Origin of the sequence: Vibrio sp. 14G-20, from assembly GCF_026241515.1 — a bacterium.
Classification (GTDB): domain Bacteria; phylum Pseudomonadota; class Gammaproteobacteria; order Enterobacterales; family Vibrionaceae; genus Vibrio.
The window spans coordinates 1-56,758 of record NZ_JAPHPW010000026.1; the positions used below are offsets into that span (position 1 = coordinate 1).

At 44.2% G+C, this 56,758-nt stretch carries 46 protein-coding genes and 1 riboswitch; of the genes, 26 read left to right on the plus strand and 20 right to left on the minus strand.

The genetic code is table 11. The annotated features are described in order from the left end of the window. The first annotated feature begins 35 nt into the window (after nt 1-35). Together OQJ75_RS18965 and OQJ75_RS18970 are read left to right on the plus strand one after the other, a co-directional pair. Complete coding sequence (locus OQJ75_RS18965) at nt 36-365, plus strand: DUF6404 family protein (protein WP_265974486.1); 330 nt, start codon at nt 36-38, stop codon at nt 363-365. Between the two features lie 205 nt (nt 366-570). Further along, entirely contained in the window at nt 571-1,572 is a 1,002-nt protein-coding gene (locus tag OQJ75_RS18970; RefSeq protein WP_265974487.1) for a metal-dependent hydrolase, read from the plus strand. Nucleotides 1,573-1,665: 93 nt separating this feature from the next. On the opposite strand, the gene OQJ75_RS18975 is transcribed toward OQJ75_RS18970, so the two are convergent. Beyond that, nucleotides 1,666-3,138, minus strand: a complete 1,473-nt coding sequence (locus OQJ75_RS18975; protein WP_265974488.1) for a carboxypeptidase M32 — start codon at nt 3,136-3,138, stop codon at nt 1,666-1,668. A 305-nt stretch (nt 3,139-3,443) separates the two neighbouring features. On the opposite strand from OQJ75_RS18975, the gene OQJ75_RS18980 reads away from it, so the two are divergent. After that, nucleotides 3,444-4,079, plus strand: a complete 636-nt coding sequence (locus OQJ75_RS18980; protein WP_265974489.1) for a LysE family translocator — start codon at nt 3,444-3,446, stop codon at nt 4,077-4,079. Nucleotides 4,080-4,157: 78 nt separating this feature from the next. Here the strand turns inward: OQJ75_RS18980 and OQJ75_RS18985 are convergent, their stop codons facing one another. Continuing rightward, on the minus strand, nt 4,158-5,528 hold the full coding sequence (locus tag OQJ75_RS18985) for an alanine/glycine:cation symporter family protein (RefSeq protein ID WP_265974490.1): 1,371 nt from the start codon (nt 5,526-5,528) through the stop codon (nt 4,158-4,160). Nucleotides 5,529-5,658: 130 nt separating this feature from the next. Continuing rightward, nucleotides 5,659-5,778: riboswitch (glycine riboswitch) on the minus strand. 609 nt (nt 5,779-6,387) lie between these two features. Between OQJ75_RS18985 and OQJ75_RS18990 the strand changes: the two genes are divergently transcribed. Continuing rightward, nucleotides 6,388-7,122, plus strand: coding sequence for a chromosome partitioning protein ParA (locus OQJ75_RS18990; protein ID WP_265974491.1), 735 nt, complete (start codon nt 6,388-6,390; stop codon nt 7,120-7,122). Nucleotides 7,123-7,464: 342 nt separating this feature from the next. Further along, nucleotides 7,465-7,641 carry a hypothetical protein gene (locus tag OQJ75_RS18995; RefSeq protein ID WP_265974492.1) on the plus strand — a complete coding sequence of 59 codons (177 nt, stop codon included), beginning with the start codon at nt 7,465-7,467 and terminating at the stop codon, nt 7,639-7,641. Between the two features lie 117 nt (nt 7,642-7,758). On the opposite strand, the gene OQJ75_RS19000 is transcribed toward OQJ75_RS18995, so the two are convergent. The 6 genes from OQJ75_RS19000 to OQJ75_RS19025 form a co-directional block, all read right to left on the minus strand. Continuing rightward, nucleotides 7,759-9,300, minus strand: coding sequence for an alanine/glycine:cation symporter family protein (locus OQJ75_RS19000; RefSeq protein WP_265974493.1), 1,542 nt, complete (start codon nt 9,298-9,300; stop codon nt 7,759-7,761). 577 nt (nt 9,301-9,877) lie between these two features. Continuing rightward, the gene (locus OQJ75_RS19005; protein WP_265974494.1) at nt 9,878-11,032 is read right to left on the minus strand and encodes an ABC transporter permease; all 1,155 of its coding nucleotides are present in this window, start codon (nt 11,030-11,032) and stop codon (nt 9,878-9,880) included. Then, entirely contained in the window at nt 11,029-12,306 is a 1,278-nt protein-coding gene (locus tag OQJ75_RS19010; RefSeq protein ID WP_265974495.1) for an ABC transporter permease, read from the minus strand. The genes OQJ75_RS19005 and OQJ75_RS19010 overlap by 4 nt, the downstream gene beginning before the upstream one ends. A gap of 7 nt (nt 12,307-12,313) precedes the next feature. Then, nucleotides 12,314-13,288, minus strand: coding sequence for an HlyD family secretion protein (locus OQJ75_RS19015; protein ID WP_265974496.1), 975 nt, complete (start codon nt 13,286-13,288; stop codon nt 12,314-12,316). Nucleotides 13,289-13,291: 3 nt separating this feature from the next. Next, on the minus strand, nt 13,292-14,731 hold the full coding sequence (locus OQJ75_RS19020; RefSeq protein ID WP_265974497.1) for a TolC family protein: 1,440 nt from the start codon (nt 14,729-14,731) through the stop codon (nt 13,292-13,294). 215 nt (nt 14,732-14,946) lie between these two features. Continuing rightward, complete coding sequence (locus OQJ75_RS19025; RefSeq protein ID WP_009846577.1) at nt 14,947-15,174, minus strand: hypothetical protein; 228 nt, start codon at nt 15,172-15,174, stop codon at nt 14,947-14,949. A 618-nt stretch (nt 15,175-15,792) separates the two neighbouring features. Here OQJ75_RS19025 and OQJ75_RS19030 point away from each other — a divergent pair. The 5 genes from OQJ75_RS19030 (at nt 15,793) to gnd (ending at nt 22,345) form a co-directional block, all read left to right on the plus strand. Beyond that, entirely contained in the window at nt 15,793-17,445 is a 1,653-nt protein-coding gene (locus OQJ75_RS19030; protein ID WP_265974498.1) for a sensor histidine kinase, read from the plus strand. A gap of 69 nt (nt 17,446-17,514) precedes the next feature. After that, nucleotides 17,515-18,210: a response regulator gene (locus tag OQJ75_RS19035; RefSeq protein ID WP_132761951.1), complete on the plus strand. Its 696-nt coding sequence runs from the start codon at nt 17,515-17,517 to the stop codon at nt 18,208-18,210. 442 nt (nt 18,211-18,652) lie between these two features. Further along, nucleotides 18,653-20,155 carry a glucose-6-phosphate dehydrogenase gene (gene zwf, locus OQJ75_RS19040; RefSeq protein ID WP_029226035.1) on the plus strand — a complete coding sequence of 501 codons (1,503 nt, stop codon included), beginning with the start codon at nt 18,653-18,655 and terminating at the stop codon, nt 20,153-20,155. Beyond that, nucleotides 20,152-20,868 carry a 6-phosphogluconolactonase gene (gene pgl, locus OQJ75_RS19045; protein ID WP_248391008.1) on the plus strand — a complete coding sequence of 239 codons (717 nt, stop codon included), beginning with the start codon at nt 20,152-20,154 and terminating at the stop codon, nt 20,866-20,868. The genes zwf and pgl overlap by 4 nt, the downstream gene beginning before the upstream one ends. Nucleotides 20,869-20,896: 28 nt before the next feature. Continuing rightward, nucleotides 20,897-22,345 carry a decarboxylating NADP(+)-dependent phosphogluconate dehydrogenase gene (gene gnd, locus OQJ75_RS19050; protein WP_017059712.1) on the plus strand — a complete coding sequence of 483 codons (1,449 nt, stop codon included), beginning with the start codon at nt 20,897-20,899 and terminating at the stop codon, nt 22,343-22,345. A gap of 122 nt (nt 22,346-22,467) precedes the next feature. On the opposite strand, the gene OQJ75_RS19055 is transcribed toward gnd, so the two are convergent. After that, complete coding sequence (locus tag OQJ75_RS19055) at nt 22,468-23,628, minus strand: HD-GYP domain-containing protein (RefSeq protein ID WP_248371649.1); 1,161 nt, start codon at nt 23,626-23,628, stop codon at nt 22,468-22,470. A gap of 428 nt (nt 23,629-24,056) precedes the next feature. On the opposite strand from OQJ75_RS19055, the gene OQJ75_RS19060 reads away from it, so the two are divergent. Then, nucleotides 24,057-24,470 carry a VF530 family DNA-binding protein gene (locus OQJ75_RS19060; RefSeq protein ID WP_017055242.1) on the plus strand — a complete coding sequence of 138 codons (414 nt, stop codon included), beginning with the start codon at nt 24,057-24,059 and terminating at the stop codon, nt 24,468-24,470. A 159-nt stretch (nt 24,471-24,629) separates the two neighbouring features. Here the strand turns inward: OQJ75_RS19060 and OQJ75_RS19065 are convergent, their stop codons facing one another. The 5 genes from OQJ75_RS19065 to OQJ75_RS19085 form a co-directional block, all read right to left on the minus strand. Beyond that, nucleotides 24,630-24,821: a hypothetical protein gene (locus OQJ75_RS19065; RefSeq protein ID WP_017629464.1), complete on the minus strand. Its 192-nt coding sequence runs from the start codon at nt 24,819-24,821 to the stop codon at nt 24,630-24,632. Between the two features lie 255 nt (nt 24,822-25,076). Beyond that, nucleotides 25,077-25,835 (minus strand): sulfite exporter TauE/SafE family protein, encoded by a 759-nt coding sequence (locus OQJ75_RS19070; protein ID WP_265974499.1) that lies wholly within the window; start codon nt 25,833-25,835, stop codon nt 25,077-25,079. A 192-nt stretch (nt 25,836-26,027) separates the two neighbouring features. Then, nucleotides 26,028-27,548 carry a tripartite tricarboxylate transporter permease gene (locus tag OQJ75_RS19075; protein WP_265974500.1) on the minus strand — a complete coding sequence of 507 codons (1,521 nt, stop codon included), beginning with the start codon at nt 27,546-27,548 and terminating at the stop codon, nt 26,028-26,030. Between the two features lie 10 nt (nt 27,549-27,558). Further along, nucleotides 27,559-28,059, minus strand: coding sequence for a tripartite tricarboxylate transporter TctB family protein (locus OQJ75_RS19080; RefSeq protein ID WP_176681947.1), 501 nt, complete (start codon nt 28,057-28,059; stop codon nt 27,559-27,561). 247 nt (nt 28,060-28,306) lie between these two features. Continuing rightward, on the minus strand, nt 28,307-29,278 hold the full coding sequence (locus tag OQJ75_RS19085; RefSeq protein ID WP_239829721.1) for a tripartite tricarboxylate transporter substrate binding protein: 972 nt from the start codon (nt 29,276-29,278) through the stop codon (nt 28,307-28,309). Nucleotides 29,279-29,728: 450 nt separating this feature from the next. Here OQJ75_RS19085 and OQJ75_RS19090 point away from each other — a divergent pair, with 450 nt between their 5' ends. Continuing rightward, the gene (locus OQJ75_RS19090) at nt 29,729-32,899 is read left to right on the plus strand and encodes an HD domain-containing phosphohydrolase (protein ID WP_265974501.1); all 3,171 of its coding nucleotides are present in this window, start codon (nt 29,729-29,731) and stop codon (nt 32,897-32,899) included. Between the two features lie 31 nt (nt 32,900-32,930). Here the strand turns inward: OQJ75_RS19090 and OQJ75_RS19095 are convergent, their stop codons facing one another. After that, entirely contained in the window at nt 32,931-33,695 is a 765-nt protein-coding gene (locus OQJ75_RS19095; RefSeq protein WP_265974502.1) for an AraC family transcriptional regulator, read from the minus strand. Between the two features lie 98 nt (nt 33,696-33,793). On the opposite strand from OQJ75_RS19095, the gene OQJ75_RS19100 reads away from it, so the two are divergent. The 11 genes from OQJ75_RS19100 to OQJ75_RS19150 all read left to right on the plus strand — a co-directional run bounded on the left by OQJ75_RS19100 (nt 33,794) and on the right by OQJ75_RS19150 (nt 48,007). Further along, the gene (locus OQJ75_RS19100; RefSeq protein ID WP_265974503.1) at nt 33,794-34,915 is read left to right on the plus strand and encodes a multidrug effflux MFS transporter; all 1,122 of its coding nucleotides are present in this window, start codon (nt 33,794-33,796) and stop codon (nt 34,913-34,915) included. A 381-nt stretch (nt 34,916-35,296) separates the two neighbouring features. After that, nucleotides 35,297-36,016: a GntR family transcriptional regulator gene (locus OQJ75_RS19105; RefSeq protein WP_265974504.1), complete on the plus strand. Its 720-nt coding sequence runs from the start codon at nt 35,297-35,299 to the stop codon at nt 36,014-36,016. 100 nt (nt 36,017-36,116) lie between these two features. Next, nucleotides 36,117-37,013 (plus strand): methylisocitrate lyase, encoded by an 897-nt coding sequence (prpB, locus tag OQJ75_RS19110; protein WP_265974505.1) that lies wholly within the window; start codon nt 36,117-36,119, stop codon nt 37,011-37,013. 147 nt (nt 37,014-37,160) lie between these two features. After that, nucleotides 37,161-38,381 (plus strand): 2-methylcitrate synthase, encoded by a 1,221-nt coding sequence (gene prpC, locus OQJ75_RS19115; protein WP_265974506.1) that lies wholly within the window; start codon nt 37,161-37,163, stop codon nt 38,379-38,381. 101 nt (nt 38,382-38,482) lie between these two features. Then, on the plus strand, nt 38,483-41,119 hold the full coding sequence (acnD, locus tag OQJ75_RS19120) for a Fe/S-dependent 2-methylisocitrate dehydratase AcnD (RefSeq protein ID WP_265974507.1): 2,637 nt from the start codon (nt 38,483-38,485) through the stop codon (nt 41,117-41,119). Between the two features lie 9 nt (nt 41,120-41,128). Further along, nucleotides 41,129-42,301 carry a 2-methylaconitate cis-trans isomerase PrpF gene (gene prpF, locus OQJ75_RS19125; RefSeq protein WP_265974508.1) on the plus strand — a complete coding sequence of 391 codons (1,173 nt, stop codon included), beginning with the start codon at nt 41,129-41,131 and terminating at the stop codon, nt 42,299-42,301. 116 nt (nt 42,302-42,417) lie between these two features. After that, nucleotides 42,418-44,322 carry a propionyl-CoA synthetase gene (locus tag OQJ75_RS19130; RefSeq protein WP_265974509.1) on the plus strand — a complete coding sequence of 635 codons (1,905 nt, stop codon included), beginning with the start codon at nt 42,418-42,420 and terminating at the stop codon, nt 44,320-44,322. Between the two features lie 162 nt (nt 44,323-44,484). Beyond that, complete coding sequence (locus tag OQJ75_RS19135; protein ID WP_265974510.1) at nt 44,485-44,931, plus strand: hypothetical protein; 447 nt, start codon at nt 44,485-44,487, stop codon at nt 44,929-44,931. 246 nt (nt 44,932-45,177) lie between these two features. Next, nucleotides 45,178-45,579 (plus strand): glycine zipper domain-containing protein, encoded by a 402-nt coding sequence (locus tag OQJ75_RS19140; RefSeq protein WP_265974511.1) that lies wholly within the window; start codon nt 45,178-45,180, stop codon nt 45,577-45,579. Between the two features lie 186 nt (nt 45,580-45,765). Next, nucleotides 45,766-46,245 (plus strand): GNAT family N-acetyltransferase, encoded by a 480-nt coding sequence (locus tag OQJ75_RS19145; protein ID WP_017631230.1) that lies wholly within the window; start codon nt 45,766-45,768, stop codon nt 46,243-46,245. Between the two features lie 349 nt (nt 46,246-46,594). Next, nucleotides 46,595-48,007 carry a bifunctional NUDIX hydrolase/phosphatase PAP2 family protein gene (locus tag OQJ75_RS19150; RefSeq protein ID WP_265974512.1) on the plus strand — a complete coding sequence of 471 codons (1,413 nt, stop codon included), beginning with the start codon at nt 46,595-46,597 and terminating at the stop codon, nt 48,005-48,007. 76 nt (nt 48,008-48,083) lie between these two features. Here the strand turns inward: OQJ75_RS19150 and OQJ75_RS19155 are convergent, their stop codons facing one another. Then, a complete protein-coding gene (locus OQJ75_RS19155) occupies nt 48,084-48,893 on the minus strand; it encodes a Cof-type HAD-IIB family hydrolase (protein WP_265974513.1) in 810 nt (269 codons plus the stop codon). Nucleotides 48,894-49,078: 185 nt separating this feature from the next. Here OQJ75_RS19155 and queE point away from each other — a divergent pair, with 185 nt between their 5' ends. Together queE and queC are read left to right on the plus strand one after the other, a co-directional pair. Then, nucleotides 49,079-49,747: a 7-carboxy-7-deazaguanine synthase QueE gene (gene queE / locus OQJ75_RS19160; RefSeq protein WP_323054484.1), complete on the plus strand. Its 669-nt coding sequence runs from the start codon at nt 49,079-49,081 to the stop codon at nt 49,745-49,747. A gap of 58 nt (nt 49,748-49,805) precedes the next feature. Continuing rightward, nucleotides 49,806-50,501, plus strand: a complete 696-nt coding sequence (queC, locus tag OQJ75_RS19165) for a 7-cyano-7-deazaguanine synthase QueC (RefSeq protein ID WP_248397007.1) — start codon at nt 49,806-49,808, stop codon at nt 50,499-50,501. On the opposite strand, the gene OQJ75_RS19170 is transcribed toward queC, so the two are convergent. The 4 genes from OQJ75_RS19170 to OQJ75_RS19185 all read right to left on the minus strand — a co-directional run bounded on the left by OQJ75_RS19170 (nt 50,461) and on the right by OQJ75_RS19185 (nt 55,026). Further along, nucleotides 50,461-52,494 carry a diguanylate cyclase gene (locus OQJ75_RS19170; protein ID WP_265974514.1) on the minus strand — a complete coding sequence of 678 codons (2,034 nt, stop codon included), beginning with the start codon at nt 52,492-52,494 and terminating at the stop codon, nt 50,461-50,463. The two genes, queC and OQJ75_RS19170, sit on opposite strands and share 41 nt — an antisense overlap. Nucleotides 52,495-52,656: 162 nt before the next feature. Then, complete coding sequence (locus OQJ75_RS19175; protein WP_017062305.1) at nt 52,657-53,007, minus strand: DUF2750 domain-containing protein; 351 nt, start codon at nt 53,005-53,007, stop codon at nt 52,657-52,659. A gap of 136 nt (nt 53,008-53,143) precedes the next feature. After that, nucleotides 53,144-53,761, minus strand: a complete 618-nt coding sequence (locus OQJ75_RS19180; protein WP_248371616.1) for an OmpA family protein — start codon at nt 53,759-53,761, stop codon at nt 53,144-53,146. Next, nucleotides 53,761-55,026, minus strand: coding sequence for a TolC family outer membrane protein (locus OQJ75_RS19185; protein WP_248391011.1), 1,266 nt, complete (start codon nt 55,024-55,026; stop codon nt 53,761-53,763). Before OQJ75_RS19185 ends, OQJ75_RS19180 begins: the two co-directional genes overlap by 1 nt. Nucleotides 55,027-55,470: 444 nt before the next feature. On the opposite strand from OQJ75_RS19185, the gene OQJ75_RS19190 reads away from it, so the two are divergent. Beyond that, nucleotides 55,471-56,758 (plus strand): Ig-like domain-containing protein (locus tag OQJ75_RS19190; protein ID WP_266067262.1); only part of this gene is annotated, 1,288 nt, incomplete at its 3' end.

Genomic DNA, 56,758 nt, shown 5'->3' on the forward strand with positions numbered 1-56,758 from the left:
AGCTGATCAGATCGTAGGTTCTTGATTTAGTTCCATTGAATTACGCAACAAAGCCACTCCAAGCCGCCAAAATTCTAAAATGGAACTACAACCCGCCATTGCATCAATGGTTAAGAAAGGCAGGACTTAAGTTAAGGCCGCCTTATTATGTGTCTTTTGGACGAAATGTAGTGGTGCGCTTTGTCGAATTCTTTGTCTTTTTCCTTCCTTTGATATCGCTGTTAAGTATATCGAGAGAAGGAGTGACCTTTTCAAACTTGCTGTACGAATCATTCATCGCTGGTGCATTTTATTCTGTTTTTATGAGTGCGTATTACCTTTGGACATATCGGAAGTGCGATCTGACAAATTGGGAAGAGTTGTAAGCTAACAAAGCGATATAGAAGTAAGAACTATCGTTGAATTCAAACAAAAAGAGCAGTCACGAGGCTGCTCTTTTTTGTTTGCCAGTCTACATTTATACGATTATGTATATGAGTATGTTGATGAAATCTTGTTGTTTAACGGGATTCACTGCTATAGCTAAATGTATCTTGTTTGATTCAACGGAATACTATCAATGAGTGGTTTATGGATCCTTTAACGCAGGGCGTATTAGGCGCTTCTTTGTCACAGTCGGCAAGCAAAAAACAGAACTTGGTTGTCGCTGGGGTATTAGGTCTACTCTCTGGATTGGCTCCAGATTTAGATGCACTGATTAAGTCACAGACTGATCCTTTGTTGGCTTTGGAGTTTCATCGACAATTTACCCATTCACTCTTCTTTATCCCCATTGGCAGTTTGATCTGTACTTTGGTTTTGCATCATCTCATTGCAAAAAGGCGCGGGCTTTCTTTCAAACAAAGCTGGCTGTTTTGTACTCTAGGTTACGGCACTCATGCACTGTTAGACGCTTGTACCACTTATGGCACGCAGTTGCTTTGGCCTTTGACCAACGCGCGTTTTGCTTGGAATACCATATCAATAATCGATCCTGTTTATACGCTTCCCATCTTAATTTTACTTGTGTTTGCAACGTTGAAACGAGCACCTTGGCTAGCACGCGTCGCATTTGCTTGGGCTTTGGTTTACCCAACGTTAGGGATGATTCAGCGAGACAGGGCAGAGGCGATTGGGTGGCAATTAGCGGAAGAAAGGCAACACACGCCGATTCGATTAGAGGCAAAACCGAGTTTTGCTAATATCTTGGTTTGGAAAGTGGTGTACGAAACAGAATCTCGATACTACGTAGATGCTGTTCGAGTCGGCACCTCCGTTAAAACCTATCCTGGAGACTCTATTGTTAAACTGAATGTGAGTCAGGATTTCCCGTGGCTTGACCTTAATTCACAACAAGCAAAAGACATTGAGCGTTTTCGCTGGTTCTCAAATGGTTACGTGGCACAAGACCCAATAGATGAGCTGCGTGTTATCGATGTTCGATATTCTATTGTACCAAACCAACTCAAAGCGCTTTGGAGCATCAAGTTGTCTCAATCTGCCGATGCAGAAGCACATATAAAATACGAAACCCACAGGGACAACACACCCGAATCGAGACAGATCTTCTTAGATATGTTGAAAGGTAATTAATGGTTAGAGGTCTAGAGAGTAAAAAGGCTGAGTCAGTAATCTGCTCAGCCTTTAATTCATCGTTGCTCTATACAGCCATCGTTGATTGACTGATTAAAGGTAACGGTTTCTCAAGTGATCCTTGAAGTACTGTGCATTCAAGGTTTCACCTGTTGCGCCTTTCACCAAATCATCAGTAGTTAGTAGGCTGCCTTTGCTCCAAATGTTCGACTCTAACCAAGTGAAGATAGGTGATAAATCACCGCTTTCAATCACTGAGTTCACATCAACCGTTTTCTTCATTGAAGCCATGAACTGAGCCGCGTACATCGCACCTAGTGTGTAAGACGGGAAGTAGCCGAATGCGCCGTCTGTCCAGTGGATGTCTTGCATACAGCCATTAGTGAAGTTGCCTTGAGTGCTTAAACCAAGGTAAGACTGCATCTTAGTGTTCCAAAGTTCAGGGACATCAGTATGTTTGATTTTGCCGTTGATCAGGTCACGTTCAATCTCGTAACGTAAGATAACGTGCGCTGGGTAGGTCAGCTCATCGGCATCAACACGGATGAAGTCTTTCTTCACGCGAGTGTAGATCTTCTGGAAGTTATCTTTCTCAAATTCTGAGCCTGAGAACTGTTGTCCTGCTAGGTTGGCTAAGTGTCCGATGAACGGGTCGCTGCGGCCAACTTGCATCTCGAAGAACAGAGACTGAGATTCATGGATACCCATAGAGCGAGCTTCACCTGCTGGTTGGCCTGTTAGGTGTTTAGGTAAGCCTTGTTCATAACGTGCGTGTCCTGTTTCATGGACGATGCCCATTAAGCTTTGAACGAATTCAGCTTCGTCGTAGCGAGTCGTGATACGCACGTCTGAAGGTACACCACCACAGAATGGGTGAACACTTTCATCTAATCGGCCGTGTGCGAAATCGAATTGAAGTAGCTTCATCACTTCTAAGCCAAGTGCTTTCTGTTTCTCTGTCGAGTAGACACCAGATGGCGCGTTAAATTGCTCGCTCGATTGCTTTTCGATCACTTCGTCAATCAGGCTTGGCAGCCATGTTTTAACGTCTGCAAATAAGATATCCAGTGAAGCAGAGCTGGTGCCTGGTTCATAGATATCCAGCATCGCATCATAAGGGGTTAAGTTAGCGGCATCTGCGCGGATTTGTGCTTCTTCACGTGATAGCTCAACCACTTCACGCCAGTTCTTTTCAAAACCAACCCAGTCGTTTTCTCCACGTTGGCTACGCCATGCATGTTCGCATTTTGAACCCGCTAGAGATTTCGCTTCAACCAGTTTTTCTGGAAGTAGGTTAGCTTGTTGCCATTGGCGTTTTATTTCACGAAGTGACGATTGTTGCTCGTTGTTCAGCGCTTCGTTTTCAGCGTCTGCAATCCAATCGCCAAGCTGTGGCTGAGTCATTAATCCGTGAATATGAACAGAAAGCTCGGCCATCGCTTCGCTACGAGCTTGGTTACCGCCAGCTGGCATCATTGAAGCTTGGTCCCAACCACAAATCGAGGCTAGGTGTTGAAAGCGTGAACATTTTTGAGAGTGTTCGACTAGTTTTTTGAATGCGCTCATTTGACTACTCTTAATTTGGTTTCTTTAAATGACCCATAAGGCTGCATCAGTTTAAGGGGCATCTCGATGTTTGGTACTTTGAACTTGGTCACTTCACTTTGTTTCTGAGGCTGTTCTTCTCAGTAGAAGATATAGCCTAAACAAGGTAGGGCAGTGATATGCCAGTAATTTACTATTTGTTAACAAATTAAACTGTACCATTGTGCACAAAATCAGTGAGTTGTATAGTTGATGGCAATTGTTGCTTGCGAATTGTTCAGATACACGGTATTGATGATAGATCGCTGAACAAGAATGACAATGATATGGATATTTTGAACTTTGAGGCATTTCTGATTGCCATCACTATTTTAACGCTAACGCCGGGTTTAGATACGGCTTTGGTAATTCGCAATACGAGCCGTTCTGGCTTATCTGACGGTGTGATGACCAGCTTTGGTATCTGTAGCGGTCTATATGTGCATGCCTTTTTCTCTGCTGTAGGTATCTCTGCAATCCTCGCCCAATCCGCTGAACTCTTTCAAGCCGTTAAGATGGTTGGTGCGGTTTACCTCATCTGGCTTGGCTTAAGCAGTTTGCGAGCTTTGATGAAAAACGGTGGCGGTTTGAAGGTAGGTGAACAAGCTCATCAAGTGTATAGTGCGAAACGTTCTTTGCGTGAAGGCTTTCTGTCTAACGTTCTTAACCCAAAAACGGCAGTTTTCTATCTGGCCTTTTTACCTCAATTTGTAAACCCTGAAGGTTCGCCTTTATTGCAATCTATGTTGATGGCTTCGGTCCACTTTATGATTGCGATGGTATGGCAGTGTGGTTTAGCTGGCGCTCTTAATTCTGCTAAAAACTTGCTTAAGAACGCGAGTTTTATGAAGTGGATGGAAGGTGTGACTGGCATGGTGCTGGTAGGGCTGGGCGTTAAGCTTCTGATGGAAGAACCTACCTAAGCTTTTGGAATATAAGCTATCTCAATCATAATAAAACGCCCGCAGAATATTGCGGGCGTTTTGATCGTTCAGTTCTTATTATGCTTTAGCAGCTTCACAACCTTTTGAAGACGTTAAAGGTTTGAAGAATAGCTTTGTTTCTTCGATAACAACGTGGCGCAGCAAGATAAGCCCGATTAGGTTCGGAATTGCCATTAGGCCGTTCACGATATCGGCTATTATCCAGATCATGTCGAGCTTTAAGAATGCACCAGAAGCAATCAAGGCGATGAAGATAATCTTGTAAGGTAATACTGCTTTGGTACCTAGCAAGAACACAACACAGCGCTCACCGTAGTAGTTCCAACCTAAAATTGTTGTAAACGCAAAGAAGATTAAGCCTACAGAAACCAACATAGGGCCAAGGGTATCTGCATTCAGACCAACAGCGAATGCGTGAGTGGTCATCGCAGCGCCAGAAAGGTCAGTTTGCCAAGCGCCTGTTAAGATAAGCGCCAGACCTGTCATTGTACAGATGATGATGGTATCGAAGAAGGTGCCCGTCATAGAGACCAGCCCTTGTTTCACGCATGAGTCCGTTTTTGCTGCTGCCGCCGCCATGGGTGCACTACCTAGGCCTGACTCATTCGAGAATACACCACGAGCGATACCTGATTGGATAGCAAGCATGATGCTCGCACCAAAGAAACCACCAGTTGCTGCCGTGTTGGTAAACGCAGAGGTCACAACAAGGGTAATGGCATTCAACAGTTGGTCTGCATTGGAAACCAAAACACTCAAACACGCGACGATGTACATAATAGCCATGGTAGGAACGACTTTTCCTGCCACCTTAGCGATAGATTGAATACCACCAAGGGTTACCACTGCCACTAATATCGTCAGAACAACAGCAGACATTTCACGCGAAGCGCCAAATGATATTTCAGTTGCATCTAAGATAGCGTTAACTTGTGGGAAGGTACCAATACCGAAGCAGGCAACACCCAAAGCGAACACAGCGAACATCACCGCTAAGATTCTTGAGCCAACACCGTATTGAAGGTAGTACATAGGGCCGCCAACCATTTCGCCATTGCTATCGGTTCTGCGGTACTTAACAGCAAGTAGACATTCTGCGTATTTGGTCGCCATACCAAATACAGCGGCAAGCCACATCCAGAATAGGGCACCAGGGCCACCAATCTTGATTGCGGTCGCTACACCAACGATGTTACCAGTACCAATGGTCGCTGAAAGTGCGGTACACAAAGCGGCAAAACTTGATACGTCACCCGTACCGGATTTGTCTTTGCTGAATACCATTTTTAGCGCGGTTGGGAGGTGTCTAAACTGGAGTAAGCCTAAGCCAAAAGTAAAGTAGATACCTGTACCCACTAGCAGAATAAGCAGTGGTGGTCCCCAAACGAATTGGTTGATGGTTTGTAGTGTAGCTTGTAGGTGGTTCATAGATTCCCCTTAATAAATTAAAAAATTTAAGGAGAAGAGGGAAGGCAGTGCAGATCACAGGGATCGGTAGCACTACTTAATACATACGGATTTCTAGATAGAATTCTTTTGTTAATTAAGGCTTGTTGCTTTCCACTCCTCTGTCCTTTTGCCTGAGAGTTTCACTTAGCGAATCACTTATAGATAAGTAACGGGCACTAAGCTTGCTCCTTCGGCGACCGATCTAACGGTTCTCTCCAGAGGTTCCTCCAACGACAGTCCTCACTTTTCTGGATTTCTCCAGCATAAAGCACCTGAAAGATTTACTTCTTCGGCGGGTCAATCTAACTAAATGTTAAAATTTAGTTAAAAACCACTCTCCTGCAGTCTTCATCGGAACAATTACCTAAATAATTAGGTAATCTGTAGGCGTATCCTAGATCATATAAAATGTGATGTCAGCTACAAAATATCTGTTTGCACAAATATTGTTCAACTAAATGATCAAACAACGAGTCTCTGACGTAACTTGCTTATTTAAATGGTATAAAATAGGGAAACAAGGAGGAGTTATGACTCGATTAATAGCGATTGTTTTTTTATTGGCTTTAGCATTTGTATTGTTTCGTTACCGGACCAACGAAAAACTGCAAAAATGGGTAGTGATAGTTATCGTTAGCAGCTTCCTTTTGTATACTGCCAGCTTGATGATTTCGGAGTTAACTCGTTAAATCTGTCTGTGAGCAGTTGAGATGAACGTGTTAGTAAAGCTCAAGTGCTTCTGACTTGAGCGACAGGTTTAACTGAACCTACACAATCAGTATTTGCATTAGTGCCAGTGACCGCGTAACGTTAAACATATTTTTGGGAGTACCCGCTAGTGAACCAGCAATCTGGACAAAGCGAACAAGATGAAGTGGTTGTTATTGAAGAACGCGATAAGCGCAGTCAGCTCTATATCGGCATTGCGGCGGTTATAGGTTTAGCTCTGGGTGGCTTAATCGGTTCGACAGTGACGGCCTCGAAGTGGGAGTCCACTTATCAGGTACTCGAAACCCGTTATCAAGAAGTGCGCGACAGTAAAACAGAATTGATGACGTCGGTTGAAGCAAAGGTGGCAAAAGTCGATACCGAGATCGACGCAAAAGTAGAAGTTGCGCTAGCGAAACAGGCTGAAGAGCACCAAAAAGAGCTCCAAGAGTTAGCGAAACAATCTGCAGTTTTAGAGAAGGCGAACTACTCACTAGAACAGCAGTTAAACGAACAAAAGCAAACGCTAGACAAAACCGAGCAAGATAACCAGAAGCTAAACCGTCAGGCGGATATGCAGTCGACCTTGTTTGAACGCTCTCGTGAGCTGTTCCGTAAAGAATTACAAATATCTCAAGAGCTTGAAAAGCTTGAGAAGGAAAGAGACGAGCTTGAAAAAAACCTTGGTTCACTTAAGAAAGCGTGTGACGTGTTCTTAGATGGCACTTCATGGGATGCGAAGTCTGACGCGTGTGAGAAGCAAGACAACGCAAACTCTCGTCTAAGTGATATCAGACAAATGATCGAAGTCCACACCATGGATCTCAAGCAAATCAAAACGCTAACCGAAGAGATGGGTTTATAAACTCAAACCTTTAATTCATTTGTCTTTAGCTGCAGCTATTCAAACGCCCACATCATGAAAATGGTGTGGGCGTTTTTCGTTCCAGATTAATTTTGTAGGGGAGCTGCGCAATGTATGACTAGCTAGGAGAGCCAGACATTGAAGATCCGTTTTCACACTATTACCAAGCTATTCGTGATTAGAGCCGTAAAATGGTTTTAATATGTGACTAATTGAATATTTTGGTGACTTTGCACGCATATTTATAGGGTTGAGAAACAGCATAATAGCGATGTTCTAGGATGAACACGCGGTCTGTTGTCATTCTGTGATTAGACCATCTCAATGGACAGGGATTAAACTATGAATGAATATCTGTGTGAGAACTGCACCGTAGCCTATTGCTTCGATGATTGTAATTCGCCATTAGCGCAACGTGAAATGATTGAAGTAGAAGAGCTGGTGGATCGCAAAAAAGTAAACCAAGACCCTGAACGGCTTGAACAAGAAAATCCAGATACAAAAATCCCTACGAGCTAAACCTTAAGCTCGTAGGGATTTTAGATAAGTTGCAGTACTGTTCTCGCTTTCTCAAGCAAAGGGTATTACAAAAATTTTTAGAACAGCGTTATTCGACGATAACTTATTGATGAAACACTATTTATCGTAAGTCTTGATTTCGCCTGATTTCACACGGGCAACAAATGATTGCAGTTCTTTCTTCACAACCGGCATCAAGAAGTACAGACCAAGAATGTTGAAGATAGACATTGCAAAGATAGCCGCATCAGAGAAGTCGATTACCGCGCCAAATTGAATTGTCGCACCAATCACAACAAACACACAGAAAATCACTTTGAAAATTAGTTCCGTTGTTTTGCCTTCACCAAATAGGTAAGTCCAAGCCTTAAGCCCATAGTACGACCAAGAAATCATGGTAGAAAACGCAAACATGATTACCGCGAGAGCGAGTGTGTATTTGAACACTTCTGCCGTTTCAGTAAACGATGCCGCAGTAAGCGTTACACCCGTTAAACCAGAACCATCGAATGGACCTACGTTTAAGCCGGCGATAGTGATAACCAATGCGGTCATAGTACAAATGATTACCGTATCAACGAACGGTTCTAATAGTGATACTAGACCTTCGGTGATTGGCTCTTTTGTTTTAACCGCTGAGTGAGCGATAGCTGCTGAACCTACACCTGCTTCGTTCGAGAACGTTGCACGCTTCAAGCCTTGAATTAACGCACCAATGAATCCACCAACAACACCTTCACCAGTAAATGCACCTGTAAAGATTGCGCTGAAAGCAGGACCAACTTGATCGAGGTTAGAGCCGATAACAATCAGAGCCATACCGATATACAGAGCAGCCATCCAAGGAACAACTTTTTCCGTTACCGATGCGATAGAAGGCATACCACCAACAATCACAGAGAAAACTAAAGAGGCAAGTACAAGGCCAGTGATCACACCGTATTCACTTGGTACATCAAATGCGTAAGTTAACATGGCGTGTGCTTGGTTAGCTTGGAACATGTTACCGCCGCCCAGTGCGCCCAAAATACACATTAATGCGAAACCAATAGCGAGCACTTTACCTAGTCCGCCTAAACCTCTTTCACCAAGACCTTGGCTGAGGTAGTACATTGGACCACCCGAAACAACACCTGAAGGTAGGATAGTTCGGTATTTCACACCTAAGGTACACTCACAGAACTTAGAAGCCATACCCAGAAGACCACACAAGATCATCCAGAATGTCGCGCCAGGACCACCAATCGCAAGTGCAGCACCTACACCGGCAATGTTACCAAGCCCGACAGTACCAGAAAGCGCTGTTGTTAACGCTTGAAAGTGAGAAACCTCGCCATCCTCTTTCGAGTTAGGGTCGGTATACTTACCTTTGATAATGTCTATCGCCATGCCAACTCGTTTAAATTGAACAAAGCCAAAATAAACAGTAAAGATGATCGCAGCGAGTAAGAGCCAACCAACAATCACTGGAAAGTTAGCTTCACCAATCGGTACACTTTTAAATATCAGCCCAACGAACCAACCTGTGTATTCGTTGAAAAATCCATCAACACTTTGACTTAAGTTACTGATCGTTTGGTTAAATGATCCTTCTTCTGCAAATGCACTGGAACTAAACAATAATATAAACCCAAAAAATAATTCACGTATGTTTTTCATGGTTTTCCCTGTCTTTTTAATAAATTATGTTTGTTGCTGTTGTGTTTGTTTTCTATTTGATTTGTATATTTTCAGCGGTATATCTACTTCATTCGACGGCAACATAAACGGCTGTAGCTAGGTCGAAAAACGAAACAAATATAAGTACTGTTCTTGCTTTATATGGATATCCTTTTGGTATGTGCACCAATAAGACTATGGTATTCGGCCCGTCAAGACCTGCTGATAATCCTATACATAAAAATAATGCGAACAAAGAGATTTTTACAATAAATTTACAATTGTTCGGGTTTTGTCATTGTTTGGGAATAAGTCGACGCTTTTTAGACTGGAAAAGTATATGCAGTAGCTGTTATAGCGACGGGCTAAGGTGAATTATAGTGGGGGATCACAGGGAAGTCGGCGAGTTTGAATATTCGATATGTGCTTGGGAAGCGTTCATACAATTGATGGCTTAAGATGGAATCAGGCGAGAGGGTATTAAAAAGGCCCTTTATCAGAGCCTTTTTAATGGTTTACGATGAGCATGAGCATGAGCATGAGCATGAGCATTAGGCTTAGCGTTTAGAGACTAGTGCTACACAGCCCCAGTGATACGTTTACTCGATTTGTGGTAGAGCTTGAGCGCCAACAGCGAGCCCCATAAAACGACTTGTCCCCATAACAATGTCCATTGAGACGCCACTTCTTGCCAAGATGCACCCATCTGATTAAGCGCTAAGAAACCTTGGATAGCCGGTGTGCTTGGGAACAGCTGTGATAACAGAACTAACCATTCAGGTATCATTTCAACTGGCCAGATAAAACCTGAAGAGAAGATCAGTGGCATTGAACTTATTAACACCACAACCGTGACTAGTTCTCTTCGTGGCACTAGTTCACCAATAAAAATCCCGATTAAACAGCTGGCCAGTAAGAAGGGCAGAAGTAAGGTTAAGATCTGTGTTGTTGAAGCGAGCAGATTTATCCCATACATCGAAAAGCTTGCGCCGAAATAGTACATCGACAACAAGTAATAAATGCCGACTAGGGTACAACAGCGAGCAAGCATCAATTTCGCTGGAGAGGTTTTACTCCAGTAGCCAAATGTCGATTGAGCGTTTTGGGTTGCCCCAACTAAACCTGAAGCCATGGCTAAGGTTTGTTGCAGGATCAACACAAAGACGGCTGGAACTACGTAATCGATGTATCCCATGCGACTATTAAACGTTGGTTTCAGGTTCAAGCTGAATGCACTGTAGCCTTTGGCTGCCGATTCTAAAGGCACACCTTCGACTAACAAGTGGCTAACCTTAACTTGCGCAGCTAACGTGCCTCCAGCTTTGGCAAGCCCTTCAACAATGGTTCCGTATACCAAGAAGTAAGAAGCATCGCCAGCGTAAGAAAGCGTCGGGCTCTTACCGAGCAGCAAGTCTTTATAGAAGTCTTCTGGAATGACGAGGAATCCGCCAATTTCTTGGTTAAGTACGGCTTGTTTAGCATCGGCGATGGTCGAGTCTCGACGGACCAATTCGATTTGAGAGGTGGCATCCACCATACGTTCTAATTGGTAGCTGCTTTGACTCTTATCCAAGTTCACAACGGAAGCTTTAAGCTGTTGAGGGACTTGGTTCGCGTAAGGCAATGGATACAAGAATGAATAGAAGACCACGCCACCAAATACCGTAAGAAGCACGACAGGATTGCGCAGTACCGCTAAGAGTTCTTGCTTGAGCAGTTGAGTAAAGCTCATCGTTTTACTCCTTGTTGTGCTGATGCATCTGGCTGTGTTGACGATGTTGTTTTTGCAGATAAAGCTGCTTTTGCTGATTTTGTAGATAGATCTGATTGCGCCAAGTGTTTCTTAATTAACAACATCACCAAGAAAGCAGGAACCGCGTACCACAACATAGAAGAAAGGCTGATCAAAGACTGTGCCGCGCTCACGCCATAACTAGACTGTGCTGTTTGTACTTCGATGTAATGACTCACTGGCAACAAGCTTCTCCAAATTTGAGCTGCCGTGTTCATGTCTGTTACTGGAAAGGTAATGCCCATGAACGCAAAACTTGGTGCCGTAAATGCGCCAGCGAAACTCATCGCCCTTGCAGGATCAAGTGTTAAGAAGAAAAACAAACAACCCATGATGATACAGCTGATCACTGTAAGCAGTTGGGCAATGGTCAATGCTATAAAGCTGCCGTTAAACGGCCAGTCTAAGAGCACATAGAACCAAAAGCTAAACGCGATACCAAACATCAAAAACAAGACAAGGTAGGGCGTTAATGTTGATGCGAGTGACTTCATCGGGGCGTTGGATAACCAAGCGTGAAGGCCACGAGCTCTAACGTTCGCCGTCAAAACCAATATCGTGCCCACTACAATCATGATCTGCCATAGTGCAGGAATAACCGCAGACACCAAGAACTGAGCATAACTGGTGTTCTTGTTGAACAATGGCGTGATCTGGCTTTGCACTGTTACTGCTTGGCCTAATGCTGATTGCACCGTGGTATCACCGTGTGACAGCTGTTTAACGACTTCAAGTTGCGCGTTAAAAGTCCCTTGAGCCTGCAGCAATGCAGAGTTCACCAGCTTACCGATCAAGATAAATTGGCTGTTATAGAACACAGACACTTGCGGGTTCAAACCGAGTAGAAGGTCTCGGTCGAAGTGCCTTGGTATCACAACGTAACCATAGATATCTCGTTCGATCATCGCTTTCGCCGCATCACTCGCCGAGCTGTATTTCTGAGTGACTTGCAGCGTTGGTGACGCATCAACAAGACGTGTGAACTGTTGCGAGATTTGACTGTGCTCAAGATCAACAACAGCCACCGGTAAATCACGAGCGATACCTTGTGCAAATATAAGCCAAATGCTTGCAGCAAGAAGTAAAGGAATCCAAGTTAGGCAAGACAACAACCATTTATCTTTACGAACAATAGCCCATTGCCTTAGTAATGGGATCGTCACTTTGTGATGCTCAGTTGATTGCGAGCCTGTAGATCGGAAGTTAGCAGACATAGGTCACCTAAAGCTCAACCACAAGGCTCATACCCATTCGTAGTGTCTCGCCGGTATCGACAGGTTGCGCTTCTACTTCAAAAGTTCGTAAGTCGAAACCTTGTGCTGCGTCTGTTGAACGCCAAGTCGCGAAATCACCCATTACGGCGATGTGTGTGACTTGGAAAGTTAGTGACTTATCCAAAGCCGGTAGGTATGCCTCAAACTGGCTGCCTTTCTCGAAATGCTTAAGCATATCTTCACGCACATTGAGTACTGCCCATGCATCGTTGGTGTCGATAACAGTCACAACAGGGAAACCTTGTGGTGCTAGCTCACCGCTGCTCAATAGAACTTGAGATACTTCACCATTAAACCAACTGTGGATCTGTGTGTCTTTTGCGTACGCTTCAACTTCTGCTACTGCACCCGCCGCCATTAATGCTTTTTGAGCAGCAGCCACCTTAGTCTCGTCACGAACACCTTCTTGCGCTAATTTGTACATTTGGAATGCGGCACTTTCAGTGTATTTTGCGGCTTGCCATTGTGTTTTGGCTTCATCACGTTTTTGTTCTGCGACAACGCCATCGTTGTAAAGGCTGTTTACACGTTGGTACGTTTTGTCCATCAGATCAGCTGCAGCCTTGGCTTTCAGCCATTGATCTTTGGCTGCTTGGATCTGTTGAGTACGCGCGCCATTCTCTGCTTCTTGTGCTAATGCACCAGCGGCTTTCTGACCGGCTTTTGCTTGCTCTAGCTTCGCGTCAATCTCAGGGCTAAGAAGAGAAAAGATCAATTCACCTTTCTCAACAGAGTCGCCTTTGCGCACGAATACTTGGTCAATTCGGCCAGGTACTTTAGAAGAGATGCTGTATTGCTGTGCATCGATTTGGCCTTGAAGCTTAACCGGTTGAGGCTGATACGCTTGGTAAAAACTGTATCCGACCCAGCCAATAATGCCGATACCAACTATAGCTAGAAGAAGGGGCTTAATAGGTTTCATGAATTATCCTTTTGACTGGCTAGCGGTGTCTGTTTTTGATTCGAAATCAGACGTAACAGAAGAGGTTAAGTAACTTGAGTAAGCATTCATTTCGCTGGTAAGCGCCAAAAGCTTGTTGAGAGAGATTAGATATTTGAATCGCGCAGCAGATTGCTGGGTTTTAATACTCGCCAGATATAGCTCGGCATCAACCACTTCTAATGAGTTAGAAAGCCCTTGAGTGAACGCCTTTTTACGAAGCGATAGATTCTCTTCAGCCAAAGAGAGGCTTGAATTGAGGCCTTGAACCTCTTCAATCGCTTGCTTTGCTTCAAGGTAAGTCTTTTGAACCAACACGGTTAAGTCTTGCTTGGCTTGTGACTTAAGGAATTGAACCTGTGATACGGCACTGTGAGCGGCGGCGACTTTGTCGGAACGGCCAGAAGTGTCAAGTAGCGGTACATTCACACCAATGCCAACTAACCAATCGGGTTTCATTTCACTGGCGAGAGAGTCATCTTCGTAAAGGCTGTAATCACCGTAAAGGTACACTTCTGGATAGTATTTACCTTTCTCTGCCTTAATTAAGCTGCTTGCTTGTTTCTCTTTTGCGTCAAGTATCTTAAGGCCGGGGTAGGTCATGAGTGTTTGGTCAATGAACACGTCCATATGAGGCAGGTTCTTATTGATAAACAGTTGTTCAGAGGGGTCTACACTTTCACTTTGACCAAGGATCTGAGTCAGCGCCAATTGAGCAATTTTGAGATCGTTTTGAGCTTTCGCGCGCTCTACCATGGCTTTATCTAAAGAAGCATCGGCTTGCAGACGTTCTACTCGTGCGATCTGTCCTTGCTGTTCAAGCTTAATGGCGAAATCACGGTGTTGAGTTAGGCCTGCTTCAACGGCTTGTCGCGTTTTCACGACGTCTTCCGCTAAGATCACCGAGAAGTAATACTTACTTAAATCTTCGTAGCGAGCTTGTTTCTCCATCAACAGTTGGCTTTGCGCTTCTTCGCTTTTACCTTCTGCCGCATTTTGCGCAGCGGTAATTCGACCACCTGTAAAGATAGGCCACACCGCACGAATGGAAGAGCTGAAGATATCTTGTTCGGTAATGGTGGAGGTTACACCGCCAAGTAGGCCAGCAAATCCGGGTGGCATTGGAAATGGCAGTCCACTCAAGCTATCTGAAAACTGCTCACCATTGATGGTTACGTCACTATCAAGGTGCGTGTAGTTAGCCCCCAAGGTGATCGAAGGCAGATTAAGGCTACTTGTTGAGTTCTGAAGGTGTTGATAACGTTCAACGTTGGCTTGTTGAGCCGCAAGTGAGTTGTTGTTTTCTTGTAATATTTGCCACGCTTCAGAGAAAGTGAGCGAAGCAGCATAGCTTGGCGCCGTGAATGTGCTGAGTAGCACACTAGCGAGCGCAAGGTATCGGAATTTTGGTTTGGTCATCTGCATTAAATACCAATTAGAGTATTAACTCTAATGTTAACAGGGCGATAGTCATTTGTCTTGAATAGATTGTCTCATATGAATGGAAATTCTCATAACTCGTTAATCAAGTGTAAATAAGATTGAGTGACGTGAATATCAAAGATAAATGAAACTTAAAAAGCACGCAGAAGCGTGCTCTTTAAGTTCAGTATAGAAGTGTTTTTACAAAATGAAGTAGGTTATTTAAAGCTAGGACAATGGTGATCGGCGCGCCACACCAATTGTCTTGAACCTTGCATTGTTTGTAATAAATCTCTACCTGACATTTGAGGGAATGCTAACAACACCTTGAGATCGAGAGGGGAGGTGCCATCTTTCTCATAGGCTCTTACGTGAGTAAAAGTCGATTGTAAGTGTTTGAACAGCATAGTCTTAGTAAGACAAATTCCAAAGTTATCGCGTTTCATTGCCTGGTTTCCTTTTCAACAATGTTTATACGTTATGTTTTTTATCCTGTTTCTAATGGACGTTGCCACTGATCGATACTTCCAGCTCATCAATGTTTTATTATTGGGCGCTGATTTGATCAAGCACCTCTGAGTTGTCATGCTGGCCTTTAGTGTAAATTAGGATGTGTGAATGAGGTTAGACAGATAACCTGTTTGTTCAACAACCGTAGCGCAGAGCGTGCAACTTTTAGTTATAGATACGTCCAGTGAGCGAAGGCTTGTTGTCTTTTTGTTAATCGAAATTTCGATTTAAAGCGCTGTCAGAAAATCATGACTTATGACTTGGCAACAATAAACTTCTTCATATGCAACCATTATAATTGTATTTATTTTAAACAACCTAAAAAACACCTAAAAGCTTAGTGATCTAGCTCAATATTTATTCGTTTATTTTGGCTTTTAAGCTAAACCGTTCTAAAAGTGAACGATTAATCGAAAGGAACAACGTACCGGATTATCAGTTAACAATCTGCTCAATTATTTAGTTGAGTAACAGTCACAAATTCGCGTACCTAAAAAGGTCATGCAATTAACTTGGTGTTAACATTGTTCGTCTAACGTTAGGGACGGTGGAATATGAAATGGAGCAGTATCAGTTTCCGTAAAAGGTTACTGATTATCATGACGGTCACAGGCCTTGTTGAACTTTTGATTCTTGCAGCGGCTGGTTTTTACTACATCAAACAATCTCAAGAGCAAGAGATGGGTTTGAAAGCGTTAGGTGTTGCTGAATTTCTATCTGAATCGCCACTTGTCACCAGCATTATTCAAGAAAATGGAACGTTGGACCCTAATGGCGTTCCCTACGTTCTGTCTGAAGAAACCCAAGTTAAGTTTCGTAACCTTACTCAGCTCATTGGTGCGGCGTTTATCGTTGTGGGAGATGATAAAGGTATCCGCCTGATTCACCCTTATGATGACAGGCTCGGTAAACCCATGCGTGGTGGTGATAACCAAAAAGCATTGGTATTGGGTGAGTCTTATGTGTCGACAGCCAAAGGATCACTTGGTTTTTCAGTTCGTGGTAAATCCGCGGTAAAAGACACCCAAGGGACCATTATTGGTGTGGTGTCAGTTGGTTACTTATTGGATTCTTTGCAAGATCGAATCGAACCCTATTTAGCCTTTTTGATTGTGATGGCGTTGCTGGTGGTTGCGGTCAACGCTTTGATTTCGAGTTATGTATCTCGCCGTTTTCAACGCGCTATTTTAGGCTTTGAGCCTGAAGAGATAGGCCGGTTGTATGTTGAGCTAGATGTAACCATGAGTACCGTGAAAGAGGGCATTTTGAGCATCGATAAGCACGGCATTTTGCGTTCTATTAATAAGAGTGCCTGCGATATTTTATCGATAGACAGGGATAAAGCACTCAATCAACAGCGCCTTTCTGATGTATTGCCAGGCAGTGATTTAGAGCAACTGTTATCAACCGGCGACACCGACCACGATGTTGAGTTGTATTTAAACAATAAGCGAATCATTGCTAACCGTAGCCCAATTATAGTGGCGGGTGAAGTGGTCGGCGCGGTATCCAGTTTCCGATTGCGAAATGAAATCAACGACTTAACAGATCAACTCTCACAAACCAAAGAGTATGCTGATCTACTGCGTTCACAAACTCACGAGCACCAAAACAAGCTCAACACCATCAGTGGTTTGATTCAGATGGGCGAATTGGATTCAGTTCAGCAACTGATAGGCCAAGAAACGGAGCACTATCAAAGCTTGATCGCGTTCTTGCGTGAGACCGTTAAAGACCCGCTCATTGCAGGCATGCTTTTAGGGAAAACGGAGCGCGCACGAGAAATAGGTTTGGAGCTCAAGGTCGAAGAAGGCTCAAGGCTTGAAGCTCTGCCTCGCTGGTTAAACGCTGATGACGTTGTCACAATCCTTGGCAACCTGATTGATAACGCCTTTGATGCAACGATGACGGTTATTAAGCTAGAGGGACAAATTGCGCCAGCGCGTCGGGTTATTGAAGTGTCAATCAGTGATTTTGGTAATGAAATTATCGTAGAAGTAGAAGACAAAGGGTGCGGTTTGCCGAAAGAGTTGGCGACCAAAGCACTCACCGAAAAAGGCGTATCGAGCAAAGCGAAGCAAAATCGTGGTGTGGGTTTGTATCTGATAAAGCAGCTGGCAGACCGATATCAAGGGCAGCTTGAAATGGTCGATAACCACGATTTTGGCACGCGAATGACGGTTTATCTGCCAAAAGAAGAACAATAATAATTAAGCACGAAGCGATCTTGTGAAGATCATCGTGACGGAAAAAGCATGCTTAAAGGAAGAACATAAATGAACGCAATCACGAGAGTCATGGTCATTGAAGATGATATTGCGATTGCAGAGCTACACCATCGTTATTTAGAACAGATGGGTGGCTTTGACGTGGTCGGCATTGCCACCACACAGTCTGAAGCGCTGATGCAACTGGACATCTTAAAACCTGATTTGGTGTTATTGGATGTGTATCTGCCGGACGGGTGTGGGCTCGATATTCTTAATCACGTAAGAGGGAGCAATCAAGGCTGCGACGTTATCTTGATTACTGCTGCTCGCGATGTGGATACACTGCAACAGGCAATGCGCGGTGGAGTGGTCGATTATCTATTGAAACCTGTGATGTTCCCTCGCTTGGAAGCGGCGCTGAAAAAGTATCAGTCACAGCAGCAAGAGTTTGAAAGCGTGTCTGACCTTAACCAAGGCTTGGTCGACAAGATGTTGCAAGCGAATGCGAAAGCAGATTCAGCGAAAGTATCGACGTTACCTAAAGGGATCGACGGTGTAACGCTCGACAAGATTCGTGCGGTCTTTCAACAAGCTGACGCGACGAATATTACGGCTGATGAGGCAGGTGAACGTATTGGTGCAAGCCGAACCACTGCAAGACGCTACCTAGAATTCTTGATCACGACGGGTGAGTTGGTTGCCGATTTAAACTACGGCACCGTTGGTCGTCCTGAACGTTGTTATAACAAAGCGAAAAGATAAGGCAGTGCGAGAAGCTATATTCATCCGAAGACGCCTTTACATTCCAAATAAACTGTAAAACCAGTTGAATAAGCTGGTTTTAGTTTCCCTTTTAACATCCGCAAGTCACTCCACAGACCAGATGCCATTCTTTCTTGACTACAATGTTTGAGAATGCCGATTTGCTGCTATTTCTACCTTTGTGAACTCAGCTATCGATTAGAATTTGTTCGAAATGAGTCAATATTTAATCGATTGCTTTCACAGTGGTTGATGTAAATCAAATACTCATAGACAATACTGTCCCGAATAGAGGTGATAGCATTCACCCTCGTTTACCAAACGCATTCTCAAATTTAATAGGCGCTTACTATTGATGTAATAGTTAAGACCTATTATCTATTTTCGTATGTCGCTGATACCTTTGGCGAATACTAAAAACCTTGTTTTTATAGGAAAGATGATGGTAATACCTGAAAACAGCAGCATCGTTATTTTTGGTGCGTCGGGAGATCTAACTTACCGCAAGTTAATTCCTGCTTTGTACCACCTGTATGCTAGCAATCAACTTCCAGAATCCTTTGCGATTCTTGGAGTGAGCCGTACTGAGTACAGCGACGAGTCTTACCGTGAGAAGCTGAAGAAGTCTCTTCAGGAAATGGAAAAAACTGAGCCAGAGACGCTGAATGCATTTATTGAACATCTGCATTACCAAGCGATCAACACTTCAGATGTAGATGATTACGCTCGTCTAGCACAACGTCTGGATAAGCTTGAGCAAGACTACCAATTCGAAAACCATAACACATTGTTCTACTTGGCAACCCCGCCAAGCCTTTACGGTGTGATCCCAGCAAACCTTGCTGCACATGGCCTGAACGATGAGAAGAACGGCTGGCGTCGTCTTATCATTGAGAAGCCATTTGGTTACGATCTAGCATCAGCTCAAGCGCTGGATGAAGAGATCCATCATCACTTCCAAGAACACCAGATCTACCGTATCGACCATTACCTTGGTAAAGAAACGGTACAAAACCTTCTAGTGCTTCGTTTCTCAAACGCGATGTTTGAACCTCTGTGGAACCGTAACTTCATTGAATACGTTGAAATCACAGGTGCTGAGTTTCTTGGCGTAGAAGAGCGTGGCGGGTACTACGACGGTTCTGGCGCCGTTCGTGACATGTTCCAAAACCACTTGCTACAAGTGTTAGCAATGGTTGGCATGGAGCCACCTGCACAAATCAATGCGGATTCAATTCGTGACGAAGTGGTTAAAGTACTTCAGTGTCTGAAACCACTGGAAGAAGACGACCTGCGTAAAGATTTGGTTTTAGGTCAGTACACAGCATCAGACGTTCGTGGTCAGCATTTGCCTGGTTACCGTGAAGAACCGGGTGTGGCAGATGACTCTCGTACTGAAACGTACATTGGTCTTAAAGCACACATCAACAACTGGCGTTGGAATGGGGTTCCTTTCTACGTACGTACGGGTAAACGCTTACCAACGCGCGTAACGGAAATCGTGATTCACTTTAAGAACACGCCTCACCCAGTGTTTGGTCAAGATGCACCTGAGAACAAGCTGATTATCCGTATCCAACCGGATGAAGGTATTCAGATGAGCTTTGGTTTGAAAGAGCCAGGTGCAGGTTTCAAAGCAAAAGAAGTGAAAATGAACTTCTCTTACTCTGACTTACCTGAAACTCAGATGCTAACGGCTTATGAGCGTCTTCTTCTTGATGCACTGAACGGTGATGCGACTCTGTTTGCACGTACCGATGCAGTAGAAGCATGTTGGAAGTACGTTCAACCAATCTTAGACTTCAAGCAAGATCCTCAAGCACTGTTTGGCTATGCTTGTGGTACTTGGGGCCCACAAGAAGCAGATGAACTTCTGCAACGTGATGGCCGCGCATGGCGTTTCCCATGCAAAAACTTAACAGACACGGATTACTGCGAACTATGATCAATCACAAGATCTTTGCAACGCCTGAACTGGTTGTTGAAAACCTAGCAAATGAAATGAAAGCATACAGCGAGCAGGGCACACCTGTTCATATTTCACTGTCGGGTGGCAGCACGCCAAAAATGCTTTTCAAGCTTTTAGCGCAGGCGCCTTACGCTGAAGGTATTCAATGGAATAACCTTCACTTCTGGTGGGGCGACGAACGTTGCGTTGCACCAGACGACGCTGAAAGCAATTTCGGTGAAGCGAATGCATTGTTGTTTACTCAAGTAAACCTTCCTGCTGAAAACATCCACCGCATTCGTGGTGAAGATGAACCTAAAGCAGAAGCAGAGCGTTTCGCAAAAGAGATGGCAGACGTAATCCCAACTGAAAACGGGACGCCTGTCTTCGATTGGATTCTGCTTGGTGTTGGCGCAGACGGTCACACAGCTTCACTATTCCCGGGCGCAACGGACTACCAAGATGAGAACCTATCAGTATTAGCTTCTCACCCTGAGTCGGGTCAAATCCGTGTTTCTAAAACAGCGAAAGTTTTAGAAGCAGCAAAACGAATCAGCTACCTAGTACTAGGTGCAGGTAAAGTTGAGATCGTTAAAGAAATTCATACTACTCCTGCTTCAGAGTTGCCTTACCCGGCAGCGAAAATCCAGTCTAAAACTGGCGAAACAGAGTGGTTCCTAGATTCAAATGCAGCAAGTGCTATCGCATAAGTGCGAATAGCCGCAAGGAGATAAAATAATGAAAGGTGATATCGGTGTAATTGGCCTAGCGGTAATGGGTCAGAACCTTATCCTAAACATGAACGATCACGGCTTCAAAGTTGTGGCTCATAACCGTACTGCTGCTAAAGTAGACGAGTTCCTAGAAGGCCCAGCTAAAGGTACTAACATTGTTGGTGCTTACTCTCTAGAAGAGCTAGTTGAGAAGCTAGAAGCGCCACGTAAAGTGATGCTTATGGTTCGCGCTGGTGACGTTGTAGACACGTTCATCGAAAACCTAATCCCACTTCTAGACGAAGGCGACATCATCATTGATGGTGGTAACACTAACTACCCAGACACTAACCGTCGTGTAGCGCATTGTCGTGAGAAAGGCATCCACTTCATCGGTACTGGTGTTTCTGGTGGTGAAGAAGGTGCTCGTTTCGGTCCTTCAATCATGCCAGGTGGCGCGGCTGAAGCTTGGGAAGCGGTTAAGCCAATCTTCCAAGGTATCTCTGCAAAAACTGACGCTGGTGAGCCTTGTTGTGACTGGGTTGGTAACGACGGTGCTGGTCACTTCGTTAAGATGGTACACAACGGCATCGAATACGGTGACATGCAGCTTATCACTGAAGCATACCAGTTCATGAAAGATGGCCTAGGTATGTCTGCTGACGAGATGCAAGCAGTATTCGCTGACTGGAACAAAACTGAGCTAGACAGCTACCTAGTTGAAATCACTGCTGACATCCTTGGCTACAAAGATGAAGACGGTGAAGCGCTAGTTGAGAAAATCCTAGACACTGCAGGCCAAAAAGGTACTGGTAAGTGGACTGGTATCAACGCACTAGACCTAGGTATCCCACTGACTCTAATCTCTGAGTCTGTATTCTCTCGTTGCCTATCTGCTCTTAAAGACCAACGTGTTGAAGCTGAAGCTTTGTTTGAGAAGACAATCACTCCAGTTGAAGGCGACAAGCAAGAATGGGTTGACGCACTACGTCAAGCTCTACTGGCTTCTAAGATCATCTCTTACGCTCAAGGTTTCATGCTAATGCGTGAAGCGTCGAACGAAAACGGCTGGGACCTAAACTACGGTAACGTAGCACTAATGTGGCGTGGTGGTTGTATCATCCGTTCTGCATTCCTAGGCAACATCCGTGATGCGTACGAAGCAAACCCAGACATCGCGTTCCTAGGTTCTGATGAGTACTTCAAAAACATCCTACAAGGCAGCCTAGTAGCATGGCGTAAAGTAGCAGCAAAATCTCTAGAGTCTGGTATCCCAATGCCATGTACGATTTCTGCGCTATCTTTCCTAGACGGTTACACAACAGCACGTCTACCAGCGAACCTGCTTCAAGCTCAACGTGACTACTTCGGTGCTCACACTTACGAGCGTACTGACCGTCCACGTGGTGAATTCTTCCACACAAACTGGACTGGTACAGGCGGCGACACTGCTTCTACAACTTACGACGTATAATCGTTAGTTAGAATCAGTAAGAACGTGTTTGTTCTTTAAGCTGTAAATAGAAAAAAGGATGCCAATAGGCATCCTTTTTTGTTGGCTTCGATTTAGCATAAGTCATTCGAAATTCACTCAGGCTAAGCCATCATAGCTTGAGGTTTTACATCGTCGTTGTATTGCTCTCGAATTGCCATAAAGTCGTCTAGGTTCTGTTTAAGGGCCTCAACACATTCAGGGTCGAACATCGAACCGTTGTGCGCTTCAATGTACTCCATGACTTCATCGAGTGACCATGCGTGCTTATAGGCTCTTTTACTCATCAGCGCGTCAAACACATCCGCGAGCGTTACAATTCGTGCTTCAAGCGGAATCGCAGTATGACTCAAACCATCGGGTAACCCCGAACCATCAAACCGCTCGTGGTGATGACGCACAATATTCTTAATGAACTGAATTTCATCAGAACACATAGAGCAATGATGGGAGAGTGACACCACATCGTTAATCATCTCTTCACCATACAAGGTGTGGTTGTTCATTATGGCTCTTTCTTCTTCTGAGAAACGTCCCGTGCTGAATAACACGTTATCTGGGATTCGGTACTTACCAATGTCGTGAAATGGCGCATATAAGCGAATACGGTGAACGAACTGATGGGTAATCGAATTGTTACTGTGCGAAAGCGTACGTGCGAGCTGCTCGCTGTATTTTCCCATGCGAATCAGATGTTCTTTGGTTTCAGGGTCGCGCGCATGTCCCATGTTTAGAGCGACCGCTAAAGAGGATTGAAAATGACGCTGACGTTCGAATAGTTGTACAAACAGGTTCGAAATCGCTTGAGTGAGGTAGGCGATGTCGCTTTGGATTGTCTGCTTAGCAAAAAAGTCAGTGCATGATGCGTTGATGAAAACGAATCCGAGGTTACTCTCTTGGTAGTGGATTGGAGTTGTATAGCTACTTTGGTGACCGAGCTCGAGTAGATGAGAGATTTGCTTCGTCGGATTGATCAAAGAGAGGTCATCAACAATTCTAGTCTCCAATGATTCAGCCAGACGACTCAAAGCGGAGTTGGGTTTGATTTCTTGTTCGATGTAGTGGTGCTTGACGTTTTGGCACAGTGAATCTGATACAAAATAATTAGATGCTTTATTTTCACTGCATAGCACCACGGATAGCCGAGATAGTATGGGGTAGTGTTCACGAGCTAGCTGGAACAGATCATCGACAATGGCGACGATGTCTTTGTCTTGGGCCGCTGCTCTACTGAAATGTGAGTAGTCAAACATTTGGCAAGCCAACCTTTACTTATAATTATGTCATTGTTTAATCCGGTCTTTTACCGTTTCGATATTCAATAAAACCATAGCATTGTGTTATTAAGATGTAATACTGCGTACTGAAAAACTTTAATGTCATCACTAAATACATGGATTTTGCATACGGTTACTATAAGTTTTGTTAGGTTAAACCAGTTTCATATCTTTTGCGGGGGAGTTTTGTTTGAAGAATGTCTTAGTCTGTATAGCGAGCTAAGGTAGGGTGTTAAGTGACCAATTCGAAATTAATTTCAAAGATAAATAGGATAACGAGTATGCTTTATGCCATCATAAAGGCATAAATAAGGGCAATGGATGTAATGCCCAAGTGATTGAGCTAGAAATGGTCAGTGATGACGGTGTTCTAGAGTAAATTCAAGGCCTTTAGTTGCCTTGAAAAAGGTAATGTTATGACTGAAGAAGAAAGAATCGAACTGCAACAAAATAACCCGCTACATGGCTTAAAGCTTGAAACCATGATCACTGAATTAGTGGACCATTATGGTTGGGAAATTTTAGATGCGGCAATGCGTATGAACTGCTTTAATACTAAGCCTACAGTGGCAAGCGCAGTTAAATACCTGAAGAAAACCGAATGGGCTCGTGAAAAGGTTGAAAACTTCTACCTTTACCGTTTCAAGCGCATGCCTAAAGCATCGGACATTGAGTACCAGATGCCTCCGCGTTCACGTACATTCCGCCATGGGCTAGAACCTCGTGAGCCAATGGAACTAACGGTTGAGTCTATCCAAGCTTCTCAAGCTAAAGCTGCGTCTGCGTTTAAAGAGCGCCGCGGCGGTAACGGTCGTAATTTCCGTCGCTAGCAAAAGGGCGTCGTTAATAGAAATGCGTCGCTAAGTAAGGCTATCGCTAATAGAAAGCCGTCGAAATAGCCTAATCAGCTAAAGCGATAAGCATAAAATACAAAAGGAGCCTAAGTGCTCCTTTTTTAATGCGTGAAGCTTTAGCTTTAGTCGTTCGTCTTAAGCTTCACGGTTCTTTCTTTGATTCTTCCAAAGGTCAACGCTATAGACAATGGCGCTGATCAGTAAGAATAGCGCTGACACAGAAAACAGAGCGGGCATTTTTAGAATCCACGCGAATGTGGCAGCAAGAAAAGCGACAAAGCAAATGAGTCGACTTGATGACATGACATGACCGAGTTTAATGTTCATAACGCCTCCTAATGAAGTCTCACTTTCGACAGGAGAATTATCCCACTTTCCATAAAAGAAAGGCTAAAAAACAGTCTAAATTGTTATCAAATTTACTAATTAAAGGACTCGTCTCACATATATCGACATGGCTATTTTATAAGCAATAAAATAGCGAGATAGATAATGCGAGAGTCAGCTTTCCCGCTGTGTTTTCCAGTTAGAATTAGATTCAGTCTCGGGTTTAATTAGTGTCAAACCGACTTAGCATAAAGCCTAGTTAGTATAGAAAAAGTAAGCGGTGATTAAGAAACTCGCGATGATCACTGTGTTACGAACATACTGTTGTGGGATTCGGCGAGAGATTTTTGCTGAATAGTAACCACCGACCAATGTCCCAAATAAAACGGCCATGCCTGACGGCCAATCAATCGAACCATTCATAACAAAGAACACGATTGCTGCGAGTGATGCACATGCCGATACCAACAATTTGATGCCATTCATCACGTTGATATTGGTATATCCAGCCAGTGCCAAGTAGCTCAATGTCACAATGCCTAAGCCTGCATTAAAATAACCACCATAAACACACACGATCAAAAGTAATACGGCGGAAAAGAAGGCGCCTGCGCTGGTGGCGTGCTTATGTTTAGCGGTTACTTTTTTTAGCCATTTATTGAGCGTGCCACCAAAGGTAAAAAGTAGAGCGGCGAACAACAATAACCAAGGGACGGATTGAGTAAATAGCGCTTCTGGTGTGTGTAGTAGTAAAAATGCACCAATGCCGCCGCCTATTACACATAACCCGACAACGAGTTTGAGTTGTTTGGTGCCAGATTGAATGTCATGGCGCAGTGCATAAGCACCACTGATGTAACCAGCGCATGAAGCAAAGGTATTGGTCGCGTTGGCCGCTATTGGTGGAACACCAGCAAATAATAGAGCGGGGAAGGTGATGAAGCTGCCGCCGCCCGCAATTGAGTTAAGCACACCGCCAATCACCCCTGATAAGAATAGAATCAACCAATCCATAGTTTTAGAATCCAATACGTTAACTAGCTGGTTACCTTACTTGAATTTGTTATGAATATCAGCGCCGAGTGTGTTGTAAAGGTAGGTTTGTGAGTTTGCTACCATCTTTAATCGCTAGTTCTAATTGAGGTCCTAAATGAAAAAAGGAGCCAATGGCTCCTTTCGTTGAGGTTTCGTTGAATTGGTAGAGTTTTACACTTCTACTGGCTTCGATTTAAAGCTTCTAAATAGTTTTACTAAGATTGGGCTAGATAGTACCAGCACAGCCAGAATAGTGAACGTCATCGTGATTGGTCGTTCCCATAGGAAGCTGAGTTCACCATCACTGATCATCAGTGCGCGTCTCAAGTTCTCTTCCATCAAACCACCTAATATGAAGCCAAGCAGTAACGGTGCGAGTGGGAAGTTGGCCAGCCTTAACGCTATCGCCGCCATCGCCACAATGAGCATTACAAACACATCCATCGTGTTGAAAGATACCAAGTACACGCCAGTGATTGAGAAGAAGATAATCATTGGTAGGAGTACCGTTCTTGGTACAGCAAGCAGTTTAGAGATATATGGGATCAACGGTAGGTTTAAGATAACCAGTACAATGTTACCAAAGTACATAGAGATAATTACCGACCAAAATACATCTGGATGTTCAACAAACAAGCGAGGACCCGGTTGGATACCATAAGCAATCAATGCACCTAGCATGATAGCTGTAGTACCAGAGCCCGGAATACCAAGTGTCAGTAGTGGAACGAATGAACCACTTGATGCTGCATTGTTTGCTGATTCAGGTGCAACAAGACCACGAATACTGCCTTTACCAAATTCTTTCTGTTTGTCTTTTGGCGCGAGGCTACGTTCCATACCGTAACTTAAGAAAGCGGCAATCGTTGCACCAGCACCAGGTAGAACACCGGTAAAGAAACCAAGGATCGAAGAACGAATCGAAACGGGCGCGACTTCTTTGAACTCTTCTTTAGTCACTTTCATGCTGCCAATATCGGCCATCTTTTGGCTTTCTTCGCCGCTGGTGTCTTTCTCAGGTTTCAAAATACCCATTAAAGTTTCACCTAAAGCGAAGGTTGCCATTGCAAGAAGTAGGAAACTAAAGCCGTCCATAAGATCCGTTAGACCAAATGTGAAACGTTCAACACCAACACCTTTATCGATACCTACCGTTGAAAGCATCAAACCTAAGATGGTCATCATCCACGCTTTGATAACCTGTCCTGGGCCTGCAAACGCCGCAACAGCTGATAAACCTAATAGCATTAGTGCAAAGTAGTCAGAAGACTGGAAGCTCAATGACACGCTTGCTAGAGCGGGTGCCGCGATCAAAAGCATGATTGCTGAAAGCGTACCGCCAGTAAAAGAAGAGTAAGCTGCAAGGGCGAGTGCTTTACCTGCTTGGCCTTTTTGTGCCATTGGGTAGCCGTCGAACGCTGTTACCACAGTAGAAGAACAGCCCGGAGCGTTGATTAGGATTGATGACGTTGAGCCACCAAATACCGCGCCGTAGTAAACACCTGCCATCAAAATAAGACCAGAAGATGGGTCTAGGCCATAAGTGATAGGGATCATCAGAGCAATGGCTGAGATTGGACCTAGTCCCGGCAGCATCCCGATGAAGGTGCCTACGAAACAGCCCACGATTACCATCATGATGTTCATTGGCATCACAGCGGTAGAAAGTCCTTGTAAAATTCCGTCTAACATAATGTTATCCCTACCAAAGAGTGAAGATTAAACCAGGCTCTAGGTAGATATCTAAGCCTTGAGTTAAAAGAAGAAAGAACGCGATAACGAAAGGAAACGACGCGCCAAACAAGATAGATTTACGGCGCTCACCCAGTAGGTAGAAGCCCGCCAATAGGAAGAAGCTTGTTGCTAGAACGAAGCCAAGATATGTCAGTCCAACGCCATAAAATGCCATTAGCACTAAGAAACCAATCAGTAGTTTCCAGTTTAAAGGTGCGGTTTCACATTTAAGCTTTTTGTCTGGCTGACCAGTCACAAGCAGAATCAGCGACAACCCGATACCGATGAAAGTCAGCAGGGTAGGCAGTGTTCGCGCGGTAAAGGGTTCATATTCATCACCGGGAAACAGCGGAATCAGGGTGGTTTGGTAGCCGTAGCACAAGCATGCCAGCATAAAGATCAAAGCTCCGAGACGATCGCCTGAAAGCAAAGATTCCTTACTGAAAAATTTGGTTGGTAAGTCCGACATATCCAACTCCATTTGGGTGGTGTAGAAAAGTAAAAAACCGTACATGAGCGAGTCAATGAAATGTCTGGGATCACTAACCGAAGGTAAGCGAATTACGATGCTTGAGCTTAGCAAGCCACTTGCATTTACAACGAATCAGCAAGCGTGAGTAATACGTCTACGAATAAACAAAGGAGTTTGAAGTTAACTCATGTACGGCGAAACAAGGAAAGAGTAAGAGGGCACAAAGTCCCTCTATCGTTGTTGGTTATTTCAAGAAACCAAGCTCACGCATTAGGTCGCCCATCTGTTTTTCTTGATCTTCTAGGAAGGCGTAGAAATCTTTGTCCGCTTTGTAGTTATCGATCCAACCGTTACGGTCACGAACCACTTGCCACTCATCGGTTTTGTACATTTTGCCTAGCGCTTCATTCCACTCGTCGATTTTCGCTTGGCTAGTATTTGGAGCCGCGAAGAATCCACGCCAGTTAGCAAATACTGTTTCGTTGCCGTATTCGGTTAGTGTTGGAATGTCTGGTGCTGCTTCAAGACGTTTTGGAGCTGTTACCGCCAGTACTTTTACCTGTCCAGACTTAGACATCTCTAGTACTTCACCAAGGCCAGTTGAAAGCAGTTGGGTTTCACCAGAAAGCAGTGCAGCCATCGCTTTACCGCCCGCATCGTAAGCAATATAGCGAACCTTCTTCGCATCAAAACCTTCGCCTTTAAAGGCTGCTGCAACAACAAGGTGATCCATGCTGCCACGAGCTGAACCGCCAGCAATTTTTACTTTACGAGGGTTGGTTTCGAATTCTTTTACTACGTCTTCCCACGTGTTGTATTTAGAATCTGCAGAAGCAACGATTGCGCCGTAATCGGCAATGGTTGCAGCAACAGGTGTTAGGTCACGGAAAGACTGTGGGAAAATACCCGTGAGAGAGCGCACAACGATAGGTGTTGAGTTCACCATCAGCGTGTCTTCTTGGCGTTGAGCCGTTTCAATTAGGTGTGCAATGGCTTTACCACCGCCGCCACCAGATAGGTTTTGGAAAGAGACATTTTCTACGATGTCTGATTTCACCAGTACATCACCAGTACCACGAGCTGTCATATCCCAACCGCCGCCAGCGCCGCCAGGGATTAGGAAGTGGATTTTCTCTACGTCAGCAGCAAAAGTGTTGAAAGAAAAGGTTGCTGTGATGATAGAAGCCGCAAGAGTAGGTTTCAGTGCCTTGAACATGGTTCACGTTCCTTATGTAGGGGATCTCTTCAATGGAGAGAAACTTATGTTTTATATCCAGCTACTAAATACACGAATAGGGTATTGCTTAGTAGATGACGTTAAAGTTAACGGTGTGTTAACGAAATGTCTGTAATGCGGTGATATTGAGAATAAAGAACATTGGATTAATATTGTTCATAAAGTTCACGGGGAGGTGGCTGTAGGATTCTTCTAGCAATAATAACTAGGTTTTTCTTGAGTTTATGTGAACAATTTTTTTGACTGTTGGTCGCTTTATACTGCTGTGTATCATTAAAGAGGGTACTTATTGCGACACAAAGAGTGATATGGAGAGGCGCTCTTTAATATATAGAATAATATGTTGCTAGGTGTGCAGTGCTACTGTAATAATATGATTATAGCTGGCACGTTACATTTCTGAGCTAGTGGTTATTCAAGGATCGAATAATGACAGACAAAAAAATTTCGTTACGATTTACTGTTGGAGGAATGTTTTTACTCGCGACATTTCTTACCGCTGTTGTTGCGGTTTCACTGCAATATTACTTCAGTAAAAAAATGGCGACTGAGAATACCCTATCAAAGTTGACGATGGTGTCCCAAGAGCTGAGTAACTATATCGGCGCGGTTGATTCTGACGCAGCCAATACCGCGCGTTTACTTTCTTCAGTGAAACGTTCTATAAGTAACAAAATATCGAAAGAAGAGTCGCGTAGTATTCTTTCAGAAGCAATTAAAGATAATCCTCTGTTTTATAGTATTTACATTGGCTCATCTAATGAAAACTTCTTCCAAATTATTAATCTAGAATCTGCCCCTGTCGTTAGAGAAAAAATCGGTGCACAACAAACGGACCGTTGGGTTGTGGTTGAGATTCATAATATAGGGGAGGAGCGCGTCCGTACGACGAAATATTTTGACCAAGAGTTTACGCTAAGAAACTCAACTACGGAGCAGAGCAACTACCTTCCAACAACCAGGCCTTGGTATGTTTCTGCCAATGTTCAGTCGGTCGAAAAAACTCAGCCATATCTTTTCCAGCATTTACAAATTACCGGGCAAACTTATTCTTTAGCGTTTGATTCGAAAATCGAATCTGAAGTTCAACATGTGATTGGTATTGATATTGTGTTGTCTTCTTTAGCTAGCAAACTATCAGGTACGGCGCTTGGCTTAGCAGAAGACAGTAAGGTTGAGTCTTTCTTATATTCGAAATCGGGTAATATTATTGCGTCTAACCTCAAGGTTAACAATCAGGAATCGGAGTTTGATGTATCAACATTGATGCTATCGTCTGAGCAGCAAGCCTTGGTTAACGATACCCCTCCGCTGTTAGTGTCTAATCAAAATGATTGGGGGCCGATGGATTTTTCAGTGGCGGGAAAACCAAACGGCTATGCGATAGACCTTCTTAAAATGATTGGTGAGATGACAGGGATCAGGTTTGAATTTGTTAATGGTTTCTCTTGGGGCGAGCTTGTCAGTAAGTTTCAAGAAGGAAATATTGATGGCCTGCAATCGGTTCAACATTATAAAAATAATGGCATAGATGGCCTATACACGACTCCAATTTATGAATTGCCATTTTCTATCGTGACAAGGGTCGGCGCGAAGGTTGTCACTAATTATGCCGAGCTTGAGGGTAAAAAAGTTGCCATTTTATCTGGGTGGTCAATTATTCCTAAGTTGAGAGAGGATTTTCCGAACATTGATTTAGTTGAATTTGAAAACCTAGAGTCTGCATTTAATTCAATTGAAAGCGAAGAGAACTTTGCTTTCTTAGAAGCAGAACCCGTACTCTCGTTTGCATTAGATAGGTTTTTCCAGCCAGGCCTTGTTGTCAATGGGACTCTAGAAGATCTAAAACAGAACTACTCAAACCAATTCCATTTGGTGCTGCAGAGCAAGCATAAACAATTGCTCCCAATCATTGATCAAGCTATCAGTAAGTTAAGTGGTGAACAACTTGATGCCTTAGCGAAAAAGTGGCTGCATGATACCGGCTTTAATACGAATACGACGGTTCCTTATACTGAACTTTATGATTTGACTAAGGAAGCAACGGTTGAAGGCAGTATGGTAAGGGTAGAGTTGAATGGCGAGATCAAGCATCTCTATTTAAAGAAAATAGACACGGGCGAACACTACTCTGAGTATTTTGCGGTATTGATTCCCGAATCTGAAGTCTTCAGTACAGTCAATAAACGTCTAGCAACCTCTGTTGGTGTAACGGTGTTACTGATGAGTTTGACGTTGCCTATTGCTTGGGTTTTTGGTGCGCCGATAGTGCATCCAATTCGCCAATTAGAGGAAGAGACTCATAAGGTTAAGCTGCGTGATTATGACAACGTGACAATTCTTGATACTCGAATCAAAGAAGTGTGGGAATTATCTGTTGCCGTAAAAGATATGGCTATGGAGATTAAACGACATGAACAGATGCAAGAGGCGTTTGTTGAGTCGTTTATCAAGCTCATCGCTCAAGCGATCGATGATAAGTCCGCTTATACGGCAGGGCATTGTAATCGTGTACCAGAACTCGGTTTGATGCTGGCTGACGCGGCTGAAAAATCGCAGTCTCAACACTTCAAAGATTTTGAGTTTAAAAATGATGATGAACGTCGTGAGTTTAGAATTGCGGCTTGGCTTCATGATTGTGGCAAGATCACGACACCGGAACACATCGTCGATAAAGGTACGAAGCTTGAGGCCAACTACAATCGAATTCACGAGGTGAGAACACGATTTGAAGTACTTTGGCGTGATGCGGAAATCACTGCTTTGAGAAAACAACTTGAAGGTACGCTATCAACGCAACTGATAGCCGATGAGCTTGCGGCAACGAAACAGCAGCTACAAGATGACTTTGCCTTTATCGCGACATCGAACGTTGGTGGTGAGTTCATGAGTGACGACAAAGTTGCTCGTATTCGTTCGATAGCTGAGACGACTTGGACGCGTAACTTTGATGATCAACTTGGTTTATCACCGATAGAGGCGTTGAACCGAGAACCGAGTGCAAGTTTACCTGCGACAGAGCCACTGTTAAGTGACAAAGCAGAGCATATAGTGAAAAGAGATAGGCCGTTAGAGTTTGACCCGAAATATCAAATTAAAATGGATGTGCCGGAGCACCTATACAACTTAGGCGAAGTCTACAATCTGAGCATTGCACGTGGCACGTTAACTGCTGAAGACAGGTTCAAGATAAATGAGCATATGCTTGGCACGATTAAGATGCTTGAGAACCTGCCATTCCCGAAAGAACTAAGCCGTGTTCCTCGCTATGCTTCGACGCACCACGAAACACTCAAAGGCACAGGATATCCAAGGAAGTTGACTGGCGACGATCTTTCAATTCCAGAACGTATTCTGGTGATCTCCGATATTTTTGAGGCATTAACCGCTGCGGATAGGCCGTATAAGAAAGCGAAGCCGATTAGTGTTGCTGTCGATATCATGTACAAAATGGCGTTGGACGAGCATCTCGATATAGAACTGTTTAGGTTGTTCCTAACTAGCGGGACACATATCCGTTATGCCGAAACGTATTTAAAACCGGAACAGATCGATCATATAGACCTATCAAAATATGTAGTTGAAGGCGTCGCTGCTTAACTTTGCCAGAAAGCATGAATGGCTGTTGACCTCACTTCATGTAGTGAGTTGGGGTTTCTCCGGTGTGTTGCTTAAAGAAATGAATAAACGCACTGTCACTGGAGAGCTCTAACTCGTGGGCAACCACAGAGACACTCTTTTTTTCTGACAATTGCTCAATGGCACTTAACAGCCTCCATTGTTGACGCCAAGCTTGGTAAGGCATCCCCGTTTCTTTGATGAATAATCGGCTAACGGTCTTGCTGCTTGCTCCAATATGCTTGGCCATTTCATTGAGTGGTTGAGGTAACTGTGTTCCTAGTTTTACTTTTTGTAACCACAACGCTAATCGTTTATCTTTGGGTAAAGGTAGCGTTAGCTCGTTCCTTTCTGCGTAAGAAAGTTCCTCGCAACACAACGCCAATGTGTTTTGTTGCTCTTCACTAGGTTTATCCCAATCCCAAAAAGCCATTCGTTCGATCAACTCCTTTAGTAGTGGTGTGACGTTAAGAATACTTAACTCTTCAGGCAAGTTTTTAATGCGAAGAGGATCAAAATAAAGCGAACGATAGGCCACGACATTGGTCATGGTTGCACAATGCTCAATTCCTGCGGGTATCCACGCAACTTTGGTGGGCGGCAACACACAATGCATTCCGTCGAGGGTAATACTGATGCAACCATGTGGTGCAAATAACAATTGTGCACGGTTGTGTGTATGCATACCAGAATCGTGCCTGCCGACTTGGGCGGCAATGCCGACAAAGGGATAGGGCATTCCATCAACATAAAAAGGTGTGTTGTCATCGATTAACATTATTTGTCCTTATTTTGATATTTGTTGTTCTACTGTTGATATTTGAACATAAATGAAATCCATATACTTCTCTTATTCCAGTTTTAGAAGAGAATAATATGAATAAAAAAACCCATATGGGACTGATCATCGTTCTGCTGATGTTCCCCCAAATTGTTGAAACTATCTACAGCCCAGTATTGCCGCACTTAGTTGATTATTTTGGTGTATCAATGGCAAGCGCTAGTCAAACCTTGTCGATTTACTTTATTTCTTTTGCTATGGGTGTTGTTTTTTGGGGACGAGTTTCTGATCTTATTGGCCGAAGAAAAGCGATGTTGTGTGGTTTGTTTACTTATGGCGTTGGTTGCCTTTTAGCCATCACGGCAACTCAATTTGATATGGTCATGATTGCGCGGGTTGTTTCAGCTTTTGGGGCGGCGGTAGGCTCAGTTATTGGTCAAACAATATTGCGCGATAGCTATGAAGGCAAAGAGCTAGGGAAAGTGTTTTCGCTAGCAATTGTTGCAGTATCAATCAGCCCTGTTGTTGGTTTAATGTCAGGAGGATTGATTGCTGAATATTTTGGACACTTAGTGGTGTTCAGTTTATTGCTTGTCATGGCTTTTATATTGCTGATCGTATCGGCCTTTTCCTTACCCGAAACGAAACCTGCTGATACTAAAACAGTCAGCTTTATTGGTATTTTCACGGTAATGCTAAAAGATAGAGATATTTGGAAAAGTGCGATTCTTGTGGCTTGCTTTAATGTCATGATGTTTAGCTATTATTCTTTAGCGCCATTTATGTTCAGCCAGTTTGGCTTAAGTTCCATTGAATTTGGTTACAGTGGCGTGATATTAGCGGCAGCATCTGTTTTAGGAAGCTCGATGAATAAACGATTGCTAGTAAAAGAATGGGGTTCCCAACGACTCATTCAGATCGCGGTGTTAATCAGCTTTATTGGGGCTATTCAGGTGTACTTTTACCAAGACAACCTTTGGTTTCTATTAGGAATGGCTGCTGTGGTTGTAGGGTTTGGTATGGCAAGTCCTAATATATTTAGTACGGCGTTGGTCAATTATAAGCACCAAGCAGGCACGGCCGGGGCGGTTCTAGGGTTGTTGTATTACTGTTTAATTGGTGGGGGATTAGGGCTTGCTGGTGAGATTGGTAACTTAGGGGTAGTGCTAATAGGAATGTCTTTATTGGCAAGCACTATGTTGATGTCTCGTGATTAACCAATTTTGAGAGTGTTAATCTTGTGAATAATAAAGAGAGGCGATCATTGCTTCTCTTTTTTTTTTGGTCTAAATCGCTGATGAGTAGAAATGAATACTATATCTAAAAGGTGGATGGCAAATTGTCGACACATCGATTTCGAATAATTGTAGGGTAAGTAAGAGTTTGTTGGGTCTCTCCTAGCTTAATTCATTTATTAACAGTTGGTTAAGTCATTTTTGGTGTATTTTCTAACAAACTTTATCGTCTATAAAAAACACTACCTTAGTCTAAATTGTCGACAATTATCTTGATTGTCGACAATTTAATCGTGTATTTTATGTTCATGTTATGAAATTGTTGGCAATTAAGGTCGGCAATCAGAAGTGAGCAGCGTGAATATGAATACTGCGATAAAAGATCTCACCTTAAGTGCAAACACGAAAACACGTGTGAGCGACAAAGAAAACACCAAGTCGGAAAATCTGACAGAGTATCTCGTTGAGGCGATTGTTAACGGTGAATTAGCACCGGGCAGTAAGATCTCGGAACCTGAGCTAGCTAAACGCTTCGAGGTTAGTCGAGGGCCATTACGTGAAGCGATAATGCGTGTAGAGGGGCTTGGCCTAATTGAACGTATTCCTCACGTTGGAGCGCGAGTTATTACCTTTTCCGCAGACAAGCTGCTAGAGCTATATGCGGTGCGAGAGGCATTAGAGGGAATGGCGGCTCGATTAGCGGCGAGACACATCACACAAGAAGAGTTGATTGGGCTTGAAGGCTTATTGTCGACACATTCTAAACATATCGATGAAGTCGAAGGTTCTTCCTATTTTCATCAACATGGGGATTTCGATTTCCATTACCGAATTATTAAAGCCAGTCGCAATAGCAAGCTCATTTCGCTGTTGTGTGATGAGCTTTACCACCTACTGCGTATGTATCGCTACCAATCGCCTAGGGCACAGTCTCGACCAAAAGAGGCGCTTGATGAACACAAATACATTCTAAAAGCCATTCGTAACCGTGATGAAGAGTTAGCGGAAATGCTGATGCGAAGACACATCTCGGGCAGTCGACTGCTTATAGAGCAACAAATTCAATCCAAAGACCTTGGTTAACAGGCTACTGATATTTGCCAGCGGATCTGCGTTGGCGAGAGCTAAACATCAGTAGTTATAAAGATTAGATAGAAATAAACAATTAACAGGGAGCGTCATTATGAAGTTATCAGCAGGAGCAAATTTCCGACAAGCTGTGAAAGACAAAGATCCATTACAGATCGTCGGCACTGTGAATCCGTATTGCGCGATGATGGCAAAGAACTTGGGTCATCAGGCGATTTATTTGTCTGGTGGAGGCATCGCCAATGCGTCTTATGGCTTGCCTGATTTAGGTATTACGACATTGAACGATGTATTGGTCGATGTTGAACGTATTACCAATGCGTGTGATTTGCCCTTGCTGGTGGATATCGACACGGGCTTCGGTGGCGCCTTCAATATTGCACGAACCATTCGAGCGATGGAGAAAGCGGGCGCGGCTGCTATTCATATGGAAGACCAAGTAGCTCAGAAACGCTGTGGTCATCGACCAAATAAAGCAATTGTTAGTCAGCAAGAGATGGTCGATAGAGTCAAAGCGGCAACCGATGCTAGAACCGATGACAGCTTTGTGATTATGGCTCGTACCGATGCTCTGGCCGTAGAAGGCATAGACAGTGCGATTGAACGCGCAATTGCGTGTGTTGAAGCGGGTGCGGACATGATTTTCCCTGAAGCGATGAACCAGCTGGACCAATACGTGAAGTTCTCGGCGGCGTTGAAATCAGCAACCGGTAAGCATGTTCCTATCTTGGCCAACATCACAGAGTTTGGACAAACACCACTCTACAACTGTAAAGAGCTGGCGCAATCTAATGTCGACATGGTGCTTTATCCACTTAGTGCATTCCGCGCGATGAACAAAGCCGCAGAGAATGTTTACAAACACTTGTTAGTTGAAGGCAATCAGGAAGCTCTGTTGGATTCAATGCAAACCCGTAAAGAGCTGTACGAACACCTTAATTACCACGACTACGAGAACAAGCTTGACCAGTTGTTTTCAAGTGAAGAATAAATCCAACTTCAATTAATAAAAATCAACTTAATCCAATAACGTGAAATGGTTAGTCGCCATATCCAGTTCCGATTTTAATAAAGCGTCGGACATATAAATAGTCAGCACCAAAGAGTGCAGGCGGCTAACAAAGAAAAGGAGTTCAACATGTCTGTATCTTTGAGTGATAAAGCAACTGTCGACAATGCGTCAACGGCGAACAACAACGTAGACAAGAATGAAAGCGCAAAACCAACACCAACAGGTACTTCCGCGATTGGTGGTGCAGGGCTACGTGGCCAAAGTGCTGGAACCACCGCGCTATGTACCGTAGGCCAGTCAGGAACGGGTTTAACTTATCGTGGCTATGATATTACTGACCTTGCTAATCATGCTCAGTTTGAAGAAGTGGCTCACCTGTTACTAAGAGGTCATTTGCCCACTGAAAAAGAGCTCGATGATTACAAAGCCTTGTTAGTTGGCCTGCGTGGTCTGCCTCAACCATTGAAAGCGGCCTTAGAACTGATACCTGCAGGTGCTCATCCTATGGATGTGATGAGAACGGGTTGTTCAATGCTAGGTAATTTAGAGCAAGAATCTGACTTTTCTGAACAACTGCCTGCGACCGAACGTATGCTGGCGCTTTTTCCTGCCATTATTTGTTATTGGTACCGCTTTAGCCATGATGGCGTGCGAATTGATACTGAAGATCAAAGTGAAGCCTGTCTGGGTGGCTACTTCTTGAAAATGCTAACGGATAAAACACCTAGTGAACTTCATAAGAAGGTGATGCACTGCTCGCTAACGCTTTACGCAGAGCATGAGTTCAACGCATCTACTTTTGCTGCTCGTGTGTGTGCATCAACGCTGTCGGATATCCACTCTTGTGTCAACGCAGCGATTGGTACGTTGAGAGGTCCTTTACATGGCGGTGCGAATGAAGCGGCGATGGAAATGATCCAAGATTGGAAAACCGCCGATGAAGCAGAAACTAACATCATGCAGATGCTTGCTAACAAAGACAAAATTATGGGCTTCGGTCATGCCATTTATCGTGAAAGCGACCCACGAAATGCTCTAATCAAGCGTTGGTCAAAAGAGCTAGCTCAAGAGGTGGGTGATAAACAGCTTTACGCCGTTTCAGAACGTGTTGAAGCGGTTATGAAGCGCGAGAAAGGCTTGTTCTGTAATGCTGACTTCTTCCATGCATCGGCATATCACTTCATGGACATCCCAACCAAATTGTTTACTCCTATCTTCGTTATGAGCCGCCTTACGGGTTGGACGGCACACGTATTCGAGCAAAGAGAAAACAATCGAATTATTCGTCCAAGTGCAGACTACACCGGGCCAGAGCATCAAGACTGGCTACCAATCCATTTACGTTAGTCCTCTATATCGAGCCGACTTATATCTCGAGGTGACTGTTATCTTCATGTGATAAGGCCTCGAGAACCAACGAATAGAATTTAACAGATAATGGTGGATGTATGTCTGATGTAAAACTTGAACAAACTCAGTACCCTGATAAAACTCAGTACCGGAAACCTTTACCCGGAACCCATTTAGAGTATTTCGATGCTTGCGAAGCGGTAGAAGCGATATCTCCGGGCAGTTATAAAACCTTGCCTTATACGTCGCGAGTATTAGCAGAACAATTGGTAAGACGTTGTGAACCTGAAACCCTTAATGACAGCTTAAAACAGATTATTGAACGTAAGAGCGACTTAGATTTTCCTTGGTATCCTGCGCGTGTCGTGTGTCATGACATTCTAGGTCAGACCGCTTTAGTTGATTTAGCTGGCTTACGCGATGCGATTGCCGATCAAGGTGGCGACCCTGCCAAGGTGAACCCCGTTGTCGAAACTCAATTGATTGTTGATCACTCTCTGGCAGTGGAACATGCAGGCTTTGATAGCGAAGCCTTTGATAAAAACCGCGCGATTGAAGAGCGCAGAAACGAAGACCGTTTTCACTTTATCGAATGGTGTAAAACTGCGTTTAAGAACGTGAGTGTAATTCCTGCGGGTAATGGAATTATGCACCAGATTAACTTGGAGAAAATGTCTCCAGTGATTCAATCTAAAGAAGGCATCGCGTTTCCTGATACCTGTGTCGGCACCGACAGTCATACTCCTCATGTTGATGCTCTGGGTGTTATTGCAATAGGTGTAGGTGGTTTGGAAGCTGAGACTGTGATGCTCGGTCGTCCGTCTATGATGCGTTTGCCAGACATCGTGGGCGTTAAACTGACGGGTCAACGACAAGAAGGGATAACCGCAACGGATATTGTGCTTGCGATTACTGAGTTCCTTCGAAATGAAAAAGTGGTTTCTAGTTACTTAGAGTTCTTTGGTGAAGGTGCTCGTGCACTGACTATTGGCGACCGCGCCACTATATCGAATATGACACCAGAATACGGCGCGACAGCAGGTATGTTCTATATCGATGAACAGACCATACAATACCTAAAGCTGACAGGACGCGAGCCTGAACAGGTTGAACTAGTTGAGCTATACGCTAAGCGAACTGGCCTATGGGCTGATGACTTAGATTCCGCTCAATACGAACGTGTGCTTGAGTTTGATTTGTCTAAAGTTGAGCGAAATCTTGCGGGGCCTTCGAATCCTCATCGCCGTTTGCCTACCCGCGAACTTGCCCAGCAAGGTATCAGCCAAGCTTCTTGGAAAGAGCAACACGCTGAACAATATTCTGATGAACAAATGCCTGATGGTGCCGTCATCATCGCAGCGATTACCTCTTGTACTAACACCAGTAATCCAAGAAATGTGGTCGCCGCAGCATTGGTGGCTAAGAAAGCCAATCAGCTTGGATTAGTTCGTAAGCCGTGGGTGAAAACGTCATTTGCGCCGGGCTCTAAAGTTGCCAAGCTCTATCTCGAGTCGGCAGGTTTGCTTCCTGAGCTGGAACAATTAGGATTTGGTATCGTCGGCTATGCGTGTACGACATGTAACGGAATGAGTGGGGCGTTGGATCCTAAAATCCAACAAGAGATCATCGACCGCGACCTGTACTCAACCGCAGTGTTATCGGGGAATCGAAACTTTGATGGTCGAATCCATCCATACGCAAAGCAAGCCTTTCTAGCGTCACCGCCATTGGTGGTTGCTTATGCTTTAGCGGGTACGATTCGCTTTGATATCGAAAAAGACAGCCTAGGTACAGACAATAACGGCCAACCAATCTATCTAAGTGATTTGTGGCCAAGTGATGCAGAAATTGATGCGGTTGTCGGTGAGCATGTGAAACCGCAGCAGTTTCAACAGATTTACATCAAGATGTTCCAGCCAGACGAGGAACAGGTGACTAGTGAGCCGCTTTATGATTGGCGACCTCAGAGCACTTATATACGCAGACCTCCATATTGGGAAGGGGCACTGGCTGGTGAGCGAAGCCTTTCTGGTATGAGACCTTTGGCGATCTTAGGTGACAATATCACCACGGATCATCTATCGCCTTCAAACGCGATTCTAGCTTCGAGTGCGGCAGGTGAGTACTTGGCGAAAATGGAAGTGCCGGAAGAGGACTTTAACTCTTATGCGACTCATCGAGGAGATCACTTAACCGCACAACGAGCAACCTTTGCTAACCCGAAGCTGTTTAATGAAATGGTGAAGGACGCTGGAGAAGTCGTGCAAGGTTCATTAGCAAGAGTTGAACCCGAGGGTCAAGTTACGCGAATGTGGGAAGCGATAGAAACTTACATGATCCGCAAACAACCCTTGATTATTGTTGCTGGTGCCGATTATGGACAAGGTTCATCACGTGACTGGGCAGCTAAAGGGGTGCGCTTAGCGGGTGTTGAAGTGATTGTTGCCGAAGGCTTTGAACGAATCCACAGAACCAACTTAGTTGGAATGGGCGTGTTGCCTTTGCAGTTTAAAGCGGGAACCAATCGCAATACCTTACAACTCGACGGTACCGAACTTTACGATGTGTACGGCGACATTGAAGCAGGTTCTGATTTGGCTCTAGTCATCACTCGTAAAAACGGTGAAAAGCTTGATGTTCCAGTAACCTGCCGATTAGACACAGCAGACGAAGTGAACGTGTATAGCGCTGGTGGCGTGTTGCAACGTTTCGCCAAAGACTTTCTCGCCCAGTAGGAGCTTGTGATGAACACTAAACAGATAAAAGTGCCTGCGACCTATATGCGGGGAGGAACGAGTAAAGGTGTCTTCTTTAGCTTGAATGACTTACCTGATTCAGCACAAGTTGCTGGAGAATCGAGAGATAAGTTGTTACTGAGAGTCATTGGCAGTCCAGACCCTTATGGCAAACAAACCGATGGAATGGGTGGTGCAACATCGAGTACCAGCAAAACCGTGATTGTTTCGAAGAGCAGTAAAGCCGATCACGATGTTGATTACCTCTTTGGTCAAGTGGCAATAGACAAGCCGTTTGTCGATTGGAGTGGTAACTGCGGAAACCTATCTGCAGCGGTAGGTCCATTTGCTATTCATAGTGGCTTAGTCGATTCAAACCGTATTCCAAAAAACGGTGTGGTCGAGGTACGAGTATGGCAAGTGAACATAGAGAAAACCATCATTGTTCATGTGCCTATCGTTAATGGTGAAGTCCAAGAGTTGGGTGATTTTGAACTCGATGGTGTCACTTTTCCCTCCGCTGAAATCCAAGTCGATTTTCTAGACCCAGCTGATGCGAGTGGCTCCATGTTCCCAACGGGGAATGTCGTCGATTTTTTAGATGTTCCTGAATTGGGGTGTATCAAAGCGACTTACATCAACGCTGGTATACCGACCATTTTTGTTGATGCGGAATCGGTGGGATATCAAGGTACTGAGCTTCAATCGGATATCAACAGTGATTCGAAAGCTTTGGCATCGTTTGAATCCATCCGAGCACATGGCGCAGTTGCAATGGGACTTATCGATTCCTTAGAACAAGCGGAATTACGTCAACACACACCGAAAGTCGCGTTTGTTGCTAAGCCTCAAGCGTATCAAGCTTCAAGTGGTAAATCGGTTTCAGCTGACGATACCGATCTTCTGGTACGAGCTTTGTCTATGGGGCAACTGCATCACGCCATGATGGGCACAGCTGCGGTCGCCATTGCTTCAGCGGCGAGTGTTCCGGGTACGTTAGTTAACTTGGCAGCCGGTGAGGGTTCCCGTGATTTTGTGACTTTTGGTCATCCATCGGGAACCTTAAAGGTGGGTGCTAAAGCTCTGCAGACGGAAAGCGGTTGGAAAATAGAAAGGGCGATAATGAGTCGTAGTGCCCGAGTGATCATGGAAGGTGCCATTCGTGTGCCTTTTTCTAAGTAAAGCGATTGTCGTGATCAGTTAAATGTTCCGAAAACAACGCTGAGAGAAGAGTGCACCCAAGTGAACGGCCAAAAGCTAGGCGCTTGGAAAAATGGATAAATCATGGAGGAGGCACTATGTCTGCTACGAATCGAATGACTAGAAAAACAGATTACATCACCGAGTATCAATGGGCGAGGGAAGACCCAAATTCGTTTTGGGAAACACAATCACAAGCGATAGATTGGTTTGAGTCACCAAAAACGATCTTACAAACTGACGACAACGGCATTGAACGCTGGTTTCCTGATGGGGTGATGAACACCTGCTGGTTGGCGTTGGATTATCATTGTGAACATGGTCGTGGTGATAAGGTCGCGCTGATTTACGACTCACCCGTTACGGGTATTAAGTCGTCTTACACCTACAATGAGCTTCGCGAACAAGTGGCTAAGACCGCTGGTATGTTGGCAGGACAGGGCGTAACCAAAGGCGATCGTGTGGTTATCTACATGCCGATGATTCCTGAAGCGGCAATGGCAATGCTAGCCTGTGCAAGGTTGGGCGCAGTGCACTCTGTGGTGTTCGGTGGTTTTGCGCCCCACGAGCTTGCGGTTCGAATTGAAGATGCTGAACCTAAAGTCTTGATTACCGCCTCATGTGGTATCGAAATCAACAAAGTTCTGCCGTATAAACCGATGGTTGACCGAGCCATTATGGATAGCCGTTGGAAGCCTGAAAAAGTCGTAGTGTTCCAAAGAGAGCAATGCCTTGCAGAGTTAAACAACGAACGTGATTTGCATTGGCAACAAGCCGTTGCAGGCGCTGAGCCTCATGAGTGTGTGCCCGTTCTGGCGACAGACCCGTTATACATTTTGTATACCTCGGGTACGACAGGTAAACCCAAAGGTGTTGTCCGTGATAATGGCGGCCATGCGGTTGCCATGAAGTATTCGATGAGCACTATCTACGATATGCCGCAAGACGGCGTGTTTTGGGCGGCTTCCGATGTGGGTTGGGTGGTTGGGCATTCCTATATTGTTTATGCGCCACTGATTCATGGTTGTACTACGATTCTGTTTGAAGGTAAGCCAGTCAGAACGCCAGACCCAGGCGCATTCTGGCGAGTGTGTGAAGAGTACAACGTCGATGTGTTATTTTCTGCTCCAACGGCATTTAGAGCCATTAAGAAAGAAGATCCTGAAGGCGAGTTGCTCACCAAGTATGACTTATCATCGCTCAAGTCGATTTTCATGGCTGGCGAGCGTTTAGATCCGCCAACATTGGATTGGGTTGAATCTCATACTAATAAACCGGTTATCGATCATTGGTGGCAAACAGAAACGGGTTGGGCTATTTCTGCCAATCCAATAGGGCTGGAATCTTTGCCTGTAAAAGCGGGTTCTTCAACCAAGCCAGTACCCGGTTACCAAGTGGAGATTCTCAATGAGTTGGGTGAAATCGCACAAACGAATCAACAAGGGTTTGTGGCACTCAAACGACCATTGCCGCCTGGTTGTTTACCCACGGTATGGCGCAATCATAATCGGTTTGAATCCGGCTATTTGAGTCAGTTCCCGGGCTATTATGTTTCTGGGGACGGTGGCTATCTTGATGAAGATGGGTATCTATTTATCATGGGCCGTATCGACGATGTGATAAACGTAGCGGGACACCGTCTGTCGACGGGAGAAATGGAAGAGATCGTGGGTGGTCACCCAGCCATTGCAGAATGCGCGGTAGTCGGGATTCATGATGACTTAAAAGGGCAGCTACCTCTTGGTCTAGTTGTTCTGAAAGATGGCGTGAAGGTTGATGGCGAAGATCTTCAAGCTGAGCTAATCGGTAAGGTTCGAAATGAGATTGGTGCTGTCGCATGTTTTAAGCAAGCCTTAGTCGTCGAAAGGCTACCAAAAACTCGCTCTGGCAAGATCTTACGAAGAACTATCCGACAAATAGCCGAAGGTGAACAATACGTGGTGCCTTCAACTATTGATGACCCAACAAGCCTAACGGAAATTGCAGAAAAGCTCGGTAAATAAAGGCTAGGTTGAATCTGAGTTGTGGCTTGGTTCTTTAAATAGCACTTAGTTTGATGAAGTATAACTAGGCGTGATGCTTCATCTAAACTCTGCTTTATTCATCTCCGAATGCATCGCATTTACTATGACCTCATTATGAAATACAAATAATGAGGTCTTTTTATGCGAGCTTACTTTTTGTTGATTACTTTACTTGTTAGTGGTGCTGCGAGCGCCGGTATTTCAAAGGATGAAGCGAGTAGAGCGCTGCTGGAGGCTTTAAGCCACCCTAAGATATTTAAATGTGTCTCCAAGACGGGTGTCGACTTGTATCAAGCCGTGTTTGATATTGGTGTTGGCTATGAGGCAGACCCAATTAACTCAAAGATGATTGTGAATTCAAGGAAAGGCCGCTTTGAGTATCAAATTCTAGGCGCAGTGAAATCACAAAGAGCAGGTGAAACCGTTGTGCTTACTCGCCATGTCGGAGACGGTGTTCAAGTTGCGGCCATGATTGATGAGGAAAATGGCAAGATACTCGGAATAGGTGATAAACATCATTATCGAGATTGCGGTGTAAGGCCGCCCGCTAGCGTAGTGGATATGCAGAATTTTTGGTCGCAAGGATAAAAGCTCAAGATAAAAGTTGAGATAGATACATTGTAGAAAGAAGAATTATCGAAGCGACCTTAATGGTCGCTTTTTTGTTTTTGATGGAGCAATTCGTATCAAAGGCATATGTCACGCTTTAACTATGTGTTGGTTGAATGATACATAGCTGAACACTATGTATCGTCTAAAGTTAGCTTTATTTATCTCGATAGCGCTTCTATTTAAGATGACTTCATTCCAAACGAAGAACTAAGCGAGACTCCTATGAAATTCACTAAACCTTTCCTTTTAGCGACACTGATTGTGACTCTTTCTGGTTGTGCATCACCAGCAATGGATAACGAAAATGAAAACGCAGCGCGTAACCGTGGCGCTGTGGGTGGTGCTTTACTAGGAGCGACAGCTGGCGCGTTGACTGGAGACGCGAGCCTAGCCGTTAAAGGCGCGGCTTTAGGTGGTGTGACTGGCGGTGTTGCGGGTTCTATGAAAGATACAGACGACGCGCGAAATGCTCAACGAACTCAAGTGACGGCAGACGGCCTAGCACAAGACAATCGTACTGACGCTGAAAAGCGAGTTGCAGAAGTCGAAGCAGAAATTAAGCTTATTGAACTGGAGCAACAGCTTGCTGACCTCAAAGAAAATAAAGACGACAACGGTGCATAAAGTCAGCTCTCTGATTCACGCTTAATCGATTCAATTTAAATCAACAATGGTCACTTTATGTGGCCATTTTTGTATTTAAAACACTCAGTTCAAACAACGAATTAATTCAATAGCTTGTATAGATACTCACTGCAAGTAAACTAGACTCTGTTTAGATATTAATTGGGTTTAAGAAGCGTACTTGTCATGAACGTCACTTTAAGGGCTGCAAAGCATACCGATCTCGAACAACTTAACGAGTTAATGTTCGATCTGCACCACCATCATCACATTGCCTGTCCTGAGCATTTTAAAACAGCAGAAGAGATAGAACAGGAGAAGAGTATTGCAAGATACTTAGATGATCCTGAGTGCTTGGTGTATGTGGCATTAAGAGGTGAACTGATAGTCGGTTTCATTTCGGGACATTTTTGTGAGCTTATTTCTACCGTGAGCAAACCGGTTCAAATGGGCAGTGTAGATGAGCTTTTTGTTTTGCCTGAATATCGAAAAGCAGAAGTCGCCCAGATGCTGTTTAATCGTGTCGAGTCTACTTTTGAAGACTACGGCGTGACTCAGGTTTTTGTTGAGGTTTGGGACTTTAATTCACCTGCCAAGGACTTCTATCAAAAAATGGGGTTCACACCTCACATTCAGTGGATGAGGAAGGCTTTGAACAAAACATAGACAGCGATTTTATGTGGATTTAATTACAATAGGGTCTGTTGACCTTCCGCGCTGATTTTTGCAGCACTTTGTGGGGAATTCATACAAGGCAGAGGCTTTGACATATAGCTAGCCTAGATGAAAACCGATAATGCATTAGAAATGAACCACAAATGCTGCCCGAAGGGTTCGGCTAAAACCGTTTTATTCTTTGTTGAAGACTATTTGCTTAGAATGACTAGGCTACATACTCTTCGCCGCGCCTAAAACGATTTTATCTCGAACAAAACTTCACCACAAAAGATCAGCAGACCCTAGGCTCGATGCATTAGCAGTCTTTTTTCTTTCTATTATTTTTTAGGTAAATTCGTTGGTTATTCGATATTTATTAGTTCTTATTATTTCTCTTTTGAGCACTACTTCCGCTTGGGCGAGTAACACCTTGCCTGATCATATTGCGGGCGCCTTATGTGTAGTGCGTGCTGATAACCAAATCGTGTTGGTCGATGAACTGATCACGGGTCAATTATCTCTGCCGGGCGGCACGGTTGTTTCTGGTGAGCCGCCAGCGATTGCAGCGCAACGTGAAACTTGGGAAGAGGCCGGTTTGTCTGTCACCGTTGGTGATGTGTTGGGTTACACCGACAGCGCCGTTGTGTTTGATTGTGTCTCTGACTCTGAAGTGATCAGCTATCAAGCTAGAAATGAGCTAGGTGGCTTTGAGCTTCCTATTTGGTTTGCTCCTCACTATGGAGTCGAGGTCAGCAGAGCGATGTTACTTCCTCCTACTGAGTTAGAAGCAAACCAATACCGTTACCCAGAACAGTGGTCTGAGATTAACGAACTGTTTCTCTCCGCGACGGATCAGCCAGTGACTTATGTGACTGAGCTGGTGGGCGCTGCGCCGAAAGTTCACCAAGTTGAATTGAGCTGGATTGTGTCACTTCAAAACACGTTCGATAATTTACCGAGTGTGTTTTCTAATACGGTACTTTTGACTGACTTACTCGCAAAGCCTTGGGTTTTCATCATCATCTTGCCGTTAATTGCTTGGCATTTTGGCCGTAATTTCGCATTGAAGTTTGGTTTCACGTTGATATCAGTGACACTGCTTACGCTAATCGCGCACCAAGGCTTTGGTTTCCCACGTCCGCACGCTTATCTTCCAACGTTGAAATTGGTGATGAGCAGTGGCTATAGCTTTCCAAGCCAACTAGCGGCTCTATGGGTTAGTTTAACTTTGTTGGTGCTTTGGAAGCTTAAACGCCTGTTTGAGCAAAAATCCTTGTTGATTGTGCTCGCAGGTCTACTTTGGATTATGTTGTTTAAGTCTTACTCAGGCAGTGCTTTCTTTAGTGATGTCTTGATGGGAGGTATATTAGGTGCGTTAACAACGTGGCATATCGTTAGGTTGGACACCAAGCCTGATGTTGATATCAGTGTGTTATTAAGCTCTAAAGGTGTTTGGTGGGGGCTGTGCCTACTATCAATTGTTCTAACCGTTATCTGGCCACTGCCAACCTTCTCATTCTGGGTGGCTATTTTGATGACGATTGCTTGTTTGGTGACGTTAACGGATTCAAAGCCTTTGGTCGGTCAGTTCTCATTCAAGGTCGTGGTTGGGGTTATTGCGATGTTACTGGCCGGTAACCTGTTGATCAGTTGGGCAGCGAGCTTTGTCTCTTTTAGTGGCATCGCTTCATTTATTGTCGAAACGTTACGTTTTCCAATATTGATTCTATTTGGTGTTGTCGCATTCCGTCTGCCTTGGGCCAGGAAATAGTTAAACCACTCGTGTAAAATAAAAGAAGGCTGTGCACTGCACAGCCTTCTTTGTTTCAACGATACGATTCGAATGCTTACGAGTTGAAGATAAACTTTTCAATCGCAACAGCTACACCGTGGTCGTCATTGCTTGCTGTAATGTAGTCAGCTAGCTTCTTGGTCTCTTCCATTGCGTTATCCATTGCAATCCCTAGTCCTGCGTACTCAAGCATATGGTGGTCGTTTTCAGCATCTCCCATACAGATCACTTCTTCGGCTTTAATACCTAAGTGTTTAGCAATCGCTTCAATACCCACACCTTTGTTTGAATTTGGATTTAAGAACTCTAAGAAGAAGGGTGCACTTTGCACGATCGTAAACTGAGTCTTAAGTTCTTGTGGCAACTTGCTGATGATTTCGGTCAACTTGATTGGCTCAGCAACAATCATGGTCTTGATGATTTCGTGATCGTCTTCTAGTTGAGAAAAGTCGAACTCGGTAATTTTTAAACCATTAATGCGCGCTTCAATGCCAGTGTATTCGTTGTTCTCTGGCGTAATTAAACCATGAACCTTGCTGAATGCATGAATGTAACCACCCAGTTGTTTAGCGAGTGCTGCGATTTCTTTCGCGGCTTTACCATTGCTGATCTCGCTGTGAATGATCTCTTTTGTGGACACATTCTGAACCATAGAGCCGTTGTAGAAGAGCACAAAGTCATCTTCGCCGTTGATTGATAGCTCATCTAGCTTACTCTGCATGCCTTCTAAAGGGCGACCAGAAGCCAGAACCACTTTCACACCTGCAGCTCGAGCTTTAGCAATCGCGTCTTTGTTCTCTTGAGAAATCACTTTTTCACTATTAAGCAGTGTGCCATCCATATCAAGAGCAATCAGTTTGTACATGTTGTTCCTTACTAAAAAATTAAAAGCTAACAAAATCTAATGGACGAAAGGATAAGGGAACTTGAAACTTCAGGCTAGGGCTTTGATCAACTCATTTATCAGTACTCATTTGTTTGACCAAAAGGGGGAAGTGCTTTAAGGTCTGCGGTTGATTAATTTCATCAAATGATTGAGCTGAGGGAAAGTTGTACAAGATTAATGAAATGTTTGAAACCATTCAGGGTGAGGGCGTGTTTACTGGCGTCCCCGCTGTTTTTGTTCGTCTGCAAATTTGCCCAGTGGGCTGTTCTTGGTGCGATACCAAACAGACCTGGGAAGCGTTGCCAGAAGATGAAACTAGCCTTGGCGATATTATGGTTAAGACAGAAGATTCACCAACTTGGTCAGCAATTGATGCTCAAGGAATCGTGAATGAATACATCAAGCAAGGTTACACGGCTAAGCACATTGTGATTACCGGTGGTGAGCCGTGCATTTATGATCTTGTTCCTCTTACTGAAGCATTTGAGCAGCACGGTTGTCGCTGTCAGATTGAGACTAGCGGAACATCAGAAGTTAAAGCCACATCGGATACTTGGGTTACGGTGTCACCGAAAGTGGCGATGAAAGCGAAACTGGAAATCTTAGATAGCGCCTTGCAACGTGCTAACGAAATTAAGCATCCAGTAGGCACAAGCAAAGACATCGAACAGCTTGACGGTTTATTGGAGCGAGCAGCAGTTCCTAACGACACTGTTATCGCTCTGCAACCAATCAGCCAAAAAGACCGCGCTACTCAGCTTTGTATTGATACCTGCATTGAGCGCAATTGGCGCTTATCAATACAAACTCACAAATATTTGAGCATCGCATAGGTTGTATTTTTGCTGGGCAAGATAAGTCGCTAGTAGAAGGTTCTCGTAAGGATTTAAGATGAAAAAAGCAGTGGTAGTATTCAGTGGTGGTCAAGACTCAACAACATGTCTTGTTCAAGCATTAAAAGAGTATGATGAAGTTCATGCGATTACATTTGATTATGGTCAGCGCCATAGACTCGAGATTGAAGTTGCTGAGTCATTGTCGAAAGAACTTGGTGTGAAAGCGCACAAAGTGATGGATGTGACTCTGTTGAATGAACTGGCTATTAGCTCTCTGACTCGTGACGATATTCCTGTATCTCATGAGCTACAAGAGAATGGTTTGCCGAACTCATTCGTTCCTGGTCGTAATATTCTTTTCTTAACGCTGGCAGGTATTTACGCGTACCAAATCGGCGCTGAAACCGTGATTACAGGTGTGTGTGAAACAGATTTCTCTGGCTATCCTGATTGTCGCAATGATTTTGTAAAAGCGATGAATTCTGCGCTTGTACAGGGCATGGACAAGAAGCTTGATATCAAAACACCACTAATGTGGCTAAACAAGGCTGAGACATGGGCGTTAGCAGACCAGTACTCAGCACTTGAGCTTGTTCGCAATAAAACCCTGACTTGCTACAACGGTATCATCGGTGACGGTTGTGGTGATTGCCCTGCATGTGAACTAAGAAAAGTTGGCCTTAACGATTACCTCGGTGATCGCGAATGCATTATGGCGGAGTTGGTTCGCAAACAGACCGAGAATAAATAACATCAGGTAAGTCGATCGGGTCGTTATAAGCATCGATGATGCAGTTTCGGCCGTTGCTTTTAGCTTGATAGAGTGCTTGGTCAAGCACTGAATACAGGTCATCAAAGTCACTTAATGCGTTTGAGGTTGCTAGATAAGCAAAGCTCGCGGTTACATTAAGTGACTTTTTGCTTTCAGATAAGAAGACAGTGCTTGAAATAGCGTAGTGCAATTCTTCAACGCGTTCTCGTACCTCTGATGGTTTGGTATCGGTTAGCATTATGACAAACTCTTCACCGCCTAAGCGACCAAACAATTCACCCTTCATTAAGTGCTTTCTAATTTGCTTACTAATATGGACCAGAGCTCGATCTCCAGTAGGATGACCATGTTCATCATTAATCTTCTTAAACTTATCTAGATCGAACAACACAAGCACATGCCGTTGTTCCGTCTCTTTACAGCGTTTCACTCTTTTGATTCTTCGAATTATCTCAGTCCGGCTATATGCGTTCGTTAAGCCATCAATTGCTGCTTTTGCACGAACTGTTTTGTTTACCAATACCGTAAAGCTTGCAGCGCAAATCAATAGAATGACAACGATGTTGTACATCCACCTTTGATGTTCCATTTTTTCAATTTGAACACGGTCGAGTTTCGCCTGATGTGTCAGGAAAGAGTTTTCAAGTTCTTGTTCATATTTGGCGTGAGTTAGGCCGAGCGCTTCGAGTGCGAGTCGATTGTCAATGTCTCTAGCTTCCATTTGTATTGACGAGTATTGCTGGTAGAAATAGAAAGCTTGTTGGTAATCGCTGAGTGATTGATGAATATCAGAAAGCTGCAAGAGTGACAGGGCGATGTATTTACGCCTTGTTACTTGTTCCGATAATTCTAATGCTTGTTGGCCATAGTTGAGCGCTTCTGTTAGCAATTTCTGTTCTTCGAACATATCGCTGATCGCCAAGTAAGCATTGATGCGAATGACATCATTGCTCAGTTCGCTCGAAGCTGAAAGAGACTCGACTAAGTAGGTTCTCGCCGAATCATAGTCTTTCGTTTGAGTGTACGCTTTTCCTAAGCCAAGACTTGTTAGTGCGATACCATAATTATGCGACGATGAGATCAGCAGTGTTCTTGCTGTCTGAAAATTGTCAATTGCTAGATCACTTTGCTCTTGATTAAGGTAGAGATCTGCAAGGCTGTGATGTACTTGTGCTTTCATTAAATCTGAAGCGTTCGCTCTGAGAATGAGTGCTTCCTCTAGATACTCCGCTGATTTTTCATATTGCTCTAATTCTTTGAGTAAATTACCCACATCGTTATAAATCCCTGAAATATCATGCCCTTGTGGGAACACGTTTATCAGTGATAAGTAAGTGTCTAATGCTGATTGATAGTCACTGCGGAAATGGTGATTGTTTGCGATGACTCGATAAGTCCCGAACTTTGGTAATACGGGGTCAGCGATGTCATGTAAATCTGACTGAAGTGCAGAGCAGTAATAGTTCGCTTGATGGTATTTAGCTTGTTCGTTAAGCGATCGGCATAGTTGGTACTTTAGTAACGCTTTTCCAGTCAAATCACTGCGAGATTGCATTTTCGCCAAAAGTGCTAAAAAACCTTGTTGCGCTTCCTTATATTGGCCTTTACCGTCTTTCATCAGAGCAGAAATAAACGCGGTTTCTATCGCTTGGTAGTCACTGTCGTTTGAAGCGATTCCGTAGAACGGTTGATCTCGGTGGCTCATGTATTGATACAGAAGAGATGCAAGGTAAAGCTTGTCTCCGTAAACTGTTGAGCCGACATAGCGTGTTTGCAGCATGTTTAATGCGCGCTCAGGGGAGTGGTTTAAAGTAGAGAGATAAAGCGCGTTCCAATCGGCATTTGGAGTAGCATTGACGTCTAACTTGGAGGCATAGATTGATGAATTGTGGTCACGATCTAACGTTGATAATTGGCTGTAAGAATTAAAACTAATGAGAAGCAGAAAGGTAATAAAAACGGAGTGGATCACGAGAGACTATCAATCAGATAAAGAACGATATTCTATTATTAATTTGACATTGCTTCAAATTTTGAATGATGTGGCTATGAGGTTATGCGAGGTAGGTCTCTTATTTGTTGATATTAATCAGAGGTATATCGGTCGCACGATTCGCACGACCGATATCGGAAATTAGATGTATAATTTCGCTAGGTCAGAAGGCTCAAGTTCTTTGCCTTCTAAAGTTGCATTCCAGTTAGTACCAACAAGAACGCCGTCTTCAGCAAGAGTCAGTAACCAATCTTCTACAAAGATATCTAGTGGAATTTCTAATACTTCGAAGTCAGCCCACTCTTCAACGTTGTGAGTTTGAGCATCTTCTTTTGAAGACCAAAATGGCATCACTTCACTGTTTTCGAATTCACTTGAGTCACATGCTAGCCAACCTTCTTCATTGCGAAGGCCCCATACCAGTTTAGTTTCTTGTGTTTCAGAAACGAAAAGTTCTAGATTTGCTTGAGTATCAGCTGTTAGTTTGCTCATGGATTAATTCTCTATGTTGATAACGGGGCAAGATTAACATTATAGACGGCTTAGGTACATGCTATTCAAGGAATTATCACCATACTGAAACGTCAACTTAAGATAGCGATTCAGTATGGTGAAAGTAGTGTACAAGCTACTTTTTGATTTTGGTGAAAATGTGCCACTCTTCTTTAATGTTACCTTTAAATCCTGCAACAGAAGCGACAACCTTCCGATGTAATGCGTGATTGATTTGGGTGTCATCACTACTAAAATCAGAATCACCGTGACCGACGATATTCACTCTCGACGGTTGAATGCCATTGCTGATAAGTGCGCGCCTTACGTGTGATGCTCGGTCTTTTGACAGCTTTAAATTATGTTCAGCATTACCCACTTTACTCGCGTAGCCTTGTAATTCAATCGTCGTGCCCTCGTAACGCTTCAAAAATGCGGCCATTTGGCGTATCTGACTAAGAAAGGCAGGGTTAATTTCTGTAGAGTTATTGGCGAAGAGTATATGAAGCTCTCTTTTCTCTGATGACTCGAAATATGAACCACAACCGTCGTTATCGATCTCAGCACCAATTTGTGTGTCGGGACATAAATCTCGCGCGTTGATTACACCGTCATTGTCATCATCTTGAAGGTCGTAAATTTGAGTAACAGGTGGAAGGGCACGATATTCAAATTCGTCCTCGTTGTTTTCAGCTAAAGCATTGGCAGATACAACCATGAAGCAAAGCGATAATACGGTGTTGGTAAGCTTCATTAATATTCCACCTTTTCATTCCATTCTTCTGGGATCTCAACTCGTAAACCGATGAGTAGGTTACCAGTTGCGTTCATTACGCGATATTTTGCGTATTGCTCGTCATATTTAGCATCTAAATAGCCTTTACGAGCTTCGAATAATTCATTCTCGGTGTTAAGCAAGTCGAGAAGGGTACGTTTACCGATGCGGTACTGTTTCTCATATGAGATAACCGTGTCTGATGCCGAGTCTACGTGGTCAGATAGGAACTCTTTCTGCTGAACCGTTAAATCAAGTGCGCTCCATGAAAGACGTAGACTCTCTTCTACGTTGCGGTAAGTGCTTTCACGAAGATCTTTGGCTTTGTTGAGTTGGTAGGCTGCACTTTCCGCGCGGTCTTGATCCGAACCACCGTTGTAAAGGTTGTATCTTAAACGAACCATAGCAGAAAACTCATCGCTGCTGCCTTCTGTACCACCGGCGTCATCACGCCAAGTTTGTGCGGCTTCAAAAGAAACAGTTGGGTAGTTGGTACTTTTAGATTGTTTGTATTGGAACTTCGCTGAGTCAACATCGGCTTGTGCAATCTTGATGACTGGATGCTGGTTAAAGGCTTTTGCCAACGCACCATCAACCGTGTAAGGAATTGCGCCAGCATCTGCGCGAGGGAAAGTTAAACCTAAAGGAGATTGACCTACAAGTCTTTTAAATTGTGTATGCGTATCAAAAAGGTTGTTTTGAGCCGCGAGTAGGTTGCCGTGCGCTTTCGCAATACGAGCTTCTACCTGTGACATGTCCGCCGTCGAACCAATACCTGACTCAACACGTTTACGAATATCGCTATATATCTCTTTGTGCGTGGCTAGGTTGTTTTCAGACAGGGAAAGCACTTCATAGGCTTTCACTGCGTCAAGATAAACTTTTGTGACTTCTAAAGCGATGTCTTGCGCGTTAGATAGTAGTTGATAGCGTACAGACTCTGCATCTGCGGCAGTGCGGTCGATGTCATTTGATGTATTAGCACCATCCCATATCAACTGGGTCAACGTGATCGTTGCTTCTTTTCTAGTCAGATCTGTTGTGTCTTGGTTTGTAGCAAGATCAGTATGTTCGTAACCAATGCCACCATCTAAGTCTATACTTGGTCGATAAGCACCACCAGAAGCATCGTTAAGATAACGCTTACTGATATATTCATTATAAGCACTTTTGATTTCAGGGTTGCTTTCCAACGTAAAAGCAACAGCTTGCTCAAGAGTTTGTGCAGCAGCAGGAAAGGTCAGTGCTACAGCTAGTCCTACGGTCGTCGTTTGAATCCTATTCAATTTGCATCTCTCCAAAATGAGTCACACCCGAATCTTAATTTTGCACGATAATATACAAAATTCAGATGAACCGCCAAAAAAATTACGATCGCTACAACTGGCGCTCATAAATGGTTGTAAAGTTGTTAACCGATCGCTGTGCGTATTATGATGTTTTGATGCACTTAGAATACCTATTAATATGTCAATTATTTTCCTTTAGCACAATAACTTATATCAAATTTAGAGGTGCTTTGAGTATTGGTATGTGTGACCATTGTCATCATGGTGTATACGGCCTTGTTAAAATATGCATTCATAACTATGAATTATATAGTGTTAGGTGTTATATTTTATCTAATATTATAAATACAATGTCACTATTTTGACGTTTTGATTGAGAAATGGGTTTTAGGGGTTTATATGGATATGACAGTATTGAATGCGAGCGGTGTATTAGCACTTGGTCAACGCATTGTTGTTTCAGTAGATGGTACAATTAAAGTCCTAGAAGACGGCCAACCATTGCAAGCGGGGGATGTCATTCTTGAATCCCAAAGCGAAAACTCTGAGTCTCCAATTTCAGTCAAGCGTTTTTCGCCTGAAGATGGCGGTGAAGTAGAACTAGACCAAGACATTGCAAATATCTTTGCGGCTTTAGAAGAAGGTCAAGATCCGACGGAACTCGGAGAAGAGTTTGCAACAGCCGCCGGTGAAAGTGGTTCAAGCTTAGTGAGTAGCGGGACCATTGAGCGCGACGGTGAAGAAACTATTCCAGGCACTGAATTTGTAACGACGGGCTTTGAAGCGCTGGGTATGTCTCGCACCCAAAGCCTGAGTCTTCTTGATGCTTTTCGTTCGGATAACCTAGGCACAGACAGCGAGACCATAGGTGACACAACGGCTCCAGATGCGCCAACACTGACACTTGATACGGACTCTGGCTCAGCGGCGGATGACTTCTTAACCAACGACGGCAGCTTCACAGTCGGCGGCACAGAAGAGGGTGCGACAGTCGAATACCTCGTTGACGGAAACTGGACGACAACCGCACCAGTGCCAACGGAAGGTGATAACACGATCACCGTTCGTCAAACCGACGCAGCGGGTAATACATCAGGCAGCAGCGAGCTGACGTTCACTCTAGACACAACAGCTCCAGATGCGCCAACACTGACACTGGATACGGACTCTGGCTCAGCAGCGGATGACTTCTTAACCAACGATGGCAGCTTCGCAGTCGGCGGCACCGAAGAGGGTGCGACAGTCGAATACCTCGTTGACGGAAACTGGACGACAACCGCACCCGTACCAACGGAAGGTGACAACACGATCACCGTTCGTCAAACCGACGCAGCGGGTAATACATCAGGCAGCAGCGAGCTGACGTTCACTCTAGACACAACAGCGCCAGATGCGCCAACACTGACACTGGATACGGACTCTGGCTCAGCGGCGGATGACTTCTTAACCAACGACGGCAGCTTCACAGTCGGCGGCACCGAAGAGGGTGCGACAGTCGAATACCTCGTTGACGGAAACTGGACGACAACCGCACCCGTACCAACGGAAGGTGACAACACGATCACCGTTCGTCAAACCGACGCAGCGGGTAATATATCAGGCAGCAGCGAGCTGACGTTCACTCTAGACACAACGGCGGCAAGCCAAGATGATGGCTTGAACAGCATCGTGTTCGACGATGACTTGG

Bases quoted from the DNA above. Each gene is read 5' to 3' on its own strand.
- OQJ75_RS18970 (WP_265974487.1), top strand. From the start codon at position 571: ATGGATCCTTTAACGCAGGGCGTATTAGGCGCTTCTTTGTCACAGTCG.
- OQJ75_RS18975 (WP_265974488.1), bottom strand. From the start codon at position 3,138: ATGAGCGCATTCAAAAAACTAGTCGAACACTCTCAAAAATGTTCACGC.
- OQJ75_RS18980 (WP_265974489.1), top strand. From the start codon at position 3,444: ATGGATATTTTGAACTTTGAGGCATTTCTGATTGCCATCACTATTTTA.
- OQJ75_RS18985 (WP_265974490.1), bottom strand. From the start codon at position 5,528: ATGAACCACCTACAAGCTACACTACAAACCATCAACCAATTCGTTTGG.
- OQJ75_RS18995 (WP_265974492.1), top strand. From the start codon at position 7,465: ATGAATGAATATCTGTGTGAGAACTGCACCGTAGCCTATTGCTTCGAT.
- OQJ75_RS19000 (WP_265974493.1), bottom strand. From the start codon at position 9,300: ATGAAAAACATACGTGAATTATTTTTTGGGTTTATATTATTGTTTAGT.
- OQJ75_RS19005 (WP_265974494.1), bottom strand. From the start codon at position 11,032: ATGAGCTTTACTCAACTGCTCAAGCAAGAACTCTTAGCGGTACTGCGC.
- OQJ75_RS19010 (WP_265974495.1), bottom strand. From the start codon at position 12,306: ATGTCTGCTAACTTCCGATCTACAGGCTCGCAATCAACTGAGCATCAC.
- OQJ75_RS19015 (WP_265974496.1), bottom strand. From the start codon at position 13,288: ATGAAACCTATTAAGCCCCTTCTTCTAGCTATAGTTGGTATCGGCATT.
- OQJ75_RS19020 (WP_265974497.1), bottom strand. From the start codon at position 14,731: ATGCAGATGACCAAACCAAAATTCCGATACCTTGCGCTCGCTAGTGTG.
- OQJ75_RS19025 (WP_009846577.1), bottom strand. From the start codon at position 15,174: ATGAAACGCGATAACTTTGGAATTTGTCTTACTAAGACTATGCTGTTC.
- OQJ75_RS19030 (WP_265974498.1), top strand. From the start codon at position 15,793: ATGAAATGGAGCAGTATCAGTTTCCGTAAAAGGTTACTGATTATCATG.
- OQJ75_RS19035 (WP_132761951.1), top strand. From the start codon at position 17,515: ATGAACGCAATCACGAGAGTCATGGTCATTGAAGATGATATTGCGATT.
- zwf (WP_029226035.1), top strand. From the start codon at position 18,653: ATGGTAATACCTGAAAACAGCAGCATCGTTATTTTTGGTGCGTCGGGA.
- pgl (WP_248391008.1), top strand. From the start codon at position 20,152: ATGATCAATCACAAGATCTTTGCAACGCCTGAACTGGTTGTTGAAAAC.
- gnd (WP_017059712.1), top strand. From the start codon at position 20,897: ATGAAAGGTGATATCGGTGTAATTGGCCTAGCGGTAATGGGTCAGAAC.
- OQJ75_RS19060 (WP_017055242.1), top strand. From the start codon at position 24,057: ATGACTGAAGAAGAAAGAATCGAACTGCAACAAAATAACCCGCTACAT.
- OQJ75_RS19065 (WP_017629464.1), bottom strand. From the start codon at position 24,821: ATGAACATTAAACTCGGTCATGTCATGTCATCAAGTCGACTCATTTGC.
- OQJ75_RS19070 (WP_265974499.1), bottom strand. From the start codon at position 25,835: ATGGATTGGTTGATTCTATTCTTATCAGGGGTGATTGGCGGTGTGCTT.
- OQJ75_RS19075 (WP_265974500.1), bottom strand. From the start codon at position 27,548: ATGTTAGACGGAATTTTACAAGGACTTTCTACCGCTGTGATGCCAATG.
- OQJ75_RS19080 (WP_176681947.1), bottom strand. From the start codon at position 28,059: ATGTCGGACTTACCAACCAAATTTTTCAGTAAGGAATCTTTGCTTTCA.
- OQJ75_RS19085 (WP_239829721.1), bottom strand. From the start codon at position 29,278: ATGTTCAAGGCACTGAAACCTACTCTTGCGGCTTCTATCATCACAGCA.
- OQJ75_RS19090 (WP_265974501.1), top strand. From the start codon at position 29,729: ATGACAGACAAAAAAATTTCGTTACGATTTACTGTTGGAGGAATGTTT.
- OQJ75_RS19095 (WP_265974502.1), bottom strand. From the start codon at position 33,695: ATGTTAATCGATGACAACACACCTTTTTATGTTGATGGAATGCCCTAT.
- OQJ75_RS19100 (WP_265974503.1), top strand. From the start codon at position 33,794: ATGAATAAAAAAACCCATATGGGACTGATCATCGTTCTGCTGATGTTC.
- OQJ75_RS19105 (WP_265974504.1), top strand. From the start codon at position 35,297: ATGAATACTGCGATAAAAGATCTCACCTTAAGTGCAAACACGAAAACA.
- prpB (WP_265974505.1), top strand. From the start codon at position 36,117: ATGAAGTTATCAGCAGGAGCAAATTTCCGACAAGCTGTGAAAGACAAA.
- prpC (WP_265974506.1), top strand. From the start codon at position 37,161: ATGTCTGTATCTTTGAGTGATAAAGCAACTGTCGACAATGCGTCAACG.
- acnD (WP_265974507.1), top strand. From the start codon at position 38,483: ATGTCTGATGTAAAACTTGAACAAACTCAGTACCCTGATAAAACTCAG.
- prpF (WP_265974508.1), top strand. From the start codon at position 41,129: ATGAACACTAAACAGATAAAAGTGCCTGCGACCTATATGCGGGGAGGA.
- OQJ75_RS19130 (WP_265974509.1), top strand. From the start codon at position 42,418: ATGTCTGCTACGAATCGAATGACTAGAAAAACAGATTACATCACCGAG.
- OQJ75_RS19135 (WP_265974510.1), top strand. From the start codon at position 44,485: ATGCGAGCTTACTTTTTGTTGATTACTTTACTTGTTAGTGGTGCTGCG.
- OQJ75_RS19140 (WP_265974511.1), top strand. From the start codon at position 45,178: ATGAAATTCACTAAACCTTTCCTTTTAGCGACACTGATTGTGACTCTT.
- OQJ75_RS19145 (WP_017631230.1), top strand. From the start codon at position 45,766: ATGAACGTCACTTTAAGGGCTGCAAAGCATACCGATCTCGAACAACTT.
- OQJ75_RS19155 (WP_265974513.1), bottom strand. From the start codon at position 48,893: ATGTACAAACTGATTGCTCTTGATATGGATGGCACACTGCTTAATAGT.
- queC (WP_248397007.1), top strand. From the start codon at position 49,806: ATGAAAAAAGCAGTGGTAGTATTCAGTGGTGGTCAAGACTCAACAACA.
- OQJ75_RS19175 (WP_017062305.1), bottom strand. From the start codon at position 53,007: ATGAGCAAACTAACAGCTGATACTCAAGCAAATCTAGAACTTTTCGTT.
- OQJ75_RS19180 (WP_248371616.1), bottom strand. From the start codon at position 53,761: ATGAAGCTTACCAACACCGTATTATCGCTTTGCTTCATGGTTGTATCT.